Genomic DNA, 56,122 nt, shown 5'->3' on the forward strand with positions numbered 1-56,122 from the left:
CCGAAGCAATCCGGCCGATTCTCGCGGAGTACGGTCTCCATGAATGAACAGTCTCTGAACGAAGACCAGCGCGACGCCTTGCAGGAAATCTGCAACGTAGGCATGGGCAAGGCCGCCGCGGCGTTGGCCAAACTGCTGGGCGCATTCGTCACGCTTTCGGTGCCCGACATCCGTCTGGTCGGCGTCGAACAGTTGCGCACCGCGCTCGGCGCGCAGGACGAAGGCCAATTGCGGCCCGTGCGCCAGGCGTTCCAGTCCGACATATCCGGCGAGGCTATCGTGCTGGTCGGCAAGGACGGCCAGCGCGAACTGCAACAGCTGATGGGCCATGACGTGAGCGCGCCGGACACCGAGGTCGAAGTGTTGTGCGACATCACCAACCTGCTGGTCGGCGCGTGCGTGCAAAGCGTGTTCGAGCAGTTGGGGCGGCACATCTGCTTCTCGCAACCGACGCTGTTGCCGCTCGCGGGCAAGAAGCAGGACGCCCTGCTGCCCGGCGGGCGCTGGGACGTTGCGCTGCTGCTGGAGATTCACTTCACACTCGAGGAAGGCGGCTTCGGCGCGCGCATGGTGCTGCTGTTGCCCGATGCGGCGATCCGCGGAATGAAGGAAGCGCTCGACCACTTTCTCGAGGCGCTGTGAGGCTGCGCTCATGCGAGCTGATGCAACAGGCGCTGTCGCGCGAAATCAATCACGAGGTTAATCATGTCTGAACTTCTGGCAAGCGCTACGCCGGGCGCGCCCGGCAACGTCGAACTGGCGGAGCCTGTGTCGCCCGCTGCCGCCGATACAGATGCCGCACCGGTTCCCACCCTGCTGCTGGTGGACGACGAGCCCGGTGTGATCTCGTCGCTCAAACGCCTGCTGCGCCCATTGAAGTACGAGGTGCTGAGCGCGAACAGCGGCGCGGAAGCGCTCGCGCTGCTCGAATCGGCGCAAGTCGACGTGATCATCTCCGACATGCGCATGCCGAACATGGACGGCGCCGAGTTCCTCGCGCGCTCGCGCACCATGACGCCCGACGCGATTCGCATTCTGCTTACCGGCTATTCCGAAGTGGATGCCGTGGTGCGCGCAGTCAACGAAGGCCACGTCTATCACTACCTGCACAAGCCCTGGGACGACCAGGACCTGCTGCTGACCATCCAGCGCGCGCTCGAACAGCTCGCGCTGCACCGCAAGGCCGAGCGGCTCACCGCGCTGCTGCAGGAGCAGAACGGCAAGCTGGCGTCGTTCAACATGGAACTGGAGCGCGAGGTCCACGCACGCACCGAGGAAATACGTCAGACTGTGATGTTTCTCGAAGGCGCGCAGCAGGACCTGAAAAGCAACTTTCTGACGATGGTGAAGGTGTGCGCGAACATGGTCGAAATGCGCTGCGGCTTGCCCGGCCATTCCGCGCGCATCGGCGAAACGGCCCGACAGCTGGGCGCCGCGCTCGGCTTGAGCGACTACGCGTGCAACGAACTGCTGATGGCCGGTTTGCTGCACGGCATCGGCAAACTGTTTCTGCCCGATGCGTTGCTGAAAACGCCTATCGCGAAGCTGCAACCGCAGGAGGCGAAGCTGTATCAGCTTCATCCTCTGCACGGGCAGATGGCGCTCACGCCCGTGTCGCAACTGAGCGGCGTGCAGACCATGATCCGTCACCAGTACGAACGTTACGACGGGCGCGGCACGCCGGATGGCCTGATCGGCGGACTGATTCCGCTCGGCGCGCGCGTGCTGGCGCTCGCGCGCGACGCGGAAGATCTGCGCATCGGCGTGATCGCCCCGCAAAAGATGAGCGACGCGCAGATTATCTCCACCGTGCGCGCGCAAAGCGGAATTCGCTACGATCCCGCGATCGCGGAGAAATACATCGAGCTGCTGACGAAGCACGCCGAATTGACGCCCGAAGGCGTGCCCGACCGCGTCGACGCCTCACACCTGAGGGAAGGCATGAAACTCGCCGACGACCTGCGCACCTCGCGCGGCACGCTGCTGATGACCAAGGGCAAGGTGCTGTCCGCCGACCAGGTCGCGCAGATTCGCCGCTATGAGCTGCACGAAGGCGAGCCGTTCGTGATTCTGGTGGAGCGCGCGGCGGATGCGCGCAAGGCGGAAGCGGTCTGAACTTCTGGCCCGAACTTCACGCCTGAACTTCGGGCCTGAACTTCTGGCCTGAACTTCGGCGCCAAGCCGGGCACCGGCGTGAGATCCTGCTACCCGCGCCGGTCCCGTTGCGCGCGCGGTTCAGTCGCTGTCGTTGCTGCGATAAAGCGCGGCTGCCGCGAAACCGGCCGCAAGCGCGGCGTACACATAAAACATCGAGCGCTTCGACAGATGCGCCTCGAAGCCGGGCGTGAGGCGGCTCGGCACCGCGTGATAGTCGACGGTATAGGCGATTGCCGCGGTGGTCGCAGCGGTCGCGGCGATTTCCGCCACGCCCGCGCGGCGCCTCACGCGGCATTGCCAGCGCTCCAGCAGTCCTTCAAACAGCACGCCCCAGAAAATCGCCGACGCCTGGTGGATTGCGAGCCCCGTCAGCGTGAAGCGCGCGCTTGGACCCGTCTCGCTGAATGCGCGGCGCGGCCATAGGCAATGGGTGACTGCGTTGAGCGGCGCGTAAGGCGTGCTGCCGTCGGCGCGCGCCCGCGCGCCCGCCGTGACGGCTGCGGCGCCGCCCGCCGCAGTGCCCGACACCGTCGCACGGCAGATGAGGTTGACGAGGTGGTTCATCAGCTTGCTCCCGAACCGTGCGCGGAATCTTCGAGGCCGTGCCCGGCCCTTCGCTCGACCAGATAACAGCCGCGCTCCACACCGTCGCGCAGGGCCTCGGCGTGCGTGGTCCATTCCGGCGTGACCGGTTCCACGTCGGGCAGCGGGAACGGTTGGCCATCCACCGACGCCTCGATTAGCGCTATCCACGCGCCGCGGTCGTTCTGCTTGGCGCTGACCACGATGTCCACGCCGCGATGCTTGACGCGCATCGTGCCGTCGCTGTGCGTCTCCAGGTCCGTGCTGCGAATATCCGTGCCTGCCATGCGTACCTCCAGAGTGTTTGCGCGCCATGCATTGCGCGAGGCGGTTGCGCGCCGCGTGAAGCCGTGCGTGAAGCCATGCATCGCCCCTTAGGTCGTGCGATCAGCCGTGTGCGCGTGCATGGTCCTATTACGCCGTTGCAGCAACGCGTGTGCCGTGCGATGGCACGCGCATTGCTGCCCTCGTGGTCCACACCTCGATTCCAAGACCATTCGGACAGGGACGTGAAAAGCACATCAGGCGGGATTCACATCGGCATTTCAGGCTGGCGCTACAAAGGGTGGCGCGGAACGTTCTATCCGAAGGGCCTGAAGCAGGCCAACGAGCTGCAGTACGCGGCGGGCCTCATGCAGACAATCGAAATCAACGGCACGCACTACAGCCTGCAATCGCTCGACAGTTGGCAGCACTGGTATGCGCAAACGCCGCCGGGTTTCGTGTTCAGCGTGAAGGGCGCGCGCTACCTGACGCACCTGCTGCGCTTTCGCGACGAAACAGCCACCGTCGCATGCGCGAATTTCTTCGCGCAAGGGCTGCTTGCGCTGAAGGACAAGCTGGGGCCGATACTGTGGCAGTTTCCACCATCGCTGCGCTTCGACCCTGAGCACATGGAGCGGTTTCTGAGCCTGCTGCCGCGCGACACGGAAGCTGCGCTCGCGCTAGCACAGCAGCACGATCAGCGCGTGAAGACGCCGTATCTGCAGATCGACCGCAAGCGCAAGCTGCTGCACGCGGTGGAAGTGCGTCACGAGAGCTTCGTCGATCCGGCATTCGTCAGGCTGCTGCGTCGCCACAAGGTTGCGCTCGTCGTGTCGGATTCGACTGAAGCGTGGCCGCAGTTCGAGGATCTGAGCGCAGGCTTCGTCTACATACGGCTGCACGGCACCGAAACCAAATACTCAGGCGAGTACTCCGATGCATCGCTCGAACGCTGGGCGCGCAGGATAGAGGCATGGAGCCGCGGCGCGCAACCCGCCGATGCGCGTCTTGCCGCGCCGCAACTGCAGCCGCCTCGCGCGCAAACGCGTGATGTGTACTGCTACTTCGACAACGACGCAAAGACGAACGCGCCCTTCGACGCGCAAAGATTGATGGAGCGCCTTGGATTGCACGCGCACGAAGCAGCGGCCTGACAGCCGGTCGGGCCTCGGCTATTTTTTGTGCCGCTGCGCAAGCTTTTTGGCGTCCTGCAGTGCGGCGACAATCGCCGCGTAGGCACGCTGGCGCGTTTCGGGGTCCGGCGCCCGCAGAGCAAACGACGGGTGATAAGTCGCGACCACCAGACGGTCGCCATGTTCAATGACCGTGCCGATCGAATCCTGCAAGCGCGACTTCGGATCTTCGAGCACCGCCTTCAACGCAGTGGCGCCCAACGCCACGATCACATGGGCGCCCACGTTTTCGAGCTCCCGCTCCAGCCAGTAGTGGCACGCGTCCACCTCGCGTTGCGCCGGTGTTTTATGCATGCGGCGCTTGCCGCGTGGCGTCCACTTGAAGTGCTTCACGGCGTTGGTCACATACACTTCCTTGCGTGCAACGCCTGCCTCGGCAAGCGCATCGTCGAGCAATGCGCCGGCCGGTCCGACAAACGGCAGGCCCGCCAAGTCCTCCTTGTCGCCGGGCTGCTCGCCGACCATCATGATCGGCGCGCGTTTTGGACCCGCGCCGGGCACGCCCTGCGTCGCATTGGCCCACAACGCGCAGCGGCGGCAAGCGTCGAGCGTTGCGGGTTGCTGGTCGGGATGGACCTCGGGGCTCGCGGCGGTTTCACCTTCTGCCGCTGGCGTGCTTTTGGCTGTGCGCCGGGTAGTGGCCATGATTCGTCGCGTTGCGCTTCTCGCTCGTGAATGGATCGTGAGGATAACGACGGCAAGCAAACGTCGTTCCGGCCACGCGCTCGTGGCGACAGCAGGCTCAGGCGCGCAATGTGCTTAAAGATAGGCCCGCTGACGTCTTGCGGTAGCGGCGCGCGACGTATGCGCGACGGCACCGTGACGCGATCGGCGGCCCATCGGGGCGCACGGTAATTTCTTCACAGCAGGCTGCCGGCGCCAGGAGCCGAAATCACAAGGAGAACAACGATGACCCTGCTTATCTACCTGGTCGGATGGATCATTTTTATCGGCGGCGTGGCTTGGGGATTGATGGCGCTTCATGTCGCGCAGCATGTCATCGCGATCGTGGCTGTGATTCTGTTCGGCATCGCGGTGATCACCGGCGCGACGCGAGCGCGCAATCGCGACCGCTCGTAGCGCGCTGCGTGAGCCTGCGCGCGCCAGACGCGAGCGCGCGGACGAAGCGCCGTGCGTGGATCGCGAGCAGTCCCCAGCTCGAGTTGACGATCTGCGTGGTCCACGCGCGCGACGCTTCTCCGTGCGCCCAATACGCCTTGAAGCGCTCGGCCCCGACGCCGAAGTCGAGGTCGTAGCCGTTGTCGAACGCCCACTTCACGCATTGCTCGACCGCGATGAGGCCCGGGCAACAGCGTCCGTAATAGGGATCGTAGCCGGCGAAAATCGCGCTCGCCCACGGGTTGCCCAGGCTGACGATAATCCCCGCAACCGGCGCGTCGTTCAGCGTCACGACGATGAGGCGCGCGATCGACGGCACCTCGCCCGAATGAATCAGCTTGCCGAGAAACAGTTCGAACGCACTCGAGTCGAGCCATACACTGCGTTTGCCGACGCGGTCGCTCCAGTTGCGCTTGCAGTTGAACATCCATTCGATGAGCGAGGCCGTCTCGCGCTCCTCGGCGGGATCGAGCACGCGCACCGCGACCGTGCCTTCCTTCGACAGACGTTTGGCGAACGTGCCGGGCCGCTTGCCGAACAGGGTGCCAAGCGAGCGGCAATAGTCGTCCCACGCGCCCTGCCCGCGCAATCGCGCGGCCGACGCCTGATGTGCCTCGGTAAAGAGCACGTGCCGCGCGCGCGAGATTAGCGTGTGCAGGTGGAGCCTCTCGCGCACGTAAGGCAGATGGATGAAGTCCGCGCCGCAGCGCCGGCGCGCAGTGTTCCAGGCGCCTTCTATGAGCGCCGTGGCCGACGGGTCGTCGGCAACGAGCACGCTCGTATAGTCGCCGCCTTCCGGTCCGAGCGGCACGACGTAGGTCCAGAACGCGCGCTTGACGGCTTCGAGCGGCCAGACCACGACCAGTTGCCCGGCCTCGCGGCCGACGATGCATCGGAGCAGACGTCCGTGCGGCTTCGACACATGCTGCCATGCCAGCCAGCAATAGCTGAACGATTGATAGTAGTGGCCTTGCGCGCGCGTCCACAGTCTGTCCCATTCGGGCTGTAGCGCGCGAAATTGCGCTTCGTCGGTGATCACGTCGTAGCGGCGTGCGCGAGGCGTTGTCTTGTTCATACCATCTCACAGGGTGCGGGCGCGCTCGCCGCTTTCTCGGGCGCTCAGCGTGCGCGGCATGGCTGCGCACCGGCAGCGTCCGCTTGCCGGCGCGACTTCGCGCAAAGCTGACGACGAGCATGCACCTCGCGCGTGGCGGCGTGTGTGCGCGGCCGCACGCTTGGCTGCTCATGCGGGACGAGCGATGGTCATGGGCAATGGCCTGGACAATGGGCACTGTGTGATGCGTGACGCGCAACGAGCGATGGGAATGCGGGACGGGTAATGCGGGACGAGCGATGAGCGGCAGGCAATTCGCAATGAGCGACGGGCGAGAGGCGACTGTAGAGGGTGCACGGACGAGGATGTCGCCCACCCTCAATACCTAACCCGCGACAAGCCCTGAGCACCGCCCGCCGCCCGCGACCATTTCGCTTCTACTGCTAAGAATCGGCCAAATGCTTCGTTGCTCCGGGCGTGCCGTATGCCGTACCGTTGCCGGATTGCGCATTGCGCGCCTCAATGGAGAACCCATGTCCGCACCTATCTCGCATGACGCTGCGCCGCATGTGGCTGGCATTGCCGACGCCGCGCAGCTTTTCGACGACAGTCCCCTCACGCGCCGTTTCGCACCCGTCTTCGAGCGCATTGCCCAGGGCGCGGTGCATCGCGAACGGCACCGCGAGCTGGCCTACGCGCCGGTCGAGTGGCTGCGCGAGGCCGGCTATACGAAGCTGCGCGTGCCCGTCGAGTACGGCGGCGAAGGCGTCTCGCTCAGCGAGTTCCTCGCCCTCGTCACACGCCTCGGCGAAGCGGACTCGAACCTGCCGCAGATTCTGCGCGTGCACGGCGGTTTCATCGAATCGCTGCTCGAATATGGCGACGACGCGCTGCGCGAGCGCTGGTTCACGCGCATCGCGCAAGGACAGATAATCGGCGGCGCCGTGGCCGAGCGCACCGCCGTCACGAGCAATAGCGTGCGTCTGACCCAGAGCGGCGGCGCGTGGCATCTGGACGGAGAAAAGTACTACACCACCGGCACGCTCTATGCGGACTGGGTGGACGTCGCCGCGCACGATGGACAGAGCGACGTGCGCGTGCTCGTGCGCACGGATGCGCCAGGCCTCGAACGTATCGACGACTGGGACGGATTCGGTCAGCGCCTGACAGGCAGCGGCACCGCGCGCTTCACGCACGTGCCGGTGACGGCCGAAAACATATACCGGCGCTACGACGCGTCCGCGCCGCGTCGCAACAGCGTGCTCACCTCCTACTATCAGGCGCTGCACGTGGCGAATCTCGCCGGCATTAGCCGGGCCGCGCTGCGCGACGCGGTCGCATTTACGCGGGGTAAAACGAGAACCTTCGGTATCCCAGGCGAATCCAGTCCGCGCGACAATCCGCTCGTGCAACGCGTGATAGGCAGACTCGCAAGCCTCGCCTATTCGACGCAAAGCATCACGGCTTCGCTCGCGCGCGCGATTGACGACGTAGTGGTCACACGGCAGCAGGGCCGCACAACGGAAGAGACATATTTTCGCCTCGACATTCAGACCTTTCAGGCGCAGCAGATCGTCATCGAGCAGACTTTGCAGGCCGCCACGCTGCTCTTTGAAGCAGGCGGCGCTTCGGCCACCAGCGAAACACGGCGCTTCGACCGTTACTGGCGCAACGCGCGGGTGCTCGCGTCGCACAATCCGGCCATTATTCGCGAGGCCGCCATTGGCGACTTCTATCTGAACGGCAATCCGCACAACGAGCGCTTCGGCGTAGCGCGCACGGCGGCCGTGGCTGCCTGAATCAGCAGACTTCGGGCCGCGCCTTCATGTGGCACAGTAACGTCAGTGCACGCGCATCGCGCGCGGCACGCCTGCCCTGACGAGCCCCATGAAAAATCTGCCAGCCTACGAACCGCCCGTCGACGAACAGCAGTTGCTGCTGAAGTGGATCCGCCGCGCCCGCGAATCCCAGATGAGTCACTACGACATGGCCGACCTGCTGTCGGCGCGCGACCGTCAGATGGGCTGGCTCGTCACCGTGCTGGCCGCGTTCGTGGGGACGGCCGTGTTCGCTTCACTGAACACGAGCGGCGTGTCGTTCGAAATCAGGCTGCTGGTCGGCCTCGTGAGCGTGGTCGCCGCTGTCTCTTCGGCGCTGCAAACCTATCTGCGTTATGCGGAACGCGCGGAAAAACATCGGGCCGCAGGCGCGCGCTACGGCGCGGTGCGGCGGCGGCTCGAAGCGGTGTTCGCCGGCGATGCGGATGCGCTCAACGGCCACTACCTGAGCGCGATACGCGAAGAGCTGGACCGGCTCGCGCAAGACTCGCCGAATGTGCCGCCGCGCAACTTCTACCGCACACAGCGCGCGTTATCCACCGATCCGCGGCGCAGCACCGATGCGTGAGCGGCGTCGCTCACACATCGAGATCGTTCGCGTCGATACCCAGTTCGGCGGCCATGCGCCGCACTACTGCCTGAAGCCGGCTGACTTCGTCGGCGAGTCGTTTCTGCTCGGCCTTCAAGGCCTCGAACGCGGAGAGCGGCACGCTTTCGTCCGCACTCGCGGCGGACTGCGCGAACTCGCTCGCGCTCACTTCGCCGCACAGCAGATGCATCCACCGATGCTCGCGCTCGCCTGGCGTGCGAGGCAGCTTGACGACGCGCGGCGGTTCGTTGGCGGCGAGTTCATCGAGAAACGCCTCGACCGACGAAATGTCGGCAAAGCCATGCAGGCGCGCGCTGTTCAAACGCAACTCGGCCGCCGTCTGCGGGCCGCGCAGCAGCAAGGTGGTGAGCAGCGCCGCGGATTGGCTCGGCAGACCGAGCACGCGGTTCATGTTGTGTTCGAAACGCGGTACGCGACTGCTGCTGCCTTCCATGACGAGGCTTAGCCGCTTCAGGCCGTCGAGCGCCGTGAGCACTTCGGCTTCGGTCGCGTTCATGACCGGCGAGCGGCCGGTCTTCTGATTGCAGCCCAAGGTCAGCGCGTTGAGCGAAAGCGGGTAACTGTCGGGCACGGTGTGCTGTTTTTCGACGAGCACGCCGAGCACGCGCCCTTCGAGCAGGGTCAACGCACGGATAGAGGGGCGCGAGGGAACGTCGGGAGTCGAATTCATCTGATGTAGCGGACAGGCCGCTATGGTGGTCAATGAAACGCCTTACCATTGCACAGCGAGGCGGCGGGTTTCTGGTTGTGGGCACTATGATAAACGGCTGCGGGCTGGCGGCGTGAATCGAGGAGGCGGCGCACGCGCCGAAGGTGTGCCGCAGGACCCCTTGCCCCGCGCGGGTGGTGGGCAAGGCCGCTGATCGCGATGGCCGAACACCACGCCGCTGGGCATATTGCCTGCTTGCCTGTCCGCTGTTTGTCGACATGGAGTGTTCAATACCTATGCGTTCTTCCCGATTAGTCCTGCGCGCAAGCGCTATCTCGCTCGCGGTGGGCGCTGTCTGCCTGCTTGGCGCCTGCGCGCTCAGCCCCGCCGGCAAGAGCGGCAATGCGCGGGTGCCGGAGCCGGCCAAACCAGTCGACCTCGCGCGCTACCTGGGCCGCTGGTACGAGTTCGCGCGCTATGACAACCGCTTCGAAAAGAACTGCGAGGCCGTAACCGCCGACTACGCCGCTCGCGAAGACGGCCTGATCGACGTCACCAATAGTTGCCGCAAAGGCGGTATTGAGGGACCACTCGACGTCTCCAGGGGGCGCGCGAAGGTCGTGGCCGGCTCGGGCAACGCGAAGCTGAAGGTTTCGTTCTTCGGGCCGTTCTTCTTCGGCGATTACTGGGTGCTCGATCACGCGGACGACTACAGTTGGTCGATAGTCGGCGCACCGGGCGGACGCTACCTGTGGATTCTCACGCGCGAAGCCAGACCGGCCGCCAGCCTGAAAGAGGCGCTGATCGAGCGCGTGCGTGCACTTGGCTACGATACTTCGATGCTGCGCATCACACAGCACGCGTGAGACCGCGGCAACGCAGTGTGCGGGATCTGTCCGCGTGCTATCGTCGCGGCATGTCCGCCACCGTGGACCCGCGACTGCTTTATTCGACCGCCATGACCCGTTCGCGCTTTGCCACGCCGCACGATGAAGACTCCGACGACGCCAACGGCGCGCGCCTGAGCGACGCCACGATCGCCGCGGAGGCAACGAGGCGTCTCGCATGGGACGCCGCTGTGCCCCCGCGCACGGTCGAAGTCGACGTGCGTGACGGCCGCGTGACGCTTTACGGTGAACTGGAACGGCTTGCGCAAAAGCTCGCGGCGCTCGAGGACGTAGCGCGCCTGTTCGGCGTGAGCGGCGTGTGCGATCGGTTGGTGGTGAAAGCGGGCTGAGGGCGGGTATCGGGTATCGGGCGTCGAGCCTCTAGCCGCTAGCCTCGGCGTCGGACCGCGGACCTCACGCCCGCTGCCAACCTCACTCACCCACGCATCAACGCGCGGCAATGCCTCGCGATCTGTTTCTCCTCTTCCGTATGCAGCACCCTCACCCTGCCCGCCGGGTCGTCCTCGCGAAGACCGAGAAACGCCAGCCCCTCGCAAATCCGTTTGCGCATGCCTGCGCTGTGCTCGCCAATGCCGCCGGTCAACACCAGTAGATCGATGCCGCCCAGCAAGGCCGCATATCCGCCAATGGTCTTACGCACCGCGGCCGCGAACGCATCGAGCGCCAGCGCCGCATGCGCGTCCCCTGCCGCTGCGCGTTGTTCGAGCGCCTGCATGTCGCTCTCGCCATCGGCGTAGCCGGCGAGGCCGCTATGGCGGTTGAGCAGCGTTTCGAGCGCATCGGCGTCGAGCTTCTCGACTCGCAGCAGATACAGCAAAACGCCAGGATCGAGGTCGCCGCAGCGCGTGCCCATCGGTACGCCGCCCGTGGGCGTCATGCCCATCGACGTATCGACCGACTTGCCGTCCTGCAATGCGCACACGCTCGAACCGTTGCCGAGATGAGCGAACACGGCGCGAGGCGGCAACGCCGCGCCCAACTGCGTGACGAGCGATTCATACGAGAGGCCGTGAAACCCATAGCGAATCACGCCGGCTTGCCCATAGCGCCGCGGCAATGGGAGCTGCGCCGCACGCGGCGGCAGCGTCGCATGAAACGCCGTGTCGAAGCAGGCAAAGTGGGCCGCGCCGCCGAAAATCTTTTGCGCTTCGTCGATCAACGCGAGTGCCGGCGGAATATGCAAAGGCGCGAAATGTATAGCATCGGCGAGGCGGCGGCGCACCTCGGGCGTGAGCCGCTGATGCGTTCTCAGATGCGGCCCGCCGTGCACGACCCGGTGGCCGACCGCCACCGGTTGCGCATGGTGCTGCCCGGCCAGCACGGCCGAGAGCTTTTGCAACGCATCCGTTTGCGACTCGAGCACATGCTCCTCGCGCACGAGCACACGGCCGTCGGGCGCCGAGATTCGCAAGCTGCCGTCGCCGCGGCCGATGCCTTGCGCGCTGCCTTCGAGCAGCAGCGACTCGTCGCCGTCCGCGTACGCGAACAGGCCAAACTTCAACGACGACGAGCCGCTGTTCAACACCAGAATGGTTTGCCCCAAAGCGCCTCCGTGCGTGCCGTTGGTAGCGCCTTCGTGGGCGCCATTGCGAGCGCCTCCATGCGCGCCGTTGTCCGGATTCATCACGCGCCTCGCTCAGTCAGTCCACGTCCAGTTGCGGATCTCTTCCTTGTCGATGCCCTCGGCATGCGCATAGGCGAGATGCTCGATGATCTGTCCGCGCAGCCACTCCTTCGTGTGATCGCCGACACCGCGCAGCTTCGGCACGCGGTCGATCACGTCGATAGCCAGAGAAAAGCGGTCCACCTGGTTGATGATCGCGAGTTCGAGCGGCGTATTGATGTTGCCCTTCTCGTGATAGCCATGCACATGCAGATTGTCGTGATTAGTGCGGTTATAGGTCAGCTTGTGAACCAGCGACGCATACGAATGGAAATTGAAAATCACCGGCTTGCTGGTGGTGAACAGCGAATCGAAGTCGCGGCTCGACAGTCCATGCGGATGCGCATGCTCGGGCATCAAGCGGAACAGGTCCACCACATTGACAAAGCGGATCTTCAGGTTGCCAAAGTGCTGCTTGAGAATCTGCACGGCGGCGAGCGCTTCCATGGTCGCAATGTCGCCCGCGCAGGCGATCACCACGTCCGGCTCGGCGCCCTGGTCGGTGGACGCCCACTCCCAGATGCCGATGCCCTTGGTGCAATGCGTGACGGCCGACTCCATGTCGAGATACTGCAAATGCGGCTGCTTGTCCGACACGATCACGTTCACGTAGTCGCGCGAGCGCAGGCAGTGATCGGCCACGCTCAACAGGCAGTTCGCGTCGGGCGGCAGATAAATACGCACTACGTCGGGGCTTTTGTTGGTCACCACGTCGAGAAAACCGGGGTCCTGATGCGTGAAACCGTTGTGGTCCTGACGCCAGACAAGCGACGTGATCAGCAGGTTGATCGACGGCACGGGCTGGCGCCAACCCAGTTCGCGCTTGGCTTTTTCGAGCCACTTGGCGTGCTGGTTGAACATCGAATCGATCACGTGCACGAAGGCCTCGTAAGTGGCAAAAAGGCCGTGCCGGCCGGTCAGCACGTAACCTTCGAACCAGCCTTCCAGCGTGTGTTCGCTCAGCATTTCCATCACGCGGCCGTCGGGCGACAGCGCGCCGCCGTCGGCGTCGTTCGGCTGCGAGTCGGCCAGCCAGGTCTTGTCCGAGGCTTCGTAGATGGCCGTGAGCTTGTTGCTTGCCGTCTCGTCGGGCCCGAAGACACGGAAGTTGTTCATGTTCCTGCGCATCACGTCGCGCAAGAACGTGCCCAGCACCTGGGTCGGCGACGAGTATGTGGACGCCGGCCGCTTCACCTCGACCGCATAGTCGCGAAACGCGGGCATGTCCAGCATCTTGCACAGCACCCCGCCGTTCGCATGCGGATTCGCGCTGATGCGGCGTGCGCCCTTTGGCGCGAGTTCGCGCAACTCCTCGACAAGCCGCCCGGTTTCGTCGAACAGCGACTCGGGCTCATAACTGCGCAGCCACGCCTCGACCAGTGCGAGGCTCGCGGGGTTGGTCGCCGGGTCGGCAATCGGCACCTGGTGCGCGCGCCATGAGCCTTCCACCTTGTGGCCGTCCACTTCCTTGGGGCCGGTCCAGCCTTTGGGCGAGCGCAGCACGATCATCGGCCAGCGCGGGCGCGTGGCGTCGTTGTTCGCGCGCGCATGCTGCTGGATCGCCCGGATCTCGCCGATGCATTTTTCGAGCGTGGCCGCCATCTGCTGATGCATCGACTCTGGTTCGTCGCCTTCGACAAAATACGGTTTATGGCCGTAACCGGTGAGAAGCGCCTCCAGTTCCTCACGCGGAATGCGCGCCAGCACTGTGGGGTTGGCGATCTTGTAGCCGTTCAGATGCAGCACCGGCAGCACGGCGCCGTCGCGTACCGGGTTGAGGAACTTGTTCGAATGCCACGAGGTGGCGAGCGGACCGGTTTCGGCCTCGCCGTCGCCGATCATCACCGTGACGATCAAGTCGGGATTGTCGAAAGCCGCGCCATAGCCGTGCGACAGGCTGTAGCCCAGCTCGCCGCCTTCGTGAATGGAGCCCGGCGTTTCCGGCGTGCAGTGCGAACCGATGCCGCCCGGAAACGAGAATTGCCGGAAAAAGCGCCGCATGCCGGCTTCATCTTCGCTGCGGTCAGGGTAGATTTCCGAGTAATGCCCCTCGAGATAGCAGTTCGCGAGCGTGGCCGGCGCACCATGTCCGGGGCCCGACACGTAGATCATGTTGAGATCGAGCTTCTTGATGAGCCGGTTCAGGTGCACGAGCAGGAAGCTCTGTCCAGGGTCCGAGCCCCAATGTCCCAACAGGCGATTCTTGATGTGCTCGGGCGCAAGCGGCTCGCGCAGCAACGGATTGTCGCGCAGGTAGATCATGCCGGCGGACAGGTAATTGCATGCGCGCCAGTAGCGATCCATGTTGCGCAGCGTTTCGGGGTCCAGCGTTTGCGACGGGGTGGGATGGAAGACTGCTTCAGCCATGGCGTCACTCCTCGTAAGGACTGTCAGGCAGGTTGGCGGGCATTCGAAGCTGTGCCGAAGAGCGTCATGCACGGGACATGACAGGCGTGTGGAGCGAAACACTCGATGCAGCGGCTCGTGCCGTTAAGCGTCGGTCGTCAGCCGTGTGACCGGATGCGTACATCATGGTTCGTGAAAAGCCGGCGCAAAGTTTGATCGTGCTCAAAGCGGGCGGACCGGGCGCCGCGCCGCAAGTCCTGCGCCAGGCAAACTGCAGAGATCCGGCGAAACGCTTAAGCTGTGCAACGGGGCTACGGGGTATCGTGTTGCTCGTCCTTAACCATACACATTCATCATGCCGACATCCAACCGTCTGAAAGCACCGCTCGTTCTTCTTCTCACGCTCGTTCTGCTGTGCGCGGGCGTGGCCGTGCTGGTCGGCGTGTTCGGCCTGCTGGTGAAGCTGTTCGGCCACCTCTGAAACCTGTTAGCCGGCACGCACAGCGCGCCGGCGGCCCAAACTGTGTATGCTGCCGGTGTTCACGCGCGAAGCCGCGCGGCATTCCTGCAAGGAGCTTTCATTGACGAATCCGGCCGACTCCTCTTCGCCTTCGGGTCAACCTGTCGACCCGCAACTGATCGAGCTCGCGCAGCAGGTGTTCGACCTCGCGCGCCGTGGCGACGCCGCGATGCTCGCCGCCGTGATCGAAAAAGGCGTGCCGCCGAATTTGCGCAACGACAACGGCGACAGTCTGGTGATGCTCGCAAGCTATCACGGACACATGGACGCGGTGCGTACGCTGCTCGAACGCGGCGCCGACCCGGACCTGCGCAACAACAACGGCCAGACGCCTCTTGCAGGCGCGGCGTTCAAGGGCTTCGAGGGTGTGGTGCAGACGCTGCTCGCGCATGGCGCGGACGTGGAAGGCGCTTCGCCGGACGGCCGCACCGCGCTGATGGTGGCGGCCATGTTCAATCGCACTGCGATCATGGACCTGCTGATCGCACACGGCGCGAATCCGGACGCTCGCGACGCAAGCGGCGCGAGCGCGCTGGACGCCGCGCGCAGAATGGGCGCCGCCGACGCACAGGCGAAGTTGGGCAGCAGCTAGCTCTTACCGGCCAGCAGCGTCTTAACGTCAAGCTGGGCAAGATCGCCGATCCGCTCGACGGTGACATCTGCCTGGGGATTGCTCAGTATCTCCTTCGGGTCCAGCGCGTAATGGCCCTGGCGCGGAAACACCGTCGTGAGCCTGCCGCCCCAGGCTTTCTTCATGGCGGTAAGAATGCGCAGTTTGTCGTCGACCATCACATAGTGGCGCGCCGGGTAGCACTCCATCACCTGGTCGAGCATCAGTTCCTTGTGAATGTAGATCAGCACCCGGCCCTCGACTTCCTCCCACAAGCCCGAGCGCGCGACCTTGCGCGGCTGGAAAACCACGTCCCCGTCAGAGAGGATCACCGTGGGTCCATACTGGCCGACGTGGCGCAACGCATCGAGCGCGCCGGGATAGAGCCGGTTCGCAAACGGATAGTCGATCAGGAATGACGACATCAGCAACAGCCGCGTGTCCCGCGGATGCTCGGTGCGGTAGCGCTGCAGCGCGCCGAGATAGTCGGCGTAGCCGAGTTCGCTGCGCAACTGCTCGAAGATTTCCCAGTAGCGCGTGCTGTTGTCGGTGCCGAACTCGCGCATCATGTGGGCGCGCAGGTCCGAGAGCACGTGATCGTTGTCGAGCAAGGTGTTGTCGCAATCGAACAGGAACACGACCTCGTGCGGCGCGCTTCTCGCGGCCGTGCTGCTGGTGACTTGTGCGGCTGGCATGTGCGGCTCCGGTGAATGGTGCTGTTGCGGTGAGCTGGTAAATGCTCAGCCCTGCGGGTTTTGCGGCGGCTCGGCGGGCTTTTCGAGGTGGCCGCCGAAGTCATGGCGCATGGCGGACAGCACGCGGTTGGCGAAGTCCGCTTCGCCGCGCGAGCTGAAACGCGCGAAGAGCGCGGCGCTGAGCACCGGTGCCGGCACGCCTTCGTCGATGGCCGCCGCCATAGTCCAGCGCCCTTCGCCGGAATCGGAGACGCGGCCCGCGTAGCGTTGCAGATCGGCGTCGCCGGCGAGCGTTCCCGCGATCAGGTCGAGCAACCACGAGCCGATCACACTGCCGCGCCGCCATACTTCGGCGATATCGGCCAGATTCAGATCGTACTGATAAAACTCGGGGCGGCGCAGCGGCGAGGTTTCGGCGTCCGCCTCGCGCGCGTGCTTGCCGGCGTCGGCGTGACGCAGAATGTTGAGGCCCTCGGCATAAGCGGCCATCAGACCGTACTCTATGCCGTTGTGGACCATCTTGACGAAGTGCCCCGCGCCGAGCGGACCGCAATGTAGGAAGCCCTGCTCCGCCGTACTGCTGCCTGGCGTGCGCCCTGGCGTGGCGGGCGCGGCGGCCGCGCCCGGCGCGAGCGCCGCAAAGATCGGCTCGAGCCGCGCCACCACCTGCGCTTCGCCGCCGATCATCAGGCAATAGCCGCGCTCGCGGCCCGCCACGCCGCCGCTCGTGCCGACATCCACGTAATGCAACTGGCGCGCGGCGAGCTCGGCGCCGCGGCGAATGTCGTCGTGATAATAGGAGTTGCCGCCGTCTATCACGATGTCGCCCGGATCGAGCAGCGGCACCAGCTTTTCCAGCGTGCCGTCGACCACTGCGGCGGGCACCATCAGCCACACGGCGCGCGGCTTGTCGAGCCTCGCCACCAGGTCTTCCAGCGACGACGCGCCGCTTACGCCTTCCTGCACGAGCCGCTCGACGGCGGCGGGCTGCACGTCGTAGACAATGCACTGCTGCGCGCCCTGCGTGAGGCGCCGCACCATGTCGGCCCCCATGCGTCCCAATCCGATCATGCCTAGCTGCATTTCACCGCTCCCGAAAGTGCCTTGCGATGCTGCGTGGTTTTAGTCAGATGCCGATGTGGCGGCTGTTCGCCTGCTGCGTTGTTCGCCTGTTGCGTTGTTCGCCTGTTGCGTTGTTCGCCTGTTGCGTGTTCGTCCGCTGCGTGTTTGCTTGTGGCAGTTGTTTGCTTATGCCAGTTCTTTGCTTGTTGCGTTGTCTGCGAGACGTGAATCCGTTGCGCGCGCGGCATGGCCTGATCGACCCTGTCTCAGCGCCGGTGCTCCGGCTACGATACGCCTCATTGCAGAGGTTGTGAGCGGCGTAAAGTTCCCTTCGCCGCGCTCAAAGCTCGCGCCCGCGGCGCACCGAACGCCTTGCCCTGAACGCGTCGTACTGCATGCGCGCGAAGCGCCGCACTGCCCGCCACATGAGCGGATAGCGATACCCCGGCACCGCAAACAGCACCAGCGCGCACAACGCGAGCAGTCCGCAAAAGAGAAACGTGCCGCGATAGCCGAACGCCTGCACCAGCAAGCCGGACAGCACGCCCGACAGAATCGAGCCGACCCGCGCCGCATTGAAGAAGAGCGCCGTGGCGCGGCCGGGCGCAAGCGGCATCAGGTCCTGCACGTAGGTCATGCCGAGGCACGAAGTCACGGCGACCACGAACGCGTTGAGAATCTGCATCGGAATCAGCACCTGCACATTCCCCGCGAGCGACATGCCGACGAAATACGCCGCGTGAACCGCCGCGCATGCCGCCAACCAGTTCGGCTTGTGCAGCCGCGAAGATTTCGCGCCGAGCGCAAGCATCATTGGAATCTCCGTCAATGCGCCGAGGCCGAGCATGACGGATACGTCGAGATGCGTGCCTTGCAGACCATGCACGATATAGAGCGGCAACACGATCATCGTGGCGTTCGCGGCAAGCCCGAGCAAGGTCAGCGCGGCGACGGCACGGCCAATGTCGTTTGCCGATGCAACGCCGGGCAGGTCCTCGTGCGCATCCGGGCCGGGCTCCGTGAGCGGCGGCACGGTGATGGAGGCCGACGGCTCCGACGCGGTGTCCTCCACCGTGTGGTCGCCGAGATGTCCCTGCGGCTCCCGCATGCGCCAGACGATCGCCGCGCACGCCGCGAAGCTCGCGGCGGCGAATAGAAAGAGCCCGGTAAAACTGCTCGCCGCGAGCACGAGCGCGCCTACGGACGGACCAAATACCCAGGCCGCCGAGAGGATCGTGCGCAGCGTCGCGCTGGCAAATGCACGCTCGGCCGCGTCGGGCACGGGCAACGCGGCGCGGCTGAAGGAGAACACCATCGAAATGGCCGAGCCGCCTGCGCCGATGAACACAACGCCGACAATCAGCAACAGGCGGTAGTCACGCACCACGCATAAGCACAGGTAGCCGAGCGCGGCGAGCACCAGCGCGAGCAGCAACATGGGCCGATGGCGTCCACTTGCATCGCACGAGCGGCCCGCGAAGGTGCTGGCGAGCACGCCGCTCGCCGCGATCAGCGTCATGAAAACGCCGAGCCGGAACGGCGTCATGCCGGCACGCTCCACGCCGAATAACGACAGATACGGCGCAGTGAACGACATGGCCACGCCGAGCATCAGCGTGGCGGCAGCAAGTGGCTTAAAGCCGGGAATGTGCAGCAGACCAAGGAAACGCGAGTTTTTCAACACGGGCGGCGGTGTGCTCTGGAGAGGCAAGCCTGCGAGGCGAAGTGCGGCGCGCCGGGCAAGCTTCGTGGCGGGAATGAACGGGGCATTATCGACCGCTCCTGTGGGCGCGTAAAGGCGTCGGGGTGTATCCCAAATTTGCAGCGTGCGCCTGCCGGCCGATGTGAGCGTGAACCGGAACAAGACTGCGACACGCGCGGCGCGGCTCGTGTCCGCCGCCAGGCTCTCTCGAACCAATAGCTGGTACTCTTATCAAACAACGTGCAGCGCGTGTCGAGGGCGGCGCAGTGTCGCCCTCGAAACGTTCACGGCGCATCACTCAATCCGCAGCGGAGCATGCATGGCAACCCGGAAACCCTATTCCACCCACGCCCCCACCAGAGCCGAAATCGACGCGTTGCCGGGTGCGACCGTAATCGAATTCGGCACGGACTGGTGCGGCTACTGCCAGGGAGCGCAGCCTTCCATTGCCAAGGCTTTCGAAGCGCATGCCGGCGTGAGACACATGAAAATCGAAGACGGCCCGGGCCGCCCGCTCGGCCGCTCGTTCAAGGTCAAGCTGTGGCCCACGCTGATCTTCATGCGCGACGGCGCCGAAGTCGCGCGCATCGTGCGCCCCACCAGCGTCGAGCAGATTTCGGACGCATTCGCGTCGCTTTAACGGAGCAGAACGCGTTCATCATGAGGCAGGCCATTCATCACCTGAGCGTCAAGGCACGCACTCGCGGGCTCGTCGAGTTCACCGCCGAAGCCCGCCGTTTTGTCGCGGCGCAGCAGATTCAGACCGGGCTGCTGACGCTCTTTTGCCGTCATACGTCGGCATCGTTGTTGATCCAGGAAAACGCGGACCCGTCGGTACAGCGCGATCTGGAGCGCTACTTCGCGAGCCTCGCGCCTGAAGACGAGCAACGCTACGAGCACGACGCCGAAGGCCCGGACGACATGCCCGCGCATCTGCGCACGGCATTGACGCAGGTGCAGTTGAGCGTACCCGTCGAGCATGGGCAGATGGTGCTCGGCACATGGCAAGGGCTGTATCTGTTCGAGCATCGGCGTCATACGCAGCATCGCGACATCGTGTTGCATCTGATCGGCGAGTAATCGGCAAGTGAGCGGCAAGTGATCGGCAAATAAGCCGAAACGCAGCGCTCAGCCACGGGCCGCGACCACCAGATTTTTTTAGCAACCGGAACAAAGGGAGCACATCTCATGGACACCCGCAGCGAACTGCAAGCCACCGTCGAGGCCATGGTTCAGCCAGGCAAGGGGCTGCTTGCCGCCGACGAAAGCGGCCCGACCATCGCCAAACGCTTCAAGACCATCGGCATCGAGTCGACGGAAGAAAACCGCCGCGCGTATCGCAACCTGCTGCTCAGCACGCCGGGCCTCGGCGAGTATGTGAGCGGCGTCATTCTTTACCAGGAAACGCTCGGCCAGAAAGCCGACGACGGAACACCGTTCGCGGAGCTCGCCGCGAGAAACGGCATCGTGCCTGGCATCAAGGTCGACCTCGGCAAGGTTGCGCTTGCCCACGCTCCGGGCGACGAAATCACCGAGGGGCTGGACGGCCTCGCGCGGCGCTTCGTCGATTACAAACAGCAAGGCGCGCGCTTTGCGAAGTGGCGCGCGGTCTACAACATCGCGGCTAATCTGCCGAGCCGTCTCGCGATCGAAGCCAATGCAGACTCGCTTGCACGCTATGCGGCGATCTCGCAGGAAGCGGGCATCGTGCCGATTGTCGAGCCCGAGGTGCTGATGGACGGCGACCACACCATCGAGCGCAGCGCGGAAGTGACCGAAGCAGTGCTGCACGAGGTGTTTCATGCGCTGCACCGGCACCGCGTGGTGCTCGAGCATATTCTGCTCAAGCCGAGCATGGTGCTCGCCGGTTCGGAAAGCGCGCGGCCCTCGTCTACTGCGGAGATTGCGGCTCACACGCTGCGGGTTCTGAAACGCACCGTGCCGGCGGCCGTGCCCGGCATCGTGTTTCTTTCGGGCGGACAAACGCCGGAGGAAGCGACTGCCAATCTCGACGCAATGAATCGCCTCGGACCGCTGCCCTGGAACCTGAGCTTCTCGTATGGACGTGCGTTGCAGGAACCGCCGTTGCAGGCGTGGAAAGGCGCTGCGGCTCAGGTGAAGGAAGCACAGCAGGCGCTCCTGAAACGCGCGCGTCTGAACAGCGCCGCGGCACTCGGCAAGTACGACGCAGCGCAGGAAAATCAGGACTAGCAGACTGGCGTTTGCTGACGCGAAAGCAGGCTGTTTGGTTGGGGCGTGGGTTGTCCTTGGCTCGTCCGTGGCATCTCCGCGGTTTGCCCGTGGCTTCTCCGCGCGATATCCACAGCGTCCCCCGTTTCGGTTGATTGCGCGTGGATCGTCCGCGGATTAGCCACGCCGCGCGTGGCGCGTGAGTGAAGCCTTATTCCTGCTCTAATGCCGTCCTGTTCCGCTTCACTCACGCAACCGCGCCGTTATTGTCCCTTCGTGTCGCTGCTCGCGTTGGCGCCCGGCATGTTGGTGGTGTCGGTGGCGGGCTTCATTTTCTTCGACGACTTTGACGAGTGCTTCTTCATCTTCGAATGCGAGGTCCCCGATCCCTGCATGTCGCCGCCTTCGCGGGACGATGCATTCGCACCGGCGCTCGTGCTCGGGTCGTTGCCGGCCGGACCGCCGCCGGCACCACCGCCGGAGCCGCCCGCGCCTTGCGCGATCGCCAGTGACGAAGCCGCGAGCAGTGTGGTAACAAGCAATGCCTTCTTGATCATCATGAGTGTTCTCCTGTCGGAATGAAAGCGCAATGGAAGCCGATTGCGCACGCCGGCAAGCATGCGCATGCCTCGTCAGGAGTTCAGCAAGGGATGTGCCGCGCGGCGGCATGCCGCATCGTTCAGGATTCGCAAGCGACCAGCGCGTGCAGTTCCTCGATGTTGAACGGCTTGGCGAGGATGGCCACGCCCAAACGGCGTGCGCGTTCCAGTTCGTCGGCATAGCCCGTCATCAGCGCGATTTTCTGCGAAGGCCAGGCATTGCGCACTTTCTCTGCGAGGTCGATGCCGTTGAGCTTGCCCGGCATCTGAATGTCCGACAGCACGAGTTCGAAACGCTCGCCGCCGGTGAGCACGTCGAACGCCTGGTCGGCGGTCGGCTCGTGCCGCACTTCGCAACCAAACGTTTCGAGCACCGCCGCGACGCCTGCCGCGACATCTTCGTTGTCTTCCACGAGCAGCACCAGGCCGGCGTGCCGCAGCGCCGGCTGTTCTACCGCCTGTTGCGGCACGTCGTTCGTCGGGCGGCGTTCGCGATGGCGCGGCAGATACAGGCGCACCGTCGTGCCGCTGCCCTGCACGCTGTCGATCTTCGCGGTGCCGCCGGCCTGCTCGCACATCGACAGCACCTGTGCGAGACCCAGGCCCGCGCCGGAGCCGCTCAGCTTGGTGGTGAAAAGCGGTTCGAACGCGCGCCGCGCGACCGACTCCGGCATGCCTTCGCCATCGTCGGAACAGGCGATCAGCACATACTCGCCGTCGGGCAGCAGCGTGTCGCTGCCGACCAGCCGGTTGTTCTGGCATCGGATCACGAAGCGTCCGCCGCGCGGCATCGCATCGCGGGCATTCACCGCCAGGTTCATGATCGCGAGTTCCAGGTCGGTCGGATCGGCCAGCACCTGCCAGACATCGTCGACAATGTTGAACGCCAGTTCGATATGATCGCCGAGCGCCGCCTCGAGGAGCGGCGCCGCGCCCGGCATCCACTTCTTCAGGTCGATCGGCTCCTGTTTGAGCGGCTGTTTCTTCGCGACGCTCAGGAGCCGCCGCGTCAGCGATTCGGCCGTCGCGGTGGCGCGCTGCACCGCGTTCATTTCCTTTTCCAGATTGTTGTAGCGCTTCAGGCGCGCCAAGTCGATATTGGCGGATACCACCATCAACAGATTGTTGAAGTCGTGCGCCACGTTCGCCACCAGATTGCCGAGCGCGCCCATGCGCTGCAATTGCCGGCTCGACGCCTCCGCGGAGAGCCGCATCGCGACCTCGCCCTGCCAGCGTTCCCATGCGACGCGCTCGGCTTCCAGTTGGCGCAGCGAGTAAATCACCAGAATCCAGATGGCGATGCAGGGCACCGCCGTCAGCGCGGCAATCACGAGGAAGTGCTGACGCCACGCGTCGACAATCGAAGCTCTTGCATAAGCGCTCGTCACATAGAGCGGGTAGTCGCCGACCCGCCGGAACGTGACGAGCCGCTCCACGCCGTCCACCGGCGACTTCACGCGCACATGCCCGGACAACTGCTTGTCGCGCAATGCGGCGGCAAATGCGTCCGAGGCCGGCGGCTTCGCGCCTCCGGGCCACGGTGGATAGCGGACCAGCAGATTGCCGTCCTGGCGGTACAGGGCCAGCGCGAGCGACGGGTCTCCATTGGTCAACTCGCGGTAAAAGCGTGAAAAGTACTCGGTGCGCAACGCAACCGACACCACGCCGAGGAACGCACCCTCCGCGCCGATACGTCCTATCGCGGTGCTGAACACGTTGGTCTGCGACAGCGCGCCATGCATCGGCAGCGAAAAGTAAAAGTGCGGGCGCATGGCGCGCGCAGCGACGAAGTCTTCGCGTTGACTGACCGACACGGGCGGAGCGGGATAGGCGCGAGTGGATACCAGCAGGTCGCCGTGCGCACCGATCAGATAGATGGACGCCACTTGTGGAAAGTCTCCGCCGATCTCGCGCAACTGCTGGTTCAGTTGACGCTCGCGGGCGCGAATCTGGGCGTCGTCTTCGGTGCCGATCAACTCGACGATGCGTGAAGCCATTTGCTGATTCAGGTCCAGCACCTTGACGGCCTGCTCTTCCGCCACGCGCACGAGCCGGTCGATCATGTCATTCGAATCGGCGATACGGCGCTGGTAATCGAAATAGCCGTAGCCGGCGAGACAGGCGAGCGGAAACAGAATCGAAACTGCCAGCACGACAAGAAGCACCCGCCGCGTCGCCGTGAAATTGCGCGAAGGCATAGGAAAATCGACTGCGACTCGCTCCGCACGCTGCACGGCCACGCTCCACTCAAAGGTCATACAAGTAGGAGAATTACCCGCACGTATCGTGCCCCGGGTGGTCGTGCGCTAATTCCCTTAGCTGGAATCTACCGCACTTTTCCGCCATGCACATAGCGCTGTGCGGAGCGACTTGAATGTTGGCGCGACTGAGGCATCGGGCACAGCAATTGCTCGCCCGCAAGAAAACGCGGTGCAACTTTGCAGGCGTGCATTGCCGCCCGCTGACCCTGCTTACGCCTGCCCGATCCTGCTTCCTTCTTGCCGACGATCCCGAGACACGCATGCCCATCACTGCCCGACACGTCGCCCAGTTTTCGCAGTTGCGCGAAGACCGGGCGCAGCGCGTCGTCGTGGATGACGAGAAGATTCTGCTGGTCCGCGACGGCGACACGGTGCGAGCCTATTCGGCCGACTGTCCGCATGCGGGCGGACCACTGGAGGAAGGCGCACTCTGTCGCGGCAGAATTGTTTGCCCGTGGCATAAAGGCACGTTCGACGCCGCCACCGGCAAAGTGCTGGAGCCGCCGCCGCTCGTGCCGCTCGAAAGGTATGCAGTGATAGTCGACGGCGACAACGTGCTGGTCACGCCACAAAAGCTGCCCGGCGAAACAGAACTGGCACGCACCCAGGAGCCGCATTTCGTGGTGATCGGCGCAGGGGCGGCGGGCGCCGCCGCGTGCGCGGCGTTGCGCGAATATGGCTTTACCGGCCGCGTGACCTTGATTGGCGACGAACCTCACGCGCCCTACGACCGCACGTCACTCAGCAAGTTTGTTCCTTCCAACGAGATGCCTCCTGGCGACGTTGCGCCGCTGCTGCCGACCGACTGGTACGAGCAGCACGGCGTGGAGCGGTTGGTCGCGAAGGTGGCGCGTCTTGACGTGCCCGCCCGCACGATCCACCTCGAAAGCGGCGGCGAGCTCACTTACGATACCGCGTTGCTGGCCACCGGCAGTACGCCCACCGTGCCGCGAATCTCGGGCTGTGAACTCGCCGGCGTGCACGTGCTGCGTCATCTGGACGACGCCGCCGCACTCGTCGAGGCGCTCGCCAACAGCGATACCGACGGGTTGACGCGCGACACGGCGTCCACACGGGTGGCGATTCTCGGCAGCAGTTTCATCGGGCTCGAAACTGCTGCGGCGCTGCGCAAGCGCGGCGCGCAGGTCGCGGTTATTTCGCCGGACAAGGAGCCGTTCGCAAAGCAGTTCGGCGAGCGCGTGGGCGCGATGTTTCGCGAGCTGCACGAACGCCACGGCGTGCAGTTTCATCTTCAGGCCAAGGTAGCCTCGCTCGAAGGTGAAGAAGGCAACGTGCATGAAGTGATGCTCGAAAGCGGCGAACATATTGCCGCCGACGTGGTGCTGCTCGGCACGGGTGTTGCACCTGCCACCGGTTTCGTCGAAGGACTGCCGCTGCAACACGATGGCGGCGTGATCGTGAACGCGGGCATGCAGGCCGCCCCTGGTCTTTACGCCGCTGGAGATATCGCCGTTTTTCCGCTGTATGAGAACGAGGAGCCGCTGCGCATCGAACACTGGCGCGTTGCGCAGCAGCATGCGCGCATCGCGGCTCAGAACATGTGCGGCGCGCGCAACCGCTATGACGGTGTGCCGTTTTTCTGGACCTATCACTTCGGCAAGAACTTCGAGTACCTCGGCCATGCGAGCGAATGGGACGAGCTTGTCGTCGACGGCGAACTCGAACGTCACGATTTTGCCGCGCTGTATGTAAAGAACGACAAGGTTGCCGCCGTGCTTGCCTGTAACCGCGACACACAAACCGCGCAACTGATCGAGGCGATGCGCGAGAGCGAGCTCACGCGTGAACAGGCACTGCGCATTGTCGGGCGCGACTCGTGCGGTACAGCTTGAGCAAAGCCGCGTTCCGCACGATGCCTGCTGACCGTTCAACTCTACATGCTCATGTAAAAAGCACAGCAAAAAGCACAGAACGAAGGCCGCGCGAATCGCGAGTGAATTTGCGCATCATGTTTGTTAGCTAAAGGAGAAGCGCCATGCCAGAAACCAAGGAACAACATCCGAACGCCGATAAGACGGAAAAGCAGATCGACAAGGAAGTCGAAGACACTTTTCCGGCGAGCGATCCGCCCTCGACGGGCGGCACGACCAAGATCGTGACCGACGACGAAGACACGTCTTCGGAAGACGAAGCCACCGGTAAATAGGCTCCGCCTGTCGGTGTCGGCAAAAAGACGCCCGGACGCGCAAGCGCCGGGCGTTTCTTTATTTGCGTCCTGATTGCAGCTCGCGAGCGCGTCGTTCGTTATGCGCTGGCTACCGCGACTGGCGCGTCGCTCGTGCTGTCGCCGCGCGAGTGGCAGACGGCCAGCATTTCCTGCAATGAAGTCACATAGGCGTCAGCGCCCATTGCGTTTTGCAGGTCGACGCTCCACTTTTCCAGATCTTCGGCCGACCATAGTCCGACGATGATCGACACGTTCGGCAGCCGCGCGCGAATGCGCCGGACCATGTAGCGCAAATGCGAAGGAATGCCGTCTATCTGCAGGTAAACCACGCAAACGATACCGACGTCGTCGGCATCCAGCTGGTCGATCGACGCACGCGACGCCGCTTCATGCGGCAGCCCGCGCGCCGTGAAGCCATGTTTGCCAAGCAATTGCAGCATGATCGTGGTGGCGAGAGGATCAAGCGGCCCGCGGCCTGGAATGCACAACACGCGCTGACTGGTTGCGCGCGGAGCGGCGGGCGAATTCTGCGCGCCGCGCTCGGCGATCCGCTGGGGTTCGCGTTCAGCGACGGCATCACTGACATTGTCCGGCAGTTCTTCGGCATCGCCGCGCGCCGCATGATTCGCGAACAGCCTGTGTGCCGGCATGGATGCAGGCAGTGCGTCGCGCGACGGCGCGACGGGCCCCAACTCCGCATCCGGCTGTGCGGCCGCGGCGCGCGGCGGCGGCTCGTCGGGATAACTATCGAGGCCGTCGACGAGATCGTTGGTGGTGGACTCGATGCGCGCAAGCTGCGCCGTCGTAACGCTGCCGCGCACCACGTCGTTGGCGGCCAGTTGCAGGCCCTTGATCGTCACCTCGTCGTAGTAAGCCGATAATGAACGTTCGCGCAGCAGCGCCTCGGCTTGTGCAATGGCTTCATCGGGGTCGCCCGCGAGTGCGCGCTGATAGAAGTTTTCGACCGGCGTGAGCGCGGGCTGATCGCCGAGCATCACGTCGAGAAATTCGAGCCGCCGGATATGCCGGCCAAGCACGAGCAGACACAGGGTCAACGGCGTAGAAAGAATGAGGCCAATCGGCCCCCAGATCCAGCTCCAGAAAATCGCCGCAACGACCACCGAGAACGGCGACAGTCCGGTGCTGCGTCCATATAGCAGCGGCTCCACCACCTGCCCCACCAGCAGTTCGACGGTCACGAAAAGCGCAATGCACCATACCGCCATGTCCCAACCGGGGCTCACTGCGGCGGCCAGCGCGGTGGCGAGCCCGCCCGCTATCCAGATGCCGACGTATGGCACGAGCCGCAGCAGGGCCGCGAGTATGCCCCACAGAATCGGACTGGGCACGCCGATAAAAAAGAGCCCCGCGCCTATGGCTACGCCAAGCGCCGCGTTCAGGCCCAGCTGCGAAACGAAGTAGCGGCTCAGGCGCCGCGCCGCTTCGTCCATCACCATGGTCGTGCGGTGCAGGTCGCGCGAGCCGAACAGACGAATCGCGCGGTCGCGCAGGTCGTCGCGTTGCAACAGGATTACCACCATCACGACGAACACGATGAACGCCGTCTCGAGCGGACTGATAGCCGGCGACAACACGCGGCGCGCGACTTCCAGCGGAGTCGGCACGGGCTCGCGCACTTCGACCGGCACGGCTGCGGGCGCGCGACCGTCGGCGGAAGATGCATCGCGCCGCGGCGCTGGTTGCGACGGCTCGACCGTCGCACGTTGCAGCGCCTGGCCAGCCGCTTTTGCAAAGCGGTCCAGCTTGCCGACGGTCAGCGTGTGCGCGGCCTCCATCTTGCGCTCGATCGTCGCCTGATAACGCGGCATGCCCGCGGCGAGCTCCGTCAACTGCATCGCGATCACCGCACCGAGTACGCCGATCACAGAAACGGAGATCACCACGGCCGCGAACACCGACGCAACGTGGCCGAGCTTCAGGCGCCCCAACCATTTGACGAGCGGCGCGACCAGAAAGCTCAGCAGAATCGCGAGCGTCATCGGGATCAGCACGGCCCGCGCAAAATACAGGCACGCGACCAGTCCGGCGCCGACGGCGAGCGCTATCAGCGCGTCGAGACCGAACGCGGCAGGCGGCGCGTCGATGCGCGTCGCGGGCCTGCCGCGCGGCGCTTCGGGAATGTCCTTCATGGCGCTACGTGCAGCACGTGGCCCGTTATTGTGATGCTCCCTGTCATATCGTTATTTTTTGGGCTCTTCTGCAATCGGCCCGTTTTCTACTGGCGGCGCTTCCTTCTCGATCTCGCTGCGCGCCTGTTCCCAGTACTCGTCAGGCGTGCCCTTGGGTTCGGGCGCGTGTTCCCACAGGTAGTATGCACGCGTGCGGATCTGGTCTTCCTGAGAGGTCTCGTCCTGTTCCATATGATCACCTACGGGTAAATGGGTCTCATGAATGGGGTCTCACGCATCGGGTCTCACGAATGGGGTCTCGCGAATGCCGGCATGGCGAAGCCCCGCGCATCATCGTGATGAATGCGCGTGGCTATCGTCATGGGAGCAAGTGATATTCCCGCTCAGGCGGCAGGCGGGGCTTCGGTTTCGTCCGAGGTGAGCTGCTCCTCGAGCTTGTCGAACACGCGCTGCGTCGCCCGGCTCGGCGCCTCCAGGGCGAACAGCAGCAGTGAGCGCGCCGTGACCTGATACTCGTCGCCCGCGCTGAACTGCGGCAACTCTGCACGCACCGGCATGTTGGTATCGAGCAGGCAGGTCCAGCGCTCGCCCTCCGGCACGTCGGGCAACTGGAAATTCACGACGTCGTGATGCGCGTTCAACACCAGCAGCAGCGTCGCGTCCGACGCGGGACGGCGAATGCCGCTCGCCTGCGCGCGGCCGTCGATCACAAGGCCGAAGCAGCGCATCGCAGGGTCCGCCCATTGCTCGGGCGTGAGGTCGGTGCCGTCCGGGGCGAGCCAGCGCGCGTCGGTTACGTCGAGCGCTTCGTTGTACTCGCCCGTGAGAAAGCGGCTGCGGCGCAGCACCGGCAAACGGTGCCTGAGCGTCGTCAGTTTCCTGACGAACTCGGTGAGCGCCTGGCCGTCCTCGTCGATGCCTTCCCAGTCCACCCAGCTGATCTCGTTGTCCTGGCAATACGCGTTGTTGTTGCCCTTCTGCGTGCGGCCGAATTCGTCGCCCGCGAGCAGCATCGGCGTGCCCTGCGAGAGCAGCAACGTGGCGAGCAGATTGCGCTTTTGCCGCTCGCGCTGCTGACGTATTTCGGGGTCGTCGGTGGGACCTTCGACACCCATATTCCACGAGCGGTTGTCCGAGTGACCGTCGTTGTTGTCCTCGCCGTTCGCTTCGTTATGCTTGTCGTTGTACGAAACCAGATCGTTCAGCGTGAAGCCGTCGTGCGCCGCAATGAAGTTCACGCTCGCCCACGGGCGCCGGCCGCGACGATTGAACTTGTCGCCCGAGCCTGTCATGCGTGTGGCGAGATCGGGGACCATGCCTTCGTCGCCCTTCCAGTACGCGCGCACGGTGTCGCGAAAGCGGTCGTTCCATTCGGCCCAGCCAGGCGGAAAGCCGCCCACCTGATAGCCGCCCGGACCGCAATCCCACGGCTCCGCGACCAACCGCACGCTCGAGAGAACCGGGTCTTGCCGGCAACTGTCGAGAAAGCCGCCGCCTTCGTCGAATCCGTGCGGCTCGCGACCGAGAATAGTCGCGAGATCGAAGCGGAAACCGTCCACCTTCATTTCCGTTACCCAGTAACGCAGGCTGTCAGTCACCATCTGCAGCACGCGCGGATGCGAGAGATTGAGCGTGTTGCCGGTGCCCGTGTCGTTGATGTAATAGCGCGGCTCGTCAGGCATGAGGCGATAGTACGACGCATTGTCGATGCCCTTGAACGAGAGCGTCGGGCCGCGTTCGTTGCCCTCCGCGGTGTGGTTGTACACCACGTCGAGAATCACTTCCAGACCCGCGTTGTGAAAGGCATCCACCATTCCCTTGAACTCGCCGACTGATTCCGTCGACGAAGCAAAGAAACGCGGGTCGGCCGCGAAAAAGCCGATGGTGTTGTAGCCCCAGTAGTTCGTGAGACCTTTCTCCAGCAGATAGCTGTCGTTGACGAAGGTCTGAATCGGCATGAGTTCGACCGAGGTGACGCCCAGACTGCGGATGTACTCGATCACCGCCTTTTGCCCCATTCCCGCGAAGGTGCCGCGCAGATTCTCAGGCACCTGCGGATGACGCTTCGTGAAGCCGCGCACATGCGTCTCGTAGAAAATCACGCGGTCCCACGGCAGCGGATTGCGCTCGGGATGCGTCCACGAAAAGGTGGCGTCCACCACCTTGCATTTCGGCACGAATGGCGCGCTGTCGCGCTCGTCAAACGACAGGTCGCCCTCTTCGGAGTCGAGCGTATAGCCGAAAATTTCGGGCGCCCACTTCAGTTCGCCGATATGCGCCTTCGCGTACGGATCGAGCAGCAGTTTGTTCGGATTAAAGCGGTGGCCTTTCTCCGGCTCATAGGGACCATGCACGCGGTAGCCGTAGATCGCACCGGGCTTCAGATTCGGCACGAACACGTGCCACACCTCGTCGGTATATTCGGGCAGTTCGATGCGCTCGATTTCATTCTGCCCGGTCTCGTCGAACAGACACAGTTCGACTTTGGTCGCGTGCGCCGAGAAGAGTGCGAAGTTCACGCCGGTTCCGTTCCACGTCGCGCCGAGTGGAAACGGAGTGCCTTCCGCGATGCGCGTCAAGTTACTGGCGGGAGTTGACATAGAGGTTCCTGTGGAAGCGGGGGCGCTGGCGCGCGTTCAGTGTAGGCAATATGAATAAACTGGCTCGCTCCTGTAGCAATCCGCGGGCCCGGCGATGACGCCGCCTGGCGTGCCGGGGTATGAAATTTGCAGCGACGCCCTTGAAAGCAGACTCGCCGCACCAGCGGCGCCACATAACAAGGAGAAACCATCATGCGGAACCTGCAATCTTGCACGCTGCTCGCAGCAGCGCTCTTTGCCGGCACGTTAGCGTGCACACTGAATGTCCACGCGCAAGGCGCGCCGCAATCCATCACCGAAAGACGCACCGACGTCGTGCAGCTGGCGAGCGGTTACCGCGCGTCCAAGCTCACGGGAGCAGACGTTTTCAACAAGAACAAGGACACCATCGGCACCGTCGACGATCTGATCGTGTCCCCCGGCGGCGATCGCAGCACCTACGCGATTCTGTCGGTGGGCGGATTCCTCGGCATGGGCAAGCATCTCGTCGCGGTGCCTTTTAACGACCTGCAGATCACCAATCGCCGAGTGGTTTTACCGGAGGCAACCAAAAAGTCGCTCGAAGCGCTGCCGGAATTCAAGTACGCAGATTGAAGAAAATAGCGCGCTGGGGCCCGCAGCCCCTGCAAGTCTGTGGGTGGCGTGCATGACGGACACGCACACGCCGGCAAGCCCTGCCGCCCTCAGGCAACAGCCGACGCCCCATGTCGGCAGGAACCCACTAAGCTGTAGCGCGGCCTTGCAACAGTCGGCCGCGCTACAGCCCTGGCTCACGCAAACAGCTTGTCCAGCGTAATCGGCAGTTCGCGCACGCGCTTGCCCGTCGCGTGCCAGATCGCGTTGCACACGGCCGCGGCCACGCCTACCACGCCGATTTCGCCCACCCCCTTCACACCGAGCGGATTGACGATATCGTCATGCTCCTCGACGAACAGCACGTCGATCTCGTGAATATCCGCGTTGACCGGTAGATGATACTCGGCGAGGTTGTGATTCATCTGACGGCCGATGTCGTGGTCGAACTGCCCCTCCTCGTGCAGCGCCATGCTGATGCCCCACACCACGCCGCCCGCCACCTGGTTTGCCGCGGTCTTCGGATTGACGATGTGCCCGGCGGCGACCGCGCTCACCACGCGCGTCACCCGCACGGTGCCGAGCGCTTCGTCCACGCGTACTTCGGCAAAGATCGCCGAATGCGTGCCCATCGAGTAAGCCTGCTGCTTTTCATGCGGCTTGACGCTCGCCTGTTCCTCGAGCGTCTCGAGGCCGGCGCGCGCGAGCAGCGTGTCGATGTCGATTGCGTCGTCGGCGCCTGAGCCGCATACGAGCCGCTTGCCCATGCGCCGTATGTCCTCGCGTGCGGCAGCCGCGAAACGCGCGCCGCCATACTGCCGCGCCAATTCGACAAGCCGGTTGTGCAGGCGCCTGCATGCCGCATCGACCGCACTGCCCACCGAGGACACCGTCCACGAGCCGCCTTCTAACGGCGCCTTCGGCAAGCGCGTATCGCCGAGTTCGAACACGACGTCGTGAAGCGGCACGCCGAGCGCATCCGCCGCGATCTGCGTCATCGCGGTGTAAGTGCCGGTGCCGATGTCGGCGGTCGAGCTGGAAACCGTCACCCGTGCGTCGCGCGTGAGCACGGCGCGCGCCGATGCTTCGTTTTGCATCGCGTCCCACGCACCGGTCGCCATGCCCCAACCGATCAACTCGTTGCCCTCGCGCCGTGCGCGCGGCGCGAGAGGCCGCTGGTCCCAGCCGAATCGCGCGGCGCCTTCGCGATAGCAGTCGCGCAGCGCCTTGCTGGAAAACGGCAGGTTCTTGTTCGCGTCGCGCTCCGCGTAGTTGATGAGGCGCAATTCGAGCGGGTCCATCTGCAACGCTTCGGCCAGTTCGTCCATTGCAACTTCGAGCGGAAACAGTCCTTGCGCCGCGCCCGGCGCGCGCATGTCGGCGGGCGTGGGCACGTCGAGCCTCGCGACCTTGTAGCCGAGCGTCACGTTATCGCATTGATAAAGCTGGCCCGCCCAGTTCACTACCACATCGCAATAGTCCTCGTACTGCGAGGTCTCGGACACTGCTTCGTGAATCACCGCCTGCAAGCGGCCGTCGGCCGCGGCGCCAAGCGCGACGCGCTGAATGGATTGCGGCCGATGCGCGAACGTGAACATCTGTTGGCGCGTGAGCGTGAGCCGCACGGGCCGCTTCAGCTCGAGCGCCGCCATGACCGCGAGCGCGAGATGATACTGCGGCCGCAGACCCGAACCGAACGCCCCGCCGACAAACGGCGACACCACCTGCAACTCGTCGTCCTTCAGTCCGAACACGGCCGTCAGATACGACTTGGTGTTCATCACGCCCTGAGTCTTTTCATACACGGTCAGGTGGCCATTCTCGTCCGGCACCACCGTGCAGCCATGCATTTCCATCGGGTTGTGATATTCGGCAGGCGTGCTGTAGAACGCATCGACGCGCGCCACGGCGCTTGCCAATGCGGTGTCGGCATCGCCGCGCGGCGCGGGCGGCGGATCGAAGCCGCCCTTTTCAGTGGACGGCGGCTCGGCATTCATCAGCACCTCGCCCATATCGGTCTGATGCGGGGCGGATTCATAGCGCACGTCCACCAGCGAAGCCGCATGGCGCGCGAGCTCCAGCGACTCTGCGAGCACCAGCGCCACCGGCTGGCCGCTGTACCACACGCGGTCGTCCCAGAGCGGCCTGAGCGGGCTTCCGCCGGGCGCCACCATGTCCTTGTACGGCTTGTCCTCGCGAGGCAACTCCGGGCGGTTCTGGTACGTCATCACATGCAGCACGCCGGGCAACGCCAGTGCAGCCGACGAATCGATCGACACGATTCTTCCCGCCGCAATCGTGCTCGACACGACGAAGCCATACGTGAGTCGGTTGGCCGTGAAGTCGGCCGCATACTGCGCGGCGCCGGTCACTTTCAGCCTGCCGTCCACGCGTTTGTGCGGCACGCCGCTCGCGCGCAGTGCAGGCAAAGTCTCGATACGGTTCATGGCGCCGGTTCCTCCAGTGAACGTTGCGCTGCCAGCGCGAAAGCGCGCTCGATAGCGCGCGCCGTCAGCTCGATCTTGAACGCATTGCCGCGGCGGCCGCGCGCGTCGCGCAGCAAGTCGGTGGCGAAACTGCGCACCGTGTCCGCATTCAGCGGCTTGCCGCGCAGCGACGCTTCCGCATTCCCATCGCGCCACGGCTTGTGCGCGACGCCGCCGAGCGCGCAGTGCGCGTCGACAATCGTGTCGCCGTCCAGTTCGAGGCCGAGCGCCACCGAGACCAGCGCGAACGCATACGACGCCCTGTCGCGCACTTTCACGTAAGCGTGATGTGCCGCGAAGCCCTGCTTTGGCAGCTCCACCGCGGTGATCAGCTCGTCGTCGCCCAGGTTCGTGTCGATATGGGGCGTGTCGCCAGGCAAGCGGTGAAAGTCCGCGAACGGCAGCACGCGCGAGCCCTCGGGACCGGACACGTGCACCGTGGCGTCGAGCGCGGCGAGCGCCACGCACATATCCGAGGGATGCACGGCGATACAGTGTTCGCTTGCGCCCAGAATCGCGTGCATGCGGTTCACGCCTTCCATTGCCGGGCAGCCGGTGCCTGGCTCGCGCTTGTTGCAGCGCGTGCCGACATCGTAGAAATAGAGGCAGCGCGTGCGTTGCAACAGATTGCCGCCGACACTCGCCACGTTGCGGATCTGCGGCGACGCGCCCGCCAGAATCGCCTTTGCGAGCAACGGGTAGCGCGCGTTCACCGTGGCGTCGTAAGCAGCTGCGCTGTTGGTCACGAGCGCGCCGATTTTCAGTCCGCCACCGGTGGTCGGTTCGATCTGCTTGAGCGGCAGGCGGTTGATGTCGACCACGAACTGCGGATGCACGACGTCCTCGCGCCATAAGTCGACCAGATTCGTGCCGCCCGCGATAAACGCAGCGGCGCCATTCTCGCGGTGCTGCTGGATGGCTTGACGCACTTCGCTCGCGCGTGCGTAGGAGAAACGGTTCATGGCCGCGCTCCTGCATCGGTCTTGTCGGCTGCATCCAGAATCGCAGCGACGATGTTGGTATAAGCGCCGCAGCGGCACAGGTTGCCGCTCATCAGTTCGCGCACCTCGTCGGCGGTTTTCGCGTGGCCCTCCTGCAGCATCGCGACGGCCGAGCAGATCTGACCCGGCGTGCAGTAACCGCATTGAAAGGCATCGTGATCGATAAACGCCTGTTGCACAGGGTGTAACGCTTCGCCGTTCGCCAGTCCTTCGATTGTCGTAATCGAGGCTCCGTCGTACACGACCGCGAGCGCGAGGCAGGTGTTGATGCGCTGACCGTTCACAATCGCGGTGCACGCGCCGCATTGGCCGTGATCGCAGCCTTTCTTGGTGCCGGTCAGATGGCAGTGTTCACGCAGCAGATCGAGCAGCGACGTCCAGGCTTGCAACTGGAATTCATGCCGCTTACCGTTGATCTCGAAGCTCACTGGTACGCGCTGCACGTCGTCTGGCACGACGTCCAGCGGCATTTCCGCAGTGGTTGTATTCATGGGGGGTTTCTCCTGACGATGGGTCACGCACAGGGAGCGCTAAGAACGAACTACTCACGTGCGCAATCGCTGTGCCCGGCAGGAATACAGGTCTCGATACGAACGGGCGGTGTGACGAAAAGCCCCCGCCCGCCCGAGTGCGCAGACAGCGCCGCCCGCGGATTGATCAATATGCCTAAATAATCGGCGAGCCGCCCGTCACGGCGATAGTCGCGCCAGAGATATAACTGGCTTCGTCGGAGGCGAGCATGACGTAAGCCGGTGCGAGTTCGGCGGGTTGGCCCGGCCGTTTCATCGGCACCTGCTGGCCGAATTTTTCGACTTTTTCCGGCGGCATGGTCGACGGAATGAGCGGTGTCCAGATCGGCCCAGGCGCCACGCAATTCACGCGAATGCCCTTCTCGGCCAGCAGTTGCGCAAGCCCGCCGGTGAAATTCTGGATCGCGCCCTTGGTGGTCGCGTAGGCGAGCAAGCCCGGATTCGGATGGTCCGCGTTGATCGAGGTAGTGTTTACAATCGCGCCGCCCGGCTTCATGTGCTTGACGGCCGCGCGCGTAATCCTGAACATCGCGCCGATATTGGTATCGAAGGTCTTGTCCCACTCTTCGTCGGTGATCGCGTCGAGAGACGGGTAGGTCATCTGATACGCAGCGTTGTTCACGACCACATCGAGCCGGCCGAATTCCTGCACCGCTTTGTCGACAATCGCGTTGCAATGCGCGCGGTCCGTAATGTCGCCCGGCATCAGCACCGCCTTGCGGCCTGCTTTTTCGACCCAGCGCGCGGTTTCGCGCGCATCGTCGTCTTCGTTCAGGTAGGCGATCAGCACGTCCGCGCCTTCGCGCGCGAACGCAATGGCCACTGCGCGGCCAATTCCGCTGTCGCCTCCCGTGATGATCGCCGCCTTGCCTGCAAGCCGGCCCGAGCCCTTATATGACTTCTCGCCGTGATCGGGCTGCGGTTGCATGGGCGCTGTGCGGCCCGGCGTCTGATCCTGCTGTTGCCCTTCGAACGGCGGTGTAGGACGTTCTGTGTCGCTCATACGATCCTCCAGAATGCTGATTAACATGTGCGGCGTGCAAAGCGCACGGCATCATTGCCGAATCAGCAACCGGCGGGCCAGCGTGGCGTGCGAGATGGCGGTGCATGCGTGACGCCCACAGTGCGTGTCGACGCAAAAAGCCCGGAAATGAAGCATGAAGAGAGGTGAGCTTGTGGGTGGCTCAACGGCGATTCAGGAGACAGCCGGGTGCGTGCATGGAACGTACAACGCGGAACGCCCACCACCCAACACCGTGCGGCAACCCGCCAATCGCAGTTTTTTCAAAGCTCGCGCAGGCTTTACGGCGGCCCTGCCGCGTGCAGAGCCGCAGCCGATTCGAGCACGCGCAGCAGCCGCTCCGGCGTGAGCGGCTTTGCGCAATGCGCGTCGAAACCGACTGCGCGCGCGCGAGCGCGGTCGTCACGCGACGCAAAGGCGGTGCATGCGACGAGCAACATGTGCGCCGTGGCCGGATGCGCACGCAAGCGCCGCGCAAGCTCGAAACCGTCGAGTCCCGGCATCTTGATGTCCAGCACCACGGCAAACGGCTGCCACGCGCACGCCATGTCGCATACCTCGTGCGGATTTTCAAGTGCGCGGCATTCGAATCCGTCCGCGTTCAACAGCATCTGCAGCGCGTCCGCCGCCTCGCGATAGTCGTCCACCACCAGCACGCGGCGATGTGAAGCCATCGCATACTGGATAGGCCGCCATACAACCACGTCTTCGCTGTCGTCGAGTCGGTTATCGAGCGTCACCCTTGCCTCCCTGGTCGCTGCTTGCCGCGTCGCGGCATCCGGCACACGGCCGCAAGATTCGCTCCCGCGCTGCACCGCGTGGTTGATTACATGCATTCTGAGTGGCAGCGAGGTTCAAGCCGCCCGATCGTCGATGAAACCCTTCAGCATCGCGAGCGTGTCGGCGTCGTCGATATGCTTGTCCGTGCGCCAGCGCAGCATGCGCGGAAAGCGCACGGCCACGCCCGACTTGTGGCGCGGGCTCGCCTGAATGCCCTCGAAGCCGATTTCGAACACGAGTGTCGGCGTGACACTGCGCACCGGTCCGAACTTCTCGATCGTAGTCTTGCGCACGATTGCGTCAACCTGGCGCATTTCCTCATCGGTAAGACCCGAATAGGCTTTCGCGAAGGGTACTAGCGTTCGGACTCCGTTGGCTTCGTCCCACACTGCGAACGTGAAATCGGTGTACAGGCTTGCGCGGCGGCCGTGTCCGCGTTGTGCATAAACCAGTACTGCGTCTACCGCATAAGGATCGATCTTCCATTTCCACCATGTGCCGGAAGCTTTCGTGCGGCCCACGCCGTACAGCGACTCGCGCTCTTTCAGCATCAACCCTTCGACGCCGCGCGCGCGGCTCTCTTCACGCAGCGCGGCAAGTGCCTGCCAGTCGGCACCGCAAACAAGCGGGGAAACGCGCAGCAGATCGCGCGCGAGCGGGTTCTCGAGCGACACGGCAAGCGAGTCCAGACGCGCGCGCCGCTCAATGAGCGGCGCCATGCGCAAGTCCTCGCCATGTGCTTCCAGCAGATCGTAGGCAAGCAATGCGGCCGGCGAATCAGTGAGAACCTTTTTGGTCAGCGTCTTGCGCGCGATGCGCGGTTGCAGACGCGCGAACGGCAACGGCGCGGCGGCGCCCGGCTCCCACGCGAGAATTTCACCGTCGATCACGAACCCGTCCGGCAACGCCTCGCCGAGCGCGGCGACTTCCGGAAAGCGATCGGTAATCAGGTCCTCGCCGCGCGACCACAACCACACGCGTCCCGCACGCTTGACGAGTTGCGCGCGAATGCCATCCCACTTCCATTCGATCAGCCAGCGTGACGGATCGCCCAGCGTGCCCGGTTCGGTCTGCAACGGATGCGCGAGAAAAAATGGATACGGCAGGCCCAGATCGCTGTCGTGCCGCTCTATCGCGTGCTGCGCGTCGTCTCCCGCAACATCGGTCGCCTCGGGCGCAATGAGCCGCAAATAGCGCGCGGCGTCCGGCTTTTGCCGGGAATCGGTCCATCCGACCATGCGCTGCGCAATGCGCTTGTGGTCGATGCCGGCTACCTCGGCCAGCGCGCGCACCACCAGTTGCCGCGCGACGCCCACGCGAAAGCCGCCGCCAATCAGCTTGGTGAGCAGAAAGCGACCGCTCCAGTCGAGTTCGTCCCAATAGCTGAAAAGACGCGTGCGCAGCTCTTCGGGCGCGAGACCCCGCAAGGGCAGCACGCGCTGCTCGATCCACTGTGTCAGTCCGAGCTCGGAGCTACGTTGTGCGGGCGGCAGAATATGCGCAATAGTCTCCGCAAGATCGCCCACTGCGTGATACGACTCCTCGAAAAGCCACGCGGGCAAGCCCGCGCGTTCCCGCGCGAACTCCGTGAGCAGGCGTGTAGGCACCGATTGCCGCGGCTTGCCGCCCGCCAGAAAGTACGACGCCCATGCTGCGTCTTCAGGCTCGGCAATGGAGAAATAGCTGGTCAGCGCCTCCAGTTTGTCATGCGTGGAGGTGGTCGCGTCGAGCGCGGTGTAGAGAGCAGCGAAGCGCTTCATGAACGGCTCGCGGTGTCGCCCAGCTCGGCAGCGGAGCCTTCGTTGCTGGGCTCAGGCGCAAGGCTGTCTTGTGCAACGGCGTCTTGTCCAGCGGGCTCTTGTGCAACGGTTTCCGCGCCGCCCAGCGCATCGGCTTCGACAGTGTCGTCGCCATATTGCGTCGCGAAAGCGCCGGCCTCGAGGCCCTGCTCGCGCAGCCAGCGCACCATCGGCTCGACAGAGCCATGCGTGACGATCACCCGCTCTGCGCCGCTCGCGTGAATCGCCGTTTGCAGCGCGGGCCAATCCGCATGATCGGAAAGCACGAAGCCGCGGTCGACGCCGCGTCTGCGGCGCGCGCCGCGCAAGCGCATCCAGCCCGACGCGAATGCGTCGCTATAGTCGCCAAAGCGTCTGAGCCACGCGCTGCCCTGCGCCGAGGGCGGCGCGACGATCAGCGCCTCTTTGAACACGGCCTTGTCTTTCGGCGCAATTTCGCTGACGAGCCGTATCGGCGGCAACCGCACGCCGGCCTCGCGATACGCGCGATTCAGGGGCTCCACAGCGCCATGACAGAAGATCGGCCCGATGGCCGCGTCGACGCTCGCGAGAACCCGCTGCGCCTTGCCGAACGAATAGCAGAACAGCACCGACGCGCGACCTTGGGCGGCGTTGTGACGCCACCATGAATCCACGCCGTCGAACACGCTTTGCGGCGGGTCCCACCGGTAGATCGGCAAACCGAAAGTGGATTCGGTGATAAACGTGTCGCAACGCACGGGCTCGAATGCATCGCACGTGGGATCGGGGTCCAGCTTGTAGTCGCCGGAAGCGACCCACACGCGGCCACGATGCTCGATGCGCAATTGCGCGGAACCCAGTACATGTCCCGCCGGATGCAGCGATACGGTCACGCCGTTGATGTCGAGCCGCTCGCCGTATGCAAGCGTTTGCAGCGAGATGTCAGGCAGGCGCGAGAGCAGCACGTTCGCCCCCGCGCGCGAGCCGAGATAGTGCCGATGGCCGAAGCGCGCGTGATCCGAATGGGCATGCGTAATCACGGCGCGCTCAACAGGCTGCCACGGATCGATATAGAAATCGCCCGGCGGACAATACAAACCCTCGGGCCGTGCAATGACGAGGTCCCCGGGGCCGGCATGGTCCGCCGCGATAGTCGATGCTGGTTCGAATGCCATGTTGCACAACAGAAGCAAAGCCTATTCCCGGCGGTGCCTGCACTGCCTGCACTGGCGGCGAGCAATACGCGAGAGGTCACGACCGCCCCCTTCGCGAACAGTATGAACAAGGCCCCTTAGGGCATGGCGGCATTCTTGCTTACCCGCATACAAAGCGCGTCCGTATGCGCCGCCCGTCGGCGGCCCGAGACGCGCGCGTGGCGAGGACCCATGCCCTTCATCATCGATCGGCGCACGCTTTACGTCGCACAACATCCCGGCCGCTTCACGCTTGAAACGCTGAAGGCTTTCCGCGCGAACCAGGGGCTGCTGCTCGCCGGCGCGGTGGCCTATTACGCGCTGCTCTCCATCGTGCCGCTGATGATACTGATCGTCATCGCACTGTCGCGCGTCGTGCCGCAGCACCTTTTGCTGCCCGCCCTGGGGCACCTGTTGCAGTGGCTCGTGCCTGGCCAGTCGCGCGCGCTCGTGCAGGAATTGGCCAATTTTCTCGCCCATCGCGCGGTGATCGGTTGGGTGCTGTTCGTCACGATGCTGTTCTTCAGTTCGCTCGCCTTCACGGTGCTGGAAAACGCGATGTCGTTGATCTTCGTTCATCGCGTGGCCATCAGGCGGCGCCATTTCCTGCTTTCTGCGCTGCTGCCATATTGCTACATTCTGTTTCTCGGCGTCGGCGCGCTGATTGTTACCGTCGTGTCGAGCGGACTCGAGGCGGTAGGCGCAGAAGGCTTCGATTTCTTCGGTACATACGTTTCGCTGCAAGGCCCTTCGCGCGTGCTGCTGTACCTGCTCGGTCTGGCCGGCGAGATTTTCGTCTTGACGTCGATCTATATGGTGATGCCGGTCGGGCGGCCATCGATCAGGCACGCGCTATTTGGCGGCATTGTGGCCGCCGTGTTGTGGGAGATCACGCGGCACGTGCTCGTGTGGTACTTCGCCACGCTTTCGCAAGTCAGCGTGGTTTACGGGTCGCTCACCATGGCAATCGTCATTCTGTTCAGCCTGGAATGGCTTGCGACATTGCTGCTGTTCGGTGCGCAGGTAATCGCGCAATACGAGCGCTTCGGGCTCGAGCCGCAAGGCGCGCCGAAGCAGCCCATCAAGACCGGCTGAGCCCTGCGAGCAGCGCGCGCGGCCCGCAGGCGCCGAGCGCAGCGGATCCCGCGGTTGCAACCGGCTGCGGTAACATGGCGCGCATCGTGCCCCTGCGGCACGCCACAGGACCGCACAATGAGCATCGTTCAGCGCACTCACGTCTCCCACTGTTTGCAGAGGGCCGCAGCGTATGCTTGACGAAGCGCTGGTCGCAGGCAAACTCGCCGAGCGTGGTCTCGTTCCCGATGCCAGGCAACGCGCTGCAATCGCGGCGCTCGTCGCACTGTTCGTTACGCCTCGCGGCGGCAGAGACTCGCGCTATCAGGGAGTTTATTGCCACGGATTGCCGGGGCGCGGCAAGAGCCTCGTGGTCGACACCGTGTTCGACCTCGTGGAAGGCCGCAAGCGGCGGCTGCACTTTCACGAGTTTCTGCGCGAGATGAACCAGCGCCTCGTGAACGAGCCGCGCGGCGACGACCGGCTCGGCTCGGTGTCCAAACAATGGCTCGACGGTATCGAGCTGTTGTGCTTCGACGAATTCCACGTGCACGACATTGCCGATGCTTTTCTGATGGGCCGTTTTCTCGACACGGCTATCAAGCTCGGCACGCGCATCATGCTCACATCCAACTATGCGCCGGACAGCCTGCTTTCCGACCCCGAGTTTCATGAGCGTTTCGTGCCCACCATCGAGCAGATCAAGCAGCACTTTTGCGTGATTCATTTCGACGGCGCGCGCGACTATCGTTTCGGCGGCGAGGCGCATCCTTCGCCGCGCTTTTTCTCGCCGCTCGACGCAGCCACCGGCAATGCCCTGCGTGACGTCTTCCTGCGCCATGAGAGCAGCGGCGCACTGGAAGCGACCAAGGTCAGCGCCGCGGGCCGTCCGCTGATTGCGCGCGCGGTGGGTGCCGCCATGCTGTGGGCCGACTTCGAAACGCTGTGCGTGGAGAGCCGCTCGCACCTGGACTACCTGGACCTGGCCGAGCGCTGGCACGGCTTCATTGTCGATAACGTGCATACCGGGTGGCTGACCCGATCGCATACGCTGCAGCGGCTCGTGTGGCTCGTCGATATTCTCTACGATCGCAAGCGTGCGCTCTTCATTGCGTCGGACCAGCCGATTCACGCTGCATTGCGCGGTCTCGAAGGTGCACACGATCTGTCGAGGACGCTGAGCCGCCTCGCGGAAATGGAATCGCGCGCGTACCGCAATACACTCGACGATGCGCTCGCACAGCCGATGCCCAGCAGGAGTGAGAGCTAACGCGAGTCCAGGCGCAAGATCAGGCGTCGGGTGTGCACTCGCCGCTGAAGCAGGAATGCACCGTGCTACCGCCGTGCAGACGAGTCAATCTTCAGCGGATTAGCACCCGCCCCTCTCACGATGATCAGAACTGCTTCGCTCGCGGCCGCGCTTTGCGCGGCTTGTCTTTCTTCTGCCTGCGTGCATATCGGACCTTCGCGCCTGAAAGCCGATCAGGTCGATTACGCTCGCGCACTGGGCGACGCGAAAAAGCGCGAGATCCTCGCAGCCGTGGTCGGCCTGCGCTATGGCGACGCGCCCGCCTTTCTGACCGTCAGCAGCATCATCGCGGCCTATACCTTCGATGCAAGCGGCGGCGCGACCGCCAACGCAGGCTCTGGCAGCCAGCCCAACTATGCGCTTGCCACGGGCAGCGTGTCGTATTCGAACCACCCTACCTTCACGTTCACGCCGACTACCGGCGAAGCGTTCGCCTCCGCCTACATCCGGCCGCTCGCGCCCGCACTCGTGCTGCCGCTCGCCGAGGGCGGCATTCCGATCGACCTGCTGTTGCGCATTACCGCGCAATCCGTAGGCGGCTTGCAGAACGGCAATGCGCTCGGCGGAGAAAACAGTGCCGGCGCGCCGGGCTTTTTCGAATTGCTGCGCGCCCTGCGGCGCTTGCAACTCGCGGGCGAGCTGAACGTGGAGTCGCGCAAGGTGGGCGAGAAGAACGACCAGATGAGCGTGTTCCTCGTCATGGGCGCCACCACCAGCGGCGACTCGCCACAAATCAGCGCCGATGTCGCGCGCGTGCGCAAGCTGCTGCATCTCTCATCGAATACGCGCAGCTACGAAATCGTGTACGGGCCTTCGTCCGCGTGGCACAAGGCCGACAAGATACCGATGGTCACGCGCTCCGTGCTCGGCATCCTGACCGATCTGGGCGCGCAGGTGCAGGTGCCGACCGAGCGCATCAGCGACGGCTCGACAAAGCCGACCGTCGGCCTGATCGGCGGCGAGACGAGGCCGACCATCATCGTGCACTCCGGCAAGACAGCGCCCGACAATGCGTACGTGACGATCCCGTATGGTGCGTCGGCTTACTGGGTGGAGCGCAACGACTTCGACTCGAAATACGCATTCACGGTCGTGCAGAACCTGATGGCGCTCGCCGAGGCCGACACGAGCAACAAGGCACCTGTCGTGACGATCCCGGCGAACTGAACGATGCGATCAATGCGGCACGGGTCGCCTTACTGGCCGGCGCCCTTTGCCTGCACACGCGCAATCTGCTGTTTGGCCGCTTCATACACGTGCTCGGGCGTGAAGCCGAACTTTTTCTTCAGATCCGCAAGCGGCGCGGAAGCGCCAAACGTGTGCATCACCACCTGCGCACCTTGCCTGCCGACGTAGCGGTCCCAGCCGAGCGACGCGGCCTGCTCGACGGCCACGCGCGCGTCGATGTCGGGCGGCAACACGCTGTCGCGATACGCTTCGTCCTGCCGCTCGAACAGATCCCATGACGGCATGGACACCACGCGCGCCGCAATGCCCTCGGCCTTTAGCTTCTCGTACACGTCGACGCAGATAGAAAGCTCACTGCCGGTGGCGAGCAGAATGACCTGCGGCTTCTGTCCGTCGGGTGCATCCGCGAGCACATAGGCGCCCTTCTTCACGCCCTCGGCGGACGCATAGCGGCTGCGGTCCAAAGTAGGCAGCGGCTGCCGCGACACGACAATGCACGCCGGACGCCGCTTTTGCGCAAGCGCGACGCGCCATGCCTGCGCCACTTCGTTCGCATCGCCGGGACGCAGCACCGTGAGCCCGGGCACACCGCGCAGCGACGCGAGCTGCTCGATCGGCTGGTGCGTCGGCCCGTCTTCGCCGACACCGATCGAATCGTGCGTGAACACGTAGACCGCCTCGACCTCCATGATTGCCGACAGACGAATCGGCGGCTTCATGTAGTCACTGAAAATCAGGAACGTGGAGCCGTAGGGCCGCAGGTTCGACAACGCGAGACCGTTGACCACCGCGCCCATGCCGTGTTCGCGAATGCCGAAGTGCAGATTGCGGCCACCGTAGTTGTCATATTCGAAGCTGCCCGCGCCCTCGAATTTCAGGTTCGTTTTCGTGGACGGCGCGAGATCGGCCGCGCCGCCGATTATCCAGGGCACGCGCGCGGCAATCGCGTTCAGCACCTTGCCCGACGAGTCGCGCGAGGCCATGCCTTTCGGGTCCGCGTCGAAAGTGGGAATGTCGTTGTCCCAGCCCACCGGCAAGTCATGCGCTTCGATCAGTGCGAATTCGCGCGAGAGTTCCGGATACTGCTTGCTATAGGCGTCGTACCTGGCCTGCCATTCCTCGCGTGCCGCCTTGCCGCGCGCGCCGATGCCGGCGGCAAAGCGCTCGTGCACGCCGTCGGGCACGTAGAAAAATTTGTCCTCGGGCCAGCCGTAGAACTTCTTGGTGAGCGCCACTTCCTCCACACCGAGCGCTTCGCCGTGTGCTGCGGCGGTGTCCTGCTTGTTCGGCGCACCCCAGCCAATAACGCTGTTGACCACGATCAGCGTCGGCCGGTCCGTCACGCTCTTTGCCTCGACGAGGGCGGCTTCGAGCGCGGCCGCGTCGTTTGCGTCGTCCACATGCAGCGTGTGCCAGCGGTAGCCGCGAAAACGGCTCTCCACGTCGTCGCTATAGGCGAGATCGGTGTGCCCTTCGATCGTCACGCGATTGCTGTCGTAGATCCAGATGAGGTTCGAGAGCTTCAGATGCCCCGCAAGCGACGCGGCTTCGTGCGAAATGCCTTCCATCATGTCGCCGTCGCCACAAAGCGCATAGACGCGATAGTCGAAGAGCGGCGCATCCGGCTTGTTGAAGCGGCTCTCGTACCAGCGCGCCGCCATTGCCATGCCGACACTGTTGCCGAGGCCCTGGCCGAGCGGGCCCGTGGTGGTTTCGACACCCGTCGTCATCCGGTACTCCGGGTGGCCAGGCGTCTTGCTGTCTATCTGCCGGAAGCGCTCGATATCCGCGAGCGACACCGCGGGCTGGCCGGTGGGCTTGCCGTCTTCGTCGACAGCCTTCACGTTCGCGAGATGCAGCAGCGAATACAGCAGCATCGACGCGTGCCCGACCGACAGCACGAAGCGGTCGCGATTGGGCCACAACGGCTCTTCGGGGTCGTAGCGCAGATGGTTCTGCCACAGATGGTAGGCAACCGGCGCGAGCGCCATCGGCGTGCCTGGGTGGCCGGAATTGGCCTTCTGAACAGCGTCCATCGACAGGGTGCGGATGGTATTGATGCACAACTGATCGAGGGCGGGATCGTTTTGCATGAGACACTCCTTGTTCGGCCGTCAGCCACATTGCCCCCGCGCGCTGCGGCGAAGGCTGTGTTCAAAACGGTATTCAACGGTAGTCAAACGGTGTTCGCGGGACACAACAGATGAACAACCCGACAAGCCTTCACGATAATGCGCCGATGCGCGCAACTCTGCACGCAGCGTGACATTGTGTAGGAGGCGAGCGAACTGCTCTTCTGTGCGCCAACGCACACGGAGTAACCGGAAGGCGAAGGCGAGCGACAGGCGAGCGACAGGCGAGCGACAGGCGAGCGACAGGCGAGCGACAGCAGGCGCTATCAGGCCGCGTTCAACCAGTGCTCGCACAGCGGGCCATGCTCGCCGTCGACGGGGTCCATTCGCGGAAACGGCACGGCTTGCATGGCCGCGAGCTCCTGCGGCGTGAGCGCTTCGCGACGAATGTCCCACTGCTGACCCGCCGGATAGCCCCCCACCACGCGAAAGCGGCCCTCGAACGACTGTAGGCAATGGCCAGTGCCGGCTGGCAAAAGCAGCACGTCCCCAACAGAGACGCTCACCACCTTGCCGCCTGGACCGCCAACGATCACTTCCGCGGAACCCTCGCTCACGCCGAGCACCTCGTGCGCAGTCGAGTGGAAATGGTGATAGTCGAAAATGCCGTCGCGCCATTGCGGCGGCCATTGATTGCGCGCGAACAGCACTTCGAATGCGGCGGCCACGTCGCCGATGGCGGGGTCGACAGCCTGCCGGTAAACCACGACCGGCAGCTTGCGATTATTCGGTACCCAATCGTGCGGTTCGAGCATGAAGGCTTCGTACTCGGTCTGCATTGCATCGAATGCGTGCGTCGATTTTTCCTGCATCTCTGGCTCCTGTGCGTGGGGCGCGGGTGCCGCATGCGCGAAACGGCAACCGGCGATCTTGCACCGCCGCATAAAGCGCGCCTGCCCGGGTTGGGGCTGCGCTTTTGGCTGCGCTTGGGGCGCCCGGGTGGCTGCGTGTCTGGCCGCGCTGGGTGGCTGCGCTGGGTGGCTGCGCTTGTGACGGCGCTGGGTGGCCGCGCTTAGGGCCGCTTGTGGCCGCTTGTGGCCGCTTGTGGCCGCGCCTTTGGGCCGCGCCTCTGGGCCGCGCCTCTGGCCGCGCTAGTGGCCCGCCGTTGGCCGCCTGTTGGCTCCGCTGTCGGCCCCGCTGTTGGCCAGTTAGAAAGCAATCAGGCTCGCTGCGCGGCGGCACGCCGCGCAGCCAGGTCGACGCCTTGCGCGCATACGAGAAATGCTCAGCCGCCGCCGATGCCCTGCAGCACCTTCCCCGTGCCGCCGCATACGGTGCACTGCTTTCCTTCCACCTTGCCCGTGCCGTGGCAGGCGCGGCAAATGTCTTCGCCAACGCCGGGGGCGTCGGGGGGCGCTTCATCGCCGGGGTTCAGGGGTTCGTTGTCCTGTTGCATGTGTCTCTCCGTTTGTTTGCACGTAGTCAGTTCTTGTGCGACGCACGGCCACCGCCGCCCGCGGGCTCGCCATGCGCGCCTGTTCCGAGCGGAACCTCGGCGGTCTGCTCGGGATGCTGGTTCGAGCGCGGCGGGTTCGTCTGTCGGTCGACGCCGGTCTGCACGACCGGCTCGATGCCGAGCGGGCTTGGCTCTACATAATGCGTGCCGCTTGGCTGGTTGCGCGCTTTCACTTCCGGCGACGGTTCGGCAGCACTGGCATTCGCGCGTGAAGTGCCGGACTGCATGTCCGGTTGGGTGTCGCGCTGTGCATCGGTGCGCGTGTCGGGCGTGATGTCGGGCATTGTTTCGGGCATTGTTTCGGGCATTGTTTCGGGCTTTGCGTTGGGCGTTGTGCCGGGCTTCGTGTCGGCGTGCGATTCCGGCTGCGTTCCGGGCTGCATGGCTCTCTCCTTTTATCGGCTACACCTGCGTCGGAGCAACATATGGACCCCAACGGCACCTTGACCGTAACCCGACCAAAGGGCGCCGCCAGCAAGCCCCGCTCCGCGGTCTCGCAGCGGCTGCGCTCACGCCTCCATTTGCGCATGCTTCGCCCGTCCCCTAGCCCCTTCACGCAGGAGCGACGCATTCATTCGCGCACTCGACAAGCGTGCTGCGCGCACCCATCGCGCATCCATTGGGCACGCCCATTGCGTACTCAACGCTGAAGCTTCGGATTCATCTTTGTAAAAAGGAGCGCCTCATGCCAATCACGACCATTCGCGTGTCCGATACGGAAGTCCAGGTCGAACGAACCCTTTACACGTTCGCGCAAAAGAGCGATGCGGACGCATTCGCGCAGTGCGTAGTGAACGATTCGATCGACACCTGCTATCGCAGCCATCCGCCTCTGTCGGCACGGCCCACTGTGCCGGACGAACACCCTGACGACCCCAATCGCGGCAGTACGATTTCGCCTTCGCTTGGCGGTATGCCCTGAGCGCAAAGCGCGGCCCCTGATTGCCGAATGAGCTGCCGCACGAGCGCGCCGCTTGCTGATGGCGAGCGCGCTACGGTCACTTTTCCGGCGAAGCGCGGTCGGCCGCCACGATCTGCTTGCCGTACTCGATGGCGGCGCGCCGCGCTTCGTCGGCGGTTTCATAGGGGCCGATTTCCGGCGCACCGTCGAATGGAAAAAGAATCCTCCTGTCCGCTTTGCGGAGGACCTTCAGCCCACCTACATAACGGCCGTCGCCTGTTCCGTGATAGCTGGCGAAAATCTCAAACTCGTCGTCAGCAACGTCGGCCTTGTGTCGCGCCATTTCGTGTTTCCCTGTGCCTGTATTTCCGGTGCCCGAACAGGCACCTCACGCTCTTTCGCGCCATGCCATGTGCATTGCGCGTGAGCGAAGGCAGCAACGGCCGTTCCACGTGCGAAAGCCGCTACGCGAAAGGCGATGGAGGGATCAAAGCGGGATCAAAGCGGGATCAAAGGGCATGCGCATTGCGCGCAGGAAAACGCAGCAGGAACACAAAAAGTGGAGATAACGATGACCCTGTCAAACACGTACGACGCAGCGGCACGTGTGATGCACACGCCGACGCCGCCGGAGATCGACCCTGAAGCGCCGCCGGCCCCCAACATCGATCCGGATCCACCGCCCGCTCCCGACGACGACCCGGGCGGCGCGCCGCCCGGTGCGCCCGAAGGCGATCCGCCCGCAACCCCGCCGCCAGTGCATGCGCTGCGGCGTGTGCGGCACTGAAGCGCAACCCGCACGAAACTCGAGCGGAGCGATACGCGCTCGGCGCGCACACGACGCTCTCAATTGGCGCTCTCAATTCCGATCTGATGCAATCGCAATCGGATGCAGTTGCAATCGCCGCGTGAAGCCGCGCCTCGCGAATCAGAACTGATGCAGCATGCCGACGTAAGCGCCGGTCTGCGACTCACCCACCAGCGGGTTCGTGTTGTTCGTCGCATCGCGCGGCGACGCCTGCAGAGAGAAGTTCGCGTTGCCGCTGTTGCGCACGTAGCCGACGGTGCCGTAAAGGAAGGTGCGCTTCGACAGGTTATAAGTGGTGCCAAGCACGTACATCATTGCGTGACCGGAAGGGTCATGCGCGCTGTCGCCCGCACCGTCGCCGACCTTCACGTAGTAGCCGCCGGCGGTCACGGCCCAGCGCGGCTGGAAATTGTAGGTAGCGCCGAGCCAATAGTGGTCCGCAGTATCGGCAACGCCAGCCGGAGAATCCGGCGCGGAGTAATGGGTATAGGCGCCCTGAATCTTCACCGCATCGAAATGCACGTTCGCGCCCACAAAGTATTCACGCGAACTCTGGAAGATGTTCGAGAAACGCCCATTGCTATCGCGTAGTTCGTCGTAAATGCCGCGAACGTCGAAGAGCTGTGAATGATAGGTCAGCATGATGCCGTCCGAGCGGCCGAACTCGCCGCTCGCGCCGCTGTTGAACGCGCCGGGCTGGTTGCCGAACGCGTATTGCGCCTGCACGTCGAAGCCCCAGAACACCGGGCTGTGATATTCAACGTTGTTGCTGGTCTGCTGCCAGTTGCGACCGCGCACGAGCGACGCGGACGAAAACGCCTGCTGCACGAACGGGTCGAATTCCCACACGCCGTCGCTGTCGATAAACAGATTGCGGCCCGCTTGCAGCGTGCCCCATTGCTGGCTGCTGAGGCCGACGAACGCGCGGCGCGACCAGAGCCGTCCGCCGCTCGTGGTGCCGTCCATGACCTGCAAGCCGGTCTCCAGGTTGAAGATTGCCTTCAGGCCGCCGCCCAGGTCCTCGGCGCCCTTCAGGCCGAGCATGCTCGTGCCCCAGTCGCCGCCTTCGGCGCGCCAGCGGCTCGAACTTGCGCCCGTGCCGTTGTCGATGTGATTCATGTACTCGATGCCGGCATCGAGGCGGCCATAGAGCGTCACGCTCGTTTGCCCATAGGCCAGGGGGCTTGCCAGCGCCAGTGCGGCGACCAGCTTCGTAGGTAGTCTCATTGTCTCGCCATCCGTTCTTGTGACGTTTGTTATGCGCTTTCTTCCGGCGCGGTATGGGCACAGCAGGCGCAAGGCGAACTCCACGCATTGCCGCCGAACTATAGGCGATGCGCCGCCCACCCACTATCCGTTTTGCGCAATAGATTCTTGCGAGGCGTGCACGCACGTCGGCCTGACGCGCGAGTTGTCCTTCACCGGCCCGGCACCGGCTGCATCGTCGCAATGGGAATCAGGAATTCGGAGAAGCCAGTCAGCATGATCTGCACGCCGATGCACAACAGCAGAAACGACGAAACGCGCATGGCCACTTTGGTGCCTTCCGCGCCGAGGTATCGTGCGAACACGACCGAGCGGCTGTATACCAGATAGACGGTCAGCGCCACGGCGAGCGAGATCACCACCGACGCGATACCCGACAGCACGAACTCGGAGAGCTTATGCGTACGGTTCGCGGTCAGCGCAATCGCGGTGGCAATGGAACCCGGCCCAGTAGTCAATGGAATGGTCAGCGGGAAGAACGCCCTTGACTTCGCGTTTTCCGCGTCCACCCGCTTGACTCCCGGCTGTTCGGCGGGCTGCGTATCGGGCGCATTCAGCATTTGCCAGCCGCCCACCGCGACGGCCAGCCCGCCGCCTATGCGCAACGCCTCCATTGAAATGCCGAAGAAATGCAGAATCGGCGTACCGATGAAAAACGCCACCAGCAGCACGCAGACGACATTGATCGCGATCTTGCGCGCAAGCGCCGTGCGCTCGTCAGTCGTCAACGAAGCGGTACGGTCGAGAAAAACAAAAGCCACGCCAATTGGGTTGATGATGCTGATCAGCCCCGTGAAGCCGAACAGAATGTCCGCGATCAGACTTTCGACCATATGCGATCCGTGTCGGGCGGCGCTCCGGCAAGCCGACTGCCTGCGGGGACCGCGCCGCGCCGTGTGGTTGAACTGGAGGCGCCGCGTCTTAGCAGCCTGCGCGCCCTGCGTGGCCGGAATCATATCGCGGCGCGATATAAATCCGTAAAAAAGCACCGGGTTGCCGGGCATGGCTCTGCGCGCGCCGGGCGTCGGCCTCGCGGATTGCAATGCAGCAGGCGCAGGCAGGCAAAGCGCCGATCGATGCGCACGCAACTTTCAACCAGCCTACAGTTTTTTGAACTGCTTTACGGGACGCAAGCATCGGGCATACAGTCGCCAGCGAAGCTGCACTTTCAATGAGACGTACTCACAGTTCGAGGAGTTGCCCCATGTTGCTTCGTGTACTCGCCGCGCTGCCGTTCATCGGCATTCTGCTTGGCGTTCCGTTCGTGAACCGCGTCGAGCCGCTCGTGCTCGGCATGCCGTTCGTGCTGGGCTGGATTGTCGCGTGGGTGGTGCTGAGTTCGGTCATCATGGCGATTGTCTACCGCCTCGATCGGTCGAATCGGCAGATTGCCGCCGACAGCGAGGAGGTCCGCCCATGAGCGCGCTCGTCATCATTGCAGCGATCACGCTGTTTGCGCTTTTCCTCGGCGTACGGGCAAAGCATGGCCACGACATGAGCCTCGAACAATGGACCGTAGGCGGCCGCAGCTTCGGCACTGCCTTCGTGTTCCTGCTGATGGCCGGCGAAATCTACACCACGTTCACGTTCCTCGGCGGCAGCGGCTTCGCATATGGGAAAGGCGCGGCCGTCTATTACATTCTCGCGTACGGCACGCTCGCCTACATCCTGTCGTACTGGATGCTGCCGCCCATCTGGCGCTTCGCCAAGCAGCAGCGTCTCGTGTCCCAGCCGCACTTCTTCACCCGCAAATACGAGAGCCCCGCGCTCGGTACGCTCGTCGCGCTGGTCGGCGTGGCCGCGCTGATTCCCTACCTCGTTTTGCAATTGAAGGGACTCGGCATTATCGTGGCCACGGCTTCGTATGGCGCGATTTCTTCGACCGCCGCAATCTGGATCGGCGCCGCTGTGGTCACGGCCTATGTGATCGTGTCGGGCGTGCGCGGCTCGGCGTGGAACTCGGTCGTCAAAGACCTGCTGATTCTCGCGATCGTGCTGTTCCTCGGCATTTATCTGCCGCTGCATTATTACGGCAGTCTCGGCGAGATGTTCCATGCAATCGACGCCGCCCGCCCCGGCTTCCTCACGTTCCCGGCAAAAGGCTCCAGCGTGACCTGGTTCCAGTCCACGGTGCTGCTCACGGCGCTTGGGTTTTTCATGTGGCCGCATACGTTCGGCTCGATCTTCACCGCGAAGGACGAGCGCATTTTCCGCCGCAATGCAATCGTGCTTCCGCTCTACCAGTTGATCCTGCTGTTCGTGTTCTTCGTGGGCTTCGCGGCGACGCTGAAGGTGCCGGGGCTCAAAGGCGGCGATATCGACCTGTCGCTGTTCCGCCTGTCGTTGCAGACCTTCGACCCGTGGTTCGTCGGCGTGATCGGCGCGGCCGGCATTCTGACCGCGCTGGTGCCAGGCTCGATGATCCTCACGTCGGCCTCCACGCTGCTCGCCAACGACGTCTATCGCGGCATGGTGAACCGCAATGCATCGGACGCGTCGGTCGCGAAGCTTGCGCGCATTCTGGTGCCCGTTGTCGCTTTGGTTGCCGTGGCGTTCACGCTGCACGGCGGCGAAACCATCGTCGCGTTGCTGTTGATGGGCTACAGCTTTGTCACGCAGCTTTTTCCCGCGGTGGTGTGCAGCCTGTTTCCGCACAATCGGGCGACGAGGCAAGGCGCGTTCTGCGGGATTGTCGCGGGCGTCGCAGTGGTGGCCATCACCACGACGATGCATCTGACGATCGCGCAACTCATGCCCTTTCTGCCCGACGCGCTCAAAGACGTAAACATTGGCTTTGTCGCGCTGGCCGTGAACGTGATCGTCTTCGTAATCGTCAGCGCAATGACGCAAGGCGGACGCGTTCAGCAGGCACAAGCGTCGGCACATTGATTCCCGCAGTGCGCAGCTTGAAAGCCGTCGTAATGCGACGGCTTTTTCTTTGAGCCCCGCGCCCGCACGGCGCGTCAAAACTACATACGAGTGCAAAAACGCCCGCCCGGCGCGGATGCAAGGCGGCGCAGTAACCGATGGTTACCGCTGAAACACATCGATTTGCGCCAGGTCGATCACAGAGGTTGTCCCAGGCATAGCGCTTGCTGTTTTTTGGCCCTGTGTTTCCGCCGCACTGCACAAGTGCAAAACGCGTCCTCTGGGGGCCATCTTGCCGCTTAACGTTCTACTTGTCGCTTCCGAAGCCCTTCCTCTCGCCAAATCCGGCGGACTCGGCGACATGGTCAGCGCCTATGCCAGCGCCTTGCGCGACGCAGGCGTCGACGTTTCCATCCTGATGCCCGCCTATCCGGCTGCGCTGGAGAAGGCCGTCGACGTCGCGCCCGTTGCCCGCATGACCGGCTTGCCCGGCGGCGACGCGCGACTGCTGCGCGGGCGCATGCCCGACAGCGGCGTGACGGTGTTGCTGCTGCAAATGGACCACCTGTTCGCGCGGGAAGGCTTGTACCGCGACCCTCAGGGACGCGACTACCTGGACAATCTCACGCGCTTTGCCTCGCTCGCCGCAGCGGCGACGCGCGTCGCGCGCGGCGTTCGCAACCTGAAGCGCCCCGACATCGTGCACGCGCACGATTGGCATGCAGGGCTCACGCCGCTTTATATGCGGCTTGCCGGCGTCGCCGCAAAAAGCGTATTCACGATCCACAACCTCGCCTTCCAGGGCAACCATCCGCTCGCGATGGGCGGCTGGATCGGCGTGCCGCCCGAACTGCTGGTGCCCGCGCTCACCGACGAACGCAGCATCGAGTTCTACGGATCGCTCAGCATGATGAAGGCCGGCATCGTGCACGCGGACCGCGTAACGACCGTCAGTCAGCGTTATGCACGCGAAATTCTCACGCCGCGCTTCGGCCACGGCATGGAAGGCGTGCTGCAAGCGCAGGCGGCGAAGCTGTCGGGCATCGTCAACGGAATCGACACGTCCGTATGGAATCCGGCCACCGACGCCTATATCGCCCGCCCCTATTCCGTCGACGACACGGCGGGCAAGCAGGCGTGCAAGCGCGAACTGCAACAGGCGTGCGGCTTGACGCGCGACCCGTTTGCGCCGCTTGTCGCGATTGGCAGCCGCCTGACGGAACAGAAGCTCGCGGACGTGGTGATACGCGCGCTTCCGGTATTGCTCGAACGACATCCGCGTTTGCAATTCGCGATTCTCGGCCAGGGCGAGCGGGCGCTCGAACATGCGATGCAGGAACTGGCTGCCGCATGGCCCGGCCGCGTGGGCGTGCAGATCGGTTATGACGAGCGGCGCGCGCACATGCTGCATGCGGGCGCGGATATTCTGCTGCACGGCAGCCGCTTCGAGCCTTGCGGACTCACGCAGCTGTATGCAATGCGCTACGGCACGATTCCGGTGGCCTCACGCGTGGGCGGTCTCGCCGACACCATTGTCGACTATGCGCCGGAGTGCGCGCGCGGCGAAGATTGCGCGACTGGTTTCCTGTTCGACGGCGAAGATACTTACGATGTGGTGCAGGCCCTGGGCCGCGCGCTGGCGGCATTCATGCGGCCGTCGTCGTGGCATGCGTTGCAGCGCAATGCGATGAGCCGCGATTCGAGCTGGGAAGCGTCCACTTCGAGCTATCTCGCGCTGTACGCTGATCTCGTCGATGCCCGTCCCGCACTGCGCGACACGCGCGTTCGCAAAACGCCCGGCCGCGCGAGAACCGCGGGCTCTGCAGCAGCGCGGCAGGTTCACCGCGATGAGGCGTTCGGCGCGGGAGTCGGTGAAATGGTTCGGAGCGCGTAATAATCGCGCGTGGTGACTGGGGGCAGCGACTAAGCGTAACGCTGCGGCGCAGCCTGTACGCACTGGCTTGCGCCCGCCCTGCGCCGTACTCCGTCCACCGCGCCGGCCCCATCGCGCACTCGCGTGCGCTCACGCACGCAAAGCACACGCGCTGCGCGCCTGCGTCCATCGGTCATCCACTCAACCCAGTGAATCCGCCGCTCACCGTGCTGCGCGCGATGCAAACGCGTAGCCGTCCTTGCCGCCGCGCTTGACCTCGTACATTGCTTCGTCGGCGGCAGCGACGAGCCGGCGATAATCGTCCACCAGATCCGGATAGCTCGCAATGCCGATGCTCGCGCGAACCATGCCCATGCCCATCTGTTTATCGGTGTGTGCCACGCAGCCAATCAGGCGCTGCGCGATCTGACGCAGTTCGTCCTGCGCGGAAAACTGGCGAACCAGCACAGCAAATTCATCGCCTCCGATTCGTGCAACCAGGTCTTCCTTGCGCACCGACTCGCGAAAGCGCTTTGAGACTTCGATCAGAAACTCGTCGCCTACCCGATGACCGAGTGAATCGTTGACCTGCTTGAAGCCGTCCAGATCCACGTACAACACAGCCATCTTGCGCGCGCTCGCGTCCGCTGACGCCTGCATTGCCGCCTCCTGCAATTCGGCAACCAGCTTGCGCCGGTTCGCGAGGCCGGTCATCGGATCGTGCAGCGCAGCGTGCTCGAATTCGTGCGACTGGCCGGCCAGTAGACGGTTGCGCCTGGCGTACATGCCAAGCGCCGTGATCAGCATGCAGAACAGCAGCGCTGCAAGCGCAATCAGCATGCGCGAGACGAGCGTGATGCGTTTGCGGATGTCGGCACTATAGGCATCGCGCTGTGCGTGCCAGTAGGACGACGCGTTGCTGAGCAGCGCGTCCATTTCTGCG

The 56,122-nt window shown here is 64.2% G+C and carries 55 protein-coding genes (2 of these 55 only partly in view); 25 read left to right on the forward strand and 30 right to left on the reverse strand.

Going from position 1 to position 56,122, the window contains the following annotated elements:
• From JNB89_RS00235 to JNB89_RS00245, 3 genes are all read left to right on the forward strand, one after another.
• Positions 1–47: the end of a response regulator gene (locus tag JNB89_RS00235; RefSeq protein WP_013341147.1), read on the forward strand. It extends 322 nt beyond the left edge of the window; only the last 47 of its 369 coding nucleotides appear in the window; its start codon lies beyond the left edge, outside the window; its stop codon occupies positions 45–47.
• Positions 40–642 (forward strand): chemotaxis protein CheC, encoded by a 603-nt coding sequence (locus tag JNB89_RS00240; RefSeq protein WP_013341148.1) that lies wholly within the window; start codon positions 40–42, stop codon positions 640–642. Before JNB89_RS00235 ends, JNB89_RS00240 begins: the two co-directional genes overlap by 8 nt.
• 63 nt (positions 643–705) lie before the next feature.
• Complete coding sequence (locus tag JNB89_RS00245; RefSeq protein WP_220360821.1) at positions 706–2,115, forward strand: HD domain-containing phosphohydrolase; 1,410 nt, start codon at positions 706–708, stop codon at positions 2,113–2,115.
• A 120-nt stretch (positions 2,116–2,235) separates the two neighbouring features.
• Here the strand turns inward: JNB89_RS00245 and JNB89_RS00250 are convergent, their stop codons facing one another.
• Both JNB89_RS00250 and JNB89_RS00255 read right to left on the reverse strand, forming a co-directional pair.
• Positions 2,236–2,721: a hypothetical protein gene (locus JNB89_RS00250; RefSeq protein WP_220360822.1), complete on the reverse strand. Its 486-nt coding sequence runs from the start codon at positions 2,719–2,721 to the stop codon at positions 2,236–2,238.
• Positions 2,721–3,026 carry a DUF6566 family protein gene (locus JNB89_RS00255; RefSeq protein WP_135892115.1) on the reverse strand — a complete coding sequence of 102 codons (306 nt, stop codon included), beginning with the start codon at positions 3,024–3,026 and terminating at the stop codon, positions 2,721–2,723. Before JNB89_RS00255 ends, JNB89_RS00250 begins: the two co-directional genes overlap by 1 nt.
• 222 nt (positions 3,027–3,248) lie before the next feature.
• Between JNB89_RS00255 and JNB89_RS00260 the strand changes: the two genes are divergently transcribed.
• Positions 3,249–4,157, forward strand: coding sequence for a DUF72 domain-containing protein (locus JNB89_RS00260; protein WP_220360823.1), 909 nt, complete (start codon positions 3,249–3,251; stop codon positions 4,155–4,157).
• Between the two features lie 18 nt (positions 4,158–4,175).
• On the opposite strand, the gene JNB89_RS00265 is transcribed toward JNB89_RS00260, so the two are convergent.
• Positions 4,176–4,901 carry a UdgX family uracil-DNA binding protein gene (locus JNB89_RS00265; protein WP_223216661.1) on the reverse strand — a complete coding sequence of 242 codons (726 nt, stop codon included), beginning with the start codon at positions 4,899–4,901 and terminating at the stop codon, positions 4,176–4,178.
• 204 nt (positions 4,902–5,105) lie between these two features.
• On the opposite strand from JNB89_RS00265, the gene JNB89_RS00270 reads away from it, so the two are divergent.
• Positions 5,106–5,276, forward strand: a complete 171-nt coding sequence (locus JNB89_RS00270) for a hypothetical protein (protein WP_013341154.1) — start codon at positions 5,106–5,108, stop codon at positions 5,274–5,276.
• On the opposite strand, the gene JNB89_RS00275 is transcribed toward JNB89_RS00270, so the two are convergent.
• Positions 5,236–6,390, reverse strand: a complete 1,155-nt coding sequence (locus JNB89_RS00275) for a GNAT family N-acetyltransferase (RefSeq protein ID WP_220360825.1) — start codon at positions 6,388–6,390, stop codon at positions 5,236–5,238. The genes JNB89_RS00270 and JNB89_RS00275 overlap by 41 nt on opposite strands.
• Before the next feature lie 512 nt (positions 6,391–6,902).
• Here JNB89_RS00275 and JNB89_RS00280 point away from each other — a divergent pair.
• Positions 6,903–8,168: an acyl-CoA dehydrogenase family protein gene (locus JNB89_RS00280; RefSeq protein ID WP_220360826.1), complete on the forward strand. Its 1,266-nt coding sequence runs from the start codon at positions 6,903–6,905 to the stop codon at positions 8,166–8,168.
• 88 nt (positions 8,169–8,256) lie between these two features.
• Positions 8,257–8,775, forward strand: a complete 519-nt coding sequence (locus JNB89_RS00285) for an SLATT domain-containing protein (protein WP_013341157.1) — start codon at positions 8,257–8,259, stop codon at positions 8,773–8,775.
• Positions 8,776–8,785: 10 nt separating this feature from the next.
• Here JNB89_RS00285 and JNB89_RS00290 read toward each other — a convergent pair whose 3' ends face one another.
• Positions 8,786–9,487 carry a YceH family protein gene (locus JNB89_RS00290; protein WP_013341158.1) on the reverse strand — a complete coding sequence of 234 codons (702 nt, stop codon included), beginning with the start codon at positions 9,485–9,487 and terminating at the stop codon, positions 8,786–8,788.
• A 275-nt stretch (positions 9,488–9,762) separates the two neighbouring features.
• Here JNB89_RS00290 and JNB89_RS00295 point away from each other — a divergent pair, with 275 nt between their 5' ends.
• Both JNB89_RS00295 and JNB89_RS00300 read left to right on the forward strand, forming a co-directional pair.
• Complete coding sequence (locus tag JNB89_RS00295) at positions 9,763–10,332, forward strand: lipocalin family protein (RefSeq protein ID WP_222858851.1); 570 nt, start codon at positions 9,763–9,765, stop codon at positions 10,330–10,332.
• A 92-nt stretch (positions 10,333–10,424) separates the two neighbouring features.
• The gene (locus tag JNB89_RS00300) at positions 10,425–10,703 is read left to right on the forward strand and encodes a BON domain-containing protein (protein ID WP_220361243.1); all 279 of its coding nucleotides are present in this window, start codon (positions 10,425–10,427) and stop codon (positions 10,701–10,703) included.
• Between the two features lie 86 nt (positions 10,704–10,789).
• On the opposite strand, the gene JNB89_RS00305 is transcribed toward JNB89_RS00300, so the two are convergent.
• Entirely contained in the window at positions 10,790–11,998 is a 1,209-nt protein-coding gene (locus JNB89_RS00305) for an acetate/propionate family kinase (RefSeq protein ID WP_223216662.1), read from the reverse strand.
• 12 nt (positions 11,999–12,010) lie between these two features.
• Complete coding sequence (locus tag JNB89_RS00310) at positions 12,011–14,404, reverse strand: phosphoketolase family protein (RefSeq protein ID WP_220360827.1); 2,394 nt, start codon at positions 14,402–14,404, stop codon at positions 12,011–12,013.
• Positions 14,405–14,738: 334 nt separating this feature from the next.
• On the opposite strand from JNB89_RS00310, the gene JNB89_RS31215 reads away from it, so the two are divergent.
• Together JNB89_RS31215 and JNB89_RS00315 are read left to right on the forward strand one after the other, a co-directional pair.
• A complete protein-coding gene (locus tag JNB89_RS31215) occupies positions 14,739–14,864 on the forward strand; it encodes a hypothetical protein (RefSeq protein ID WP_013341163.1) in 126 nt (41 codons plus the stop codon).
• 100 nt (positions 14,865–14,964) lie between these two features.
• Positions 14,965–15,495, forward strand: a complete 531-nt coding sequence (locus JNB89_RS00315) for an ankyrin repeat domain-containing protein (protein ID WP_220360828.1) — start codon at positions 14,965–14,967, stop codon at positions 15,493–15,495.
• Here the strand turns inward: JNB89_RS00315 and JNB89_RS00320 are convergent.
• The 3 genes from JNB89_RS00320 to JNB89_RS00330 form a co-directional block, all read right to left on the reverse strand.
• Positions 15,492–16,208 (reverse strand): HAD family hydrolase, encoded by a 717-nt coding sequence (locus JNB89_RS00320; protein WP_013341165.1) that lies wholly within the window; start codon positions 16,206–16,208, stop codon positions 15,492–15,494. The two genes, JNB89_RS00315 and JNB89_RS00320, sit on opposite strands and share 4 nt — an antisense overlap.
• A 45-nt stretch (positions 16,209–16,253) precedes the next feature.
• Positions 16,254–17,291: a phosphogluconate dehydrogenase (NAD(+)-dependent, decarboxylating) gene (gene gnd / locus JNB89_RS00325; RefSeq protein ID WP_135892107.1), complete on the reverse strand. Its 1,038-nt coding sequence runs from the start codon at positions 17,289–17,291 to the stop codon at positions 16,254–16,256.
• Positions 17,292–17,610: 319 nt separating this feature from the next.
• Entirely contained in the window at positions 17,611–18,954 is a 1,344-nt protein-coding gene (locus JNB89_RS00330; protein ID WP_220360829.1) for a sugar efflux transporter, read from the reverse strand.
• Between the two features lie 337 nt (positions 18,955–19,291).
• On the opposite strand from JNB89_RS00330, the gene JNB89_RS00335 reads away from it, so the two are divergent.
• From JNB89_RS00335 to JNB89_RS00345, 3 genes are all read left to right on the forward strand, one after another.
• Positions 19,292–19,612, forward strand: coding sequence for a thioredoxin family protein (locus JNB89_RS00335; RefSeq protein ID WP_013341168.1), 321 nt, complete (start codon positions 19,292–19,294; stop codon positions 19,610–19,612).
• A 20-nt stretch (positions 19,613–19,632) separates the two neighbouring features.
• Positions 19,633–20,052, forward strand: coding sequence for a secondary thiamine-phosphate synthase enzyme YjbQ (locus JNB89_RS00340; protein ID WP_013341169.1), 420 nt, complete (start codon positions 19,633–19,635; stop codon positions 20,050–20,052).
• A 108-nt stretch (positions 20,053–20,160) separates the two neighbouring features.
• On the forward strand, positions 20,161–21,183 hold the full coding sequence (locus JNB89_RS00345; protein ID WP_013341170.1) for a class I fructose-bisphosphate aldolase: 1,023 nt from the start codon (positions 20,161–20,163) through the stop codon (positions 21,181–21,183).
• Between the two features lie 242 nt (positions 21,184–21,425).
• Here JNB89_RS00345 and JNB89_RS00350 read toward each other — a convergent pair whose 3' ends face one another.
• Positions 21,426–21,722, reverse strand: a complete 297-nt coding sequence (locus tag JNB89_RS00350; protein WP_013341171.1) for a hypothetical protein — start codon at positions 21,720–21,722, stop codon at positions 21,426–21,428.
• Positions 21,723–21,841: 119 nt separating this feature from the next.
• Positions 21,842–23,995, reverse strand: a complete 2,154-nt coding sequence (locus JNB89_RS00355) for an ATP-binding protein (RefSeq protein ID WP_220361245.1) — start codon at positions 23,993–23,995, stop codon at positions 21,842–21,844.
• 287 nt (positions 23,996–24,282) lie between these two features.
• Between JNB89_RS00355 and JNB89_RS00360 the strand changes: the two genes are divergently transcribed.
• Together JNB89_RS00360 and JNB89_RS00365 are read left to right on the forward strand one after the other, a co-directional pair.
• Positions 24,283–25,875, forward strand: coding sequence for an FAD-dependent oxidoreductase (locus JNB89_RS00360; protein ID WP_220360830.1), 1,593 nt, complete (start codon positions 24,283–24,285; stop codon positions 25,873–25,875).
• 143 nt (positions 25,876–26,018) lie between these two features.
• On the forward strand, positions 26,019–26,189 hold the full coding sequence (locus JNB89_RS00365; RefSeq protein ID WP_220360831.1) for a hypothetical protein: 171 nt from the start codon (positions 26,019–26,021) through the stop codon (positions 26,187–26,189).
• 98 nt (positions 26,190–26,287) lie between these two features.
• Here JNB89_RS00365 and JNB89_RS00370 read toward each other — a convergent pair whose 3' ends face one another.
• From JNB89_RS00370 to glgX, 3 genes are all read right to left on the reverse strand, one after another.
• On the reverse strand, positions 26,288–28,360 hold the full coding sequence (locus JNB89_RS00370) for an AI-2E family transporter (RefSeq protein WP_220360832.1): 2,073 nt from the start codon (positions 28,358–28,360) through the stop codon (positions 26,288–26,290).
• Positions 28,361–28,411: 51 nt separating this feature from the next.
• Positions 28,412–28,591: a DUF2934 domain-containing protein gene (locus JNB89_RS00375; protein WP_013341176.1), complete on the reverse strand. Its 180-nt coding sequence runs from the start codon at positions 28,589–28,591 to the stop codon at positions 28,412–28,414.
• A gap of 152 nt (positions 28,592–28,743) precedes the next feature.
• Entirely contained in the window at positions 28,744–30,960 is a 2,217-nt protein-coding gene (gene glgX / locus JNB89_RS00380) for a glycogen debranching protein GlgX (RefSeq protein ID WP_220360833.1), read from the reverse strand.
• Between the two features lie 192 nt (positions 30,961–31,152).
• Here glgX and JNB89_RS00385 point away from each other — a divergent pair, with 192 nt between their 5' ends.
• Entirely contained in the window at positions 31,153–31,554 is a 402-nt protein-coding gene (locus JNB89_RS00385) for a PRC-barrel domain-containing protein (protein ID WP_220360834.1), read from the forward strand.
• Positions 31,555–31,730: 176 nt separating this feature from the next.
• Here JNB89_RS00385 and JNB89_RS00390 read toward each other — a convergent pair whose 3' ends face one another.
• The 7 genes from JNB89_RS00390 to JNB89_RS00420 all read right to left on the reverse strand — a co-directional run bounded on the left by JNB89_RS00390 (position 31,731) and on the right by JNB89_RS00420 (position 40,286).
• Entirely contained in the window at positions 31,731–33,980 is a 2,250-nt protein-coding gene (locus JNB89_RS00390) for a xanthine dehydrogenase family protein molybdopterin-binding subunit (protein WP_220360835.1), read from the reverse strand.
• The gene (locus JNB89_RS00395) at positions 33,977–34,981 is read right to left on the reverse strand and encodes an FAD binding domain-containing protein (protein WP_220360836.1); all 1,005 of its coding nucleotides are present in this window, start codon (positions 34,979–34,981) and stop codon (positions 33,977–33,979) included. The genes JNB89_RS00390 and JNB89_RS00395 overlap by 4 nt, the downstream gene beginning before the upstream one ends.
• The gene (locus JNB89_RS00400) at positions 34,978–35,511 is read right to left on the reverse strand and encodes a (2Fe-2S)-binding protein (RefSeq protein ID WP_220360837.1); all 534 of its coding nucleotides are present in this window, start codon (positions 35,509–35,511) and stop codon (positions 34,978–34,980) included. The genes JNB89_RS00395 and JNB89_RS00400 overlap by 4 nt, the downstream gene beginning before the upstream one ends.
• Positions 35,512–35,686: 175 nt before the next feature.
• On the reverse strand, positions 35,687–36,553 hold the full coding sequence (locus JNB89_RS00405) for an SDR family oxidoreductase (RefSeq protein ID WP_220360838.1): 867 nt from the start codon (positions 36,551–36,553) through the stop codon (positions 35,687–35,689).
• A gap of 299 nt (positions 36,554–36,852) precedes the next feature.
• Positions 36,853–37,311, reverse strand: coding sequence for a response regulator (locus JNB89_RS00410; RefSeq protein ID WP_013341183.1), 459 nt, complete (start codon positions 37,309–37,311; stop codon positions 36,853–36,855).
• Between the two features lie 114 nt (positions 37,312–37,425).
• Positions 37,426–39,111, reverse strand: coding sequence for an ATP-dependent DNA ligase (locus tag JNB89_RS00415; protein ID WP_220360839.1), 1,686 nt, complete (start codon positions 39,109–39,111; stop codon positions 37,426–37,428).
• A complete protein-coding gene (locus JNB89_RS00420) occupies positions 39,108–40,286 on the reverse strand; it encodes a ligase-associated DNA damage response exonuclease (RefSeq protein ID WP_220360840.1) in 1,179 nt (392 codons plus the stop codon). Before JNB89_RS00420 ends, JNB89_RS00415 begins: the two co-directional genes overlap by 4 nt.
• 210 nt (positions 40,287–40,496) lie before the next feature.
• On the opposite strand from JNB89_RS00420, the gene JNB89_RS00425 reads away from it, so the two are divergent.
• From JNB89_RS00425 to JNB89_RS00435, 3 genes are all read left to right on the forward strand, one after another.
• A complete protein-coding gene (locus JNB89_RS00425) occupies positions 40,497–41,399 on the forward strand; it encodes a YihY/virulence factor BrkB family protein (RefSeq protein ID WP_013341186.1) in 903 nt (300 codons plus the stop codon).
• 172 nt (positions 41,400–41,571) lie between these two features.
• A complete protein-coding gene (gene zapE, locus JNB89_RS00430) occupies positions 41,572–42,648 on the forward strand; it encodes a cell division protein ZapE (protein ID WP_220360841.1) in 1,077 nt (358 codons plus the stop codon).
• 120 nt (positions 42,649–42,768) lie between these two features.
• Positions 42,769–43,854, forward strand: a complete 1,086-nt coding sequence (locus JNB89_RS00435; RefSeq protein ID WP_013341188.1) for a hypothetical protein — start codon at positions 42,769–42,771, stop codon at positions 43,852–43,854.
• A 29-nt stretch (positions 43,855–43,883) separates the two neighbouring features.
• Here JNB89_RS00435 and tkt read toward each other — a convergent pair whose 3' ends face one another.
• The 4 genes from tkt to JNB89_RS00455 form a co-directional block, all read right to left on the reverse strand.
• A complete protein-coding gene (tkt, locus tag JNB89_RS00440) occupies positions 43,884–45,968 on the reverse strand; it encodes a transketolase (protein WP_220360842.1) in 2,085 nt (694 codons plus the stop codon).
• 305 nt (positions 45,969–46,273) lie between these two features.
• Complete coding sequence (locus JNB89_RS00445) at positions 46,274–46,819, reverse strand: cupin domain-containing protein (protein ID WP_220360843.1); 546 nt, start codon at positions 46,817–46,819, stop codon at positions 46,274–46,276.
• A 413-nt stretch (positions 46,820–47,232) separates the two neighbouring features.
• On the reverse strand, positions 47,233–47,403 hold the full coding sequence (locus JNB89_RS00450) for a hypothetical protein (protein ID WP_006047046.1): 171 nt from the start codon (positions 47,401–47,403) through the stop codon (positions 47,233–47,235).
• A 26-nt stretch (positions 47,404–47,429) separates the two neighbouring features.
• Complete coding sequence (locus tag JNB89_RS00455; RefSeq protein WP_220361246.1) at positions 47,430–47,690, reverse strand: hypothetical protein; 261 nt, start codon at positions 47,688–47,690, stop codon at positions 47,430–47,432.
• Between the two features lie 458 nt (positions 47,691–48,148).
• Here JNB89_RS00455 and JNB89_RS00460 point away from each other — a divergent pair, with 458 nt between their 5' ends.
• Positions 48,149–48,385: a hypothetical protein gene (locus JNB89_RS00460; protein ID WP_013341192.1), complete on the forward strand. Its 237-nt coding sequence runs from the start codon at positions 48,149–48,151 to the stop codon at positions 48,383–48,385.
• Between the two features lie 76 nt (positions 48,386–48,461).
• Here JNB89_RS00460 and JNB89_RS00465 read toward each other — a convergent pair whose 3' ends face one another.
• A complete protein-coding gene (locus JNB89_RS00465) occupies positions 48,462–48,707 on the reverse strand; it encodes a DUF6723 family protein (protein ID WP_013341193.1) in 246 nt (81 codons plus the stop codon).
• A gap of 228 nt (positions 48,708–48,935) precedes the next feature.
• On the opposite strand from JNB89_RS00465, the gene JNB89_RS00470 reads away from it, so the two are divergent.
• Complete coding sequence (locus JNB89_RS00470; protein WP_220360844.1) at positions 48,936–49,151, forward strand: hypothetical protein; 216 nt, start codon at positions 48,936–48,938, stop codon at positions 49,149–49,151.
• A gap of 141 nt (positions 49,152–49,292) precedes the next feature.
• Here the strand turns inward: JNB89_RS00470 and JNB89_RS00475 are convergent, their stop codons facing one another.
• On the reverse strand, positions 49,293–50,399 hold the full coding sequence (locus JNB89_RS00475) for a porin (RefSeq protein WP_013341195.1): 1,107 nt from the start codon (positions 50,397–50,399) through the stop codon (positions 49,293–49,295).
• 191 nt (positions 50,400–50,590) lie between these two features.
• Positions 50,591–51,271: a MarC family protein gene (locus JNB89_RS00480; protein ID WP_135892085.1), complete on the reverse strand. Its 681-nt coding sequence runs from the start codon at positions 51,269–51,271 to the stop codon at positions 50,591–50,593.
• Positions 51,272–51,642: 371 nt separating this feature from the next.
• Here JNB89_RS00480 and JNB89_RS00485 point away from each other — a divergent pair, with 371 nt between their 5' ends.
• The 3 genes from JNB89_RS00485 to glgA all read left to right on the forward strand — a co-directional run bounded on the left by JNB89_RS00485 (position 51,643) and on the right by glgA (position 55,200).
• Positions 51,643–51,858, forward strand: a complete 216-nt coding sequence (locus JNB89_RS00485; protein ID WP_135892084.1) for a DUF3311 domain-containing protein — start codon at positions 51,643–51,645, stop codon at positions 51,856–51,858.
• Entirely contained in the window at positions 51,855–53,327 is a 1,473-nt protein-coding gene (locus tag JNB89_RS00490) for a sodium:solute symporter family protein (protein WP_220360845.1), read from the forward strand. The genes JNB89_RS00485 and JNB89_RS00490 overlap by 4 nt, the downstream gene beginning before the upstream one ends.
• Positions 53,328–53,598: 271 nt before the next feature.
• Entirely contained in the window at positions 53,599–55,200 is a 1,602-nt protein-coding gene (glgA, locus tag JNB89_RS00495) for a glycogen synthase GlgA (protein ID WP_220360846.1), read from the forward strand.
• Between the two features lie 201 nt (positions 55,201–55,401).
• Here the strand turns inward: glgA and JNB89_RS00500 are convergent, their stop codons facing one another.
• Positions 55,402–56,122 carry the 3' portion of a GGDEF domain-containing protein gene (locus JNB89_RS00500; protein WP_220360847.1) on the reverse strand. It continues 428 nt past the right edge of the window, so the window shows 721 of its 1,149 coding nt (coding positions 429–1,149); its start codon lies beyond the right edge, outside the window; it ends in the stop codon at positions 55,402–55,404.

This window comes from Paraburkholderia phenoliruptrix, from assembly GCF_019511605.1.
GTDB lineage: Bacteria > Pseudomonadota > Gammaproteobacteria > Burkholderiales > Burkholderiaceae > Paraburkholderia > Paraburkholderia phenoliruptrix_A.

Coding starts and splice junctions, on each gene's coding strand:
- JNB89_RS00240 (WP_013341148.1), top strand. CDS start 40: ATGAATGAACAGTCTCTGAACGAAGACCAGCGCGACGCCTTGCAGGAA.
- JNB89_RS00245 (WP_220360821.1), top strand. CDS start 706: ATGTCTGAACTTCTGGCAAGCGCTACGCCGGGCGCGCCCGGCAACGTC.
- JNB89_RS00250 (WP_220360822.1), bottom strand. CDS start 2,721: ATGAACCACCTCGTCAACCTCATCTGCCGTGCGACGGTGTCGGGCACT.
- JNB89_RS00255 (WP_135892115.1), bottom strand. CDS start 3,026: ATGGCAGGCACGGATATTCGCAGCACGGACCTGGAGACGCACAGCGAC.
- JNB89_RS00270 (WP_013341154.1), top strand. CDS start 5,106: ATGACCCTGCTTATCTACCTGGTCGGATGGATCATTTTTATCGGCGGC.
- JNB89_RS00275 (WP_220360825.1), bottom strand. CDS start 6,390: ATGAACAAGACAACGCCTCGCGCACGCCGCTACGACGTGATCACCGAC.
- JNB89_RS00280 (WP_220360826.1), top strand. CDS start 6,903: ATGTCCGCACCTATCTCGCATGACGCTGCGCCGCATGTGGCTGGCATT.
- JNB89_RS00285 (WP_013341157.1), top strand. CDS start 8,257: ATGAAAAATCTGCCAGCCTACGAACCGCCCGTCGACGAACAGCAGTTG.
- JNB89_RS00290 (WP_013341158.1), bottom strand. CDS start 9,487: ATGAATTCGACTCCCGACGTTCCCTCGCGCCCCTCTATCCGTGCGTTG.
- JNB89_RS00295 (WP_222858851.1), top strand. CDS start 9,763: ATGCGTTCTTCCCGATTAGTCCTGCGCGCAAGCGCTATCTCGCTCGCG.
- JNB89_RS00300 (WP_220361243.1), top strand. CDS start 10,425: ATGACCCGTTCGCGCTTTGCCACGCCGCACGATGAAGACTCCGACGAC.
- JNB89_RS00305 (WP_223216662.1), bottom strand. CDS start 11,998: ATGAATCCGGACAACGGCGCGCATGGAGGCGCTCGCAATGGCGCCCAC.
- JNB89_RS00310 (WP_220360827.1), bottom strand. CDS start 14,404: ATGGCTGAAGCAGTCTTCCATCCCACCCCGTCGCAAACGCTGGACCCC.
- JNB89_RS31215 (WP_013341163.1), top strand. CDS start 14,739: ATGCCGACATCCAACCGTCTGAAAGCACCGCTCGTTCTTCTTCTCACG.
- JNB89_RS00320 (WP_013341165.1), bottom strand. CDS start 16,208: ATGCCAGCCGCACAAGTCACCAGCAGCACGGCCGCGAGAAGCGCGCCG.
- gnd (WP_135892107.1), bottom strand. CDS start 17,291: ATGCAGCTAGGCATGATCGGATTGGGACGCATGGGGGCCGACATGGTG.
- JNB89_RS00335 (WP_013341168.1), top strand. CDS start 19,292: ATGGCAACCCGGAAACCCTATTCCACCCACGCCCCCACCAGAGCCGAA.
- JNB89_RS00340 (WP_013341169.1), top strand. CDS start 19,633: ATGAGGCAGGCCATTCATCACCTGAGCGTCAAGGCACGCACTCGCGGG.
- JNB89_RS00345 (WP_013341170.1), top strand. CDS start 20,161: ATGGACACCCGCAGCGAACTGCAAGCCACCGTCGAGGCCATGGTTCAG.
- JNB89_RS00350 (WP_013341171.1), bottom strand. CDS start 21,722: ATGATGATCAAGAAGGCATTGCTTGTTACCACACTGCTCGCGGCTTCG.
- JNB89_RS00360 (WP_220360830.1), top strand. CDS start 24,283: ATGCCCATCACTGCCCGACACGTCGCCCAGTTTTCGCAGTTGCGCGAA.
- JNB89_RS00365 (WP_220360831.1), top strand. CDS start 26,019: ATGCCAGAAACCAAGGAACAACATCCGAACGCCGATAAGACGGAAAAG.
- JNB89_RS00370 (WP_220360832.1), bottom strand. CDS start 28,360: ATGAAGGACATTCCCGAAGCGCCGCGCGGCAGGCCCGCGACGCGCATC.
- JNB89_RS00375 (WP_013341176.1), bottom strand. CDS start 28,591: ATGGAACAGGACGAGACCTCTCAGGAAGACCAGATCCGCACGCGTGCA.
- glgX (WP_220360833.1), bottom strand. CDS start 30,960: ATGTCAACTCCCGCCAGTAACTTGACGCGCATCGCGGAAGGCACTCCG.
- JNB89_RS00385 (WP_220360834.1), top strand. CDS start 31,153: ATGCGGAACCTGCAATCTTGCACGCTGCTCGCAGCAGCGCTCTTTGCC.
- JNB89_RS00390 (WP_220360835.1), bottom strand. CDS start 33,980: ATGAACCGTATCGAGACTTTGCCTGCACTGCGCGCGAGCGGCGTGCCG.
- JNB89_RS00395 (WP_220360836.1), bottom strand. CDS start 34,981: ATGAACCGTTTCTCCTACGCACGCGCGAGCGAAGTGCGTCAAGCCATC.
- JNB89_RS00400 (WP_220360837.1), bottom strand. CDS start 35,511: ATGAATACAACCACTGCGGAAATGCCGCTGGACGTCGTGCCAGACGAC.
- JNB89_RS00405 (WP_220360838.1), bottom strand. CDS start 36,553: ATGAGCGACACAGAACGTCCTACACCGCCGTTCGAAGGGCAACAGCAG.
- JNB89_RS00415 (WP_220360839.1), bottom strand. CDS start 39,111: ATGAAGCGCTTCGCTGCTCTCTACACCGCGCTCGACGCGACCACCTCC.
- JNB89_RS00420 (WP_220360840.1), bottom strand. CDS start 40,286: ATGGCATTCGAACCAGCATCGACTATCGCGGCGGACCATGCCGGCCCC.
- JNB89_RS00425 (WP_013341186.1), top strand. CDS start 40,497: ATGCCCTTCATCATCGATCGGCGCACGCTTTACGTCGCACAACATCCC.
- zapE (WP_220360841.1), top strand. CDS start 41,572: ATGCTTGACGAAGCGCTGGTCGCAGGCAAACTCGCCGAGCGTGGTCTC.
- JNB89_RS00435 (WP_013341188.1), top strand. CDS start 42,769: ATGATCAGAACTGCTTCGCTCGCGGCCGCGCTTTGCGCGGCTTGTCTT.
- tkt (WP_220360842.1), bottom strand. CDS start 45,968: ATGCAAAACGATCCCGCCCTCGATCAGTTGTGCATCAATACCATCCGC.
- JNB89_RS00445 (WP_220360843.1), bottom strand. CDS start 46,819: ATGCAGGAAAAATCGACGCACGCATTCGATGCAATGCAGACCGAGTAC.
- JNB89_RS00450 (WP_006047046.1), bottom strand. CDS start 47,403: ATGCAACAGGACAACGAACCCCTGAACCCCGGCGATGAAGCGCCCCCC.
- JNB89_RS00455 (WP_220361246.1), bottom strand. CDS start 47,690: ATGCAGTCCGGCACTTCACGCGCGAATGCCAGTGCTGCCGAACCGTCG.
- JNB89_RS00460 (WP_013341192.1), top strand. CDS start 48,149: ATGCCAATCACGACCATTCGCGTGTCCGATACGGAAGTCCAGGTCGAA.
- JNB89_RS00465 (WP_013341193.1), bottom strand. CDS start 48,707: ATGGCGCGACACAAGGCCGACGTTGCTGACGACGAGTTTGAGATTTTC.
- JNB89_RS00470 (WP_220360844.1), top strand. CDS start 48,936: ATGACCCTGTCAAACACGTACGACGCAGCGGCACGTGTGATGCACACG.
- JNB89_RS00475 (WP_013341195.1), bottom strand. CDS start 50,399: ATGAGACTACCTACGAAGCTGGTCGCCGCACTGGCGCTGGCAAGCCCC.
- JNB89_RS00480 (WP_135892085.1), bottom strand. CDS start 51,271: ATGGTCGAAAGTCTGATCGCGGACATTCTGTTCGGCTTCACGGGGCTG.
- JNB89_RS00485 (WP_135892084.1), top strand. CDS start 51,643: ATGTTGCTTCGTGTACTCGCCGCGCTGCCGTTCATCGGCATTCTGCTT.
- JNB89_RS00490 (WP_220360845.1), top strand. CDS start 51,855: ATGAGCGCGCTCGTCATCATTGCAGCGATCACGCTGTTTGCGCTTTTC.